Source organism: Novosphingobium sp. FG90, from assembly GCF_057808725.1.
Genome location: NZ_JBMDIO010000021.1, coordinates 1 through 57671 on the forward strand (window position 1 = coordinate 1; position 57671 = coordinate 57671).

The 57671-nt window shown below is 66.7% G+C and carries 47 protein-coding genes (1 of these 47 running past the window's edge); 26 read left to right on the plus strand and 21 right to left on the minus strand.

Annotated elements, in window-relative coordinates:
- The first annotated feature begins 151 nt into the window (after positions 1-151).
- Positions 152-1618 (plus strand): S41 family peptidase, encoded by a 1467-nt coding sequence (locus ACODRZ_RS17250; RefSeq protein WP_488969396.1) that lies wholly within the window; start codon positions 152-154, stop codon positions 1616-1618.
- Positions 1619-1712: 94 nt separating this feature from the next.
- Entirely contained in the window at positions 1713-2270 is a 558-nt protein-coding gene (locus ACODRZ_RS17255) for a VOC family protein (protein ID WP_488969223.1), read from the plus strand.
- Between the two features lie 3 nt (positions 2271-2273).
- Here ACODRZ_RS17255 and ACODRZ_RS17260 read toward each other — a convergent pair whose 3' ends face one another.
- The 4 genes from ACODRZ_RS17260 to ACODRZ_RS17275 are packed head-to-tail and all read right to left on the minus strand — an operon-like array spanning position 2274 to position 6365.
- The gene (locus tag ACODRZ_RS17260) at positions 2274-3296 is read right to left on the minus strand and encodes a glycoside hydrolase family 43 protein (RefSeq protein ID WP_488969224.1); all 1023 of its coding nucleotides are present in this window, start codon (positions 3294-3296) and stop codon (positions 2274-2276) included.
- Positions 3293-3928: a 2-dehydro-3-deoxy-6-phosphogalactonate aldolase gene (locus ACODRZ_RS17265; RefSeq protein ID WP_488969225.1), complete on the minus strand. Its 636-nt coding sequence runs from the start codon at positions 3926-3928 to the stop codon at positions 3293-3295. The genes ACODRZ_RS17260 and ACODRZ_RS17265 overlap by 4 nt, the downstream gene beginning before the upstream one ends.
- On the minus strand, positions 3925-4791 hold the full coding sequence (locus tag ACODRZ_RS17270) for a 2-dehydro-3-deoxygalactonokinase (RefSeq protein ID WP_488969226.1): 867 nt from the start codon (positions 4789-4791) through the stop codon (positions 3925-3927). Before ACODRZ_RS17270 ends, ACODRZ_RS17265 begins: the two co-directional genes overlap by 4 nt.
- Positions 4788-6365 (minus strand): sodium/sugar symporter, encoded by a 1578-nt coding sequence (locus ACODRZ_RS17275; protein WP_488969397.1) that lies wholly within the window; start codon positions 6363-6365, stop codon positions 4788-4790. The genes ACODRZ_RS17270 and ACODRZ_RS17275 overlap by 4 nt, the downstream gene beginning before the upstream one ends.
- A gap of 224 nt (positions 6366-6589) precedes the next feature.
- Between ACODRZ_RS17275 and ACODRZ_RS17280 the strand changes: the two genes are divergently transcribed.
- Positions 6590-7645: a family 43 glycosylhydrolase gene (locus ACODRZ_RS17280; RefSeq protein WP_488969398.1), complete on the plus strand. Its 1056-nt coding sequence runs from the start codon at positions 6590-6592 to the stop codon at positions 7643-7645.
- Between the two features lie 3 nt (positions 7646-7648).
- Here the strand turns inward: ACODRZ_RS17280 and ACODRZ_RS17285 are convergent, their stop codons facing one another.
- Positions 7649-8614, minus strand: coding sequence for a VOC family protein (locus tag ACODRZ_RS17285; protein WP_488969227.1), 966 nt, complete (start codon positions 8612-8614; stop codon positions 7649-7651).
- A gap of 75 nt (positions 8615-8689) precedes the next feature.
- A complete protein-coding gene (locus ACODRZ_RS17290; protein WP_488969228.1) occupies positions 8690-9511 on the minus strand; it encodes a YncE family protein in 822 nt (273 codons plus the stop codon).
- 176 nt (positions 9512-9687) lie between these two features.
- On the opposite strand from ACODRZ_RS17290, the gene ACODRZ_RS17295 reads away from it, so the two are divergent.
- Positions 9688-10365, plus strand: coding sequence for a TetR/AcrR family transcriptional regulator (locus ACODRZ_RS17295; RefSeq protein ID WP_488969229.1), 678 nt, complete (start codon positions 9688-9690; stop codon positions 10363-10365).
- On the opposite strand, the gene ACODRZ_RS17300 is transcribed toward ACODRZ_RS17295, so the two are convergent.
- Positions 10366-11172 (minus strand): SDR family oxidoreductase, encoded by an 807-nt coding sequence (locus tag ACODRZ_RS17300; protein WP_488969230.1) that lies wholly within the window; start codon positions 11170-11172, stop codon positions 10366-10368. It abuts the gene before it with no gap.
- 264 nt (positions 11173-11436) lie between these two features.
- Between ACODRZ_RS17300 and ACODRZ_RS17305 the strand changes: the two genes are divergently transcribed.
- Genes ACODRZ_RS17305 through ACODRZ_RS17315 form a run of 3 tightly spaced genes read left to right on the plus strand, consistent with a single transcriptional unit; the run spans position 11437 to position 14243 of the window.
- Positions 11437-11964 carry a VOC family protein gene (locus ACODRZ_RS17305; protein ID WP_488969231.1) on the plus strand — a complete coding sequence of 176 codons (528 nt, stop codon included), beginning with the start codon at positions 11437-11439 and terminating at the stop codon, positions 11962-11964.
- An 18-nt stretch (positions 11965-11982) separates the two neighbouring features.
- Positions 11983-12933: an aldo/keto reductase gene (locus ACODRZ_RS17310; protein ID WP_488969232.1), complete on the plus strand. Its 951-nt coding sequence runs from the start codon at positions 11983-11985 to the stop codon at positions 12931-12933.
- A complete protein-coding gene (locus tag ACODRZ_RS17315) occupies positions 12930-14243 on the plus strand; it encodes a spinster family MFS transporter (protein ID WP_488969233.1) in 1314 nt (437 codons plus the stop codon). Before ACODRZ_RS17310 ends, ACODRZ_RS17315 begins: the two co-directional genes overlap by 4 nt.
- A gap of 117 nt (positions 14244-14360) precedes the next feature.
- Here the strand turns inward: ACODRZ_RS17315 and ACODRZ_RS17320 are convergent, their stop codons facing one another.
- Complete coding sequence (locus ACODRZ_RS17320; protein WP_488969234.1) at positions 14361-16796, minus strand: TonB-dependent receptor; 2436 nt, start codon at positions 16794-16796, stop codon at positions 14361-14363.
- Positions 16797-17283: 487 nt separating this feature from the next.
- On the opposite strand from ACODRZ_RS17320, the gene ACODRZ_RS17325 reads away from it, so the two are divergent.
- The 4 genes from ACODRZ_RS17325 to ACODRZ_RS17340 are packed head-to-tail and all read left to right on the plus strand — an operon-like array spanning position 17284 to position 22549.
- A complete protein-coding gene (locus ACODRZ_RS17325) occupies positions 17284-18672 on the plus strand; it encodes an FAD-dependent oxidoreductase (protein ID WP_488969235.1) in 1389 nt (462 codons plus the stop codon).
- Positions 18669-20375 (plus strand): FAD-dependent oxidoreductase, encoded by a 1707-nt coding sequence (locus ACODRZ_RS17330; protein ID WP_488969236.1) that lies wholly within the window; start codon positions 18669-18671, stop codon positions 20373-20375. Before ACODRZ_RS17325 ends, ACODRZ_RS17330 begins: the two co-directional genes overlap by 4 nt.
- A complete protein-coding gene (locus ACODRZ_RS17335; RefSeq protein ID WP_488969237.1) occupies positions 20376-21980 on the plus strand; it encodes a GMC family oxidoreductase in 1605 nt (534 codons plus the stop codon).
- 14 nt (positions 21981-21994) lie between these two features.
- The gene (locus ACODRZ_RS17340) at positions 21995-22549 is read left to right on the plus strand and encodes a nuclear transport factor 2 family protein (protein ID WP_488969238.1); all 555 of its coding nucleotides are present in this window, start codon (positions 21995-21997) and stop codon (positions 22547-22549) included.
- Positions 22550-23158: 609 nt separating this feature from the next.
- On the opposite strand, the gene ACODRZ_RS17345 is transcribed toward ACODRZ_RS17340, so the two are convergent.
- Positions 23159-24397, minus strand: coding sequence for an amidase (locus tag ACODRZ_RS17345; RefSeq protein ID WP_488970573.1), 1239 nt, complete (start codon positions 24395-24397; stop codon positions 23159-23161).
- A gap of 99 nt (positions 24398-24496) precedes the next feature.
- Here ACODRZ_RS17345 and ACODRZ_RS17350 point away from each other — a divergent pair, with 99 nt between their 5' ends.
- A complete protein-coding gene (locus tag ACODRZ_RS17350) occupies positions 24497-25711 on the plus strand; it encodes an MFS transporter (protein WP_488970574.1) in 1215 nt (404 codons plus the stop codon).
- A 112-nt stretch (positions 25712-25823) separates the two neighbouring features.
- On the opposite strand, the gene rutA is transcribed toward ACODRZ_RS17350, so the two are convergent.
- The 3 genes from rutA to ACODRZ_RS17365 all read right to left on the minus strand — a co-directional run bounded on the left by rutA (position 25824) and on the right by ACODRZ_RS17365 (position 30559).
- Entirely contained in the window at positions 25824-26906 is a 1083-nt protein-coding gene (rutA, locus tag ACODRZ_RS17355) for a pyrimidine utilization protein A (RefSeq protein ID WP_285017618.1), read from the minus strand.
- A 25-nt stretch (positions 26907-26931) separates the two neighbouring features.
- Positions 26932-28299 (minus strand): amidase, encoded by a 1368-nt coding sequence (locus ACODRZ_RS17360; RefSeq protein ID WP_488970575.1) that lies wholly within the window; start codon positions 28297-28299, stop codon positions 26932-26934.
- Positions 28300-28438: 139 nt separating this feature from the next.
- A complete protein-coding gene (locus tag ACODRZ_RS17365; RefSeq protein WP_488970576.1) occupies positions 28439-30559 on the minus strand; it encodes a TonB-dependent receptor in 2121 nt (706 codons plus the stop codon).
- Positions 30560-31105: 546 nt separating this feature from the next.
- Between ACODRZ_RS17365 and ACODRZ_RS17370 the strand changes: the two genes are divergently transcribed.
- Positions 31106-32194 carry an oxidoreductase gene (locus ACODRZ_RS17370; protein ID WP_488970577.1) on the plus strand — a complete coding sequence of 363 codons (1089 nt, stop codon included), beginning with the start codon at positions 31106-31108 and terminating at the stop codon, positions 32192-32194.
- A 3-nt stretch (positions 32195-32197) separates the two neighbouring features.
- On the opposite strand, the gene ACODRZ_RS17375 is transcribed toward ACODRZ_RS17370, so the two are convergent.
- From ACODRZ_RS17375 to ACODRZ_RS17400, 6 genes are all read right to left on the minus strand, one after another.
- Complete coding sequence (locus tag ACODRZ_RS17375; protein WP_488970578.1) at positions 32198-35521, minus strand: trifunctional glycoside hydrolase family 18/polysaccharide deacetylase/glycosyltransferase family 2 protein; 3324 nt, start codon at positions 35519-35521, stop codon at positions 32198-32200.
- 138 nt (positions 35522-35659) lie between these two features.
- Positions 35660-35824 (minus strand): hypothetical protein, encoded by a 165-nt coding sequence (locus ACODRZ_RS17380; RefSeq protein ID WP_488970579.1) that lies wholly within the window; start codon positions 35822-35824, stop codon positions 35660-35662.
- On the minus strand, positions 35821-36555 hold the full coding sequence (locus ACODRZ_RS17385; protein ID WP_488970580.1) for an AcvB/VirJ family lysyl-phosphatidylglycerol hydrolase: 735 nt from the start codon (positions 36553-36555) through the stop codon (positions 35821-35823). The genes ACODRZ_RS17380 and ACODRZ_RS17385 overlap by 4 nt, the downstream gene beginning before the upstream one ends.
- Complete coding sequence (mprF, locus tag ACODRZ_RS17390) at positions 36552-39158, minus strand: bifunctional lysylphosphatidylglycerol flippase/synthetase MprF (RefSeq protein WP_488970581.1); 2607 nt, start codon at positions 39156-39158, stop codon at positions 36552-36554. Before mprF ends, ACODRZ_RS17385 begins: the two co-directional genes overlap by 4 nt.
- Complete coding sequence (locus tag ACODRZ_RS17395; RefSeq protein ID WP_488970582.1) at positions 39155-39577, minus strand: DUF2147 domain-containing protein; 423 nt, start codon at positions 39575-39577, stop codon at positions 39155-39157. Before ACODRZ_RS17395 ends, mprF begins: the two co-directional genes overlap by 4 nt.
- Before the next feature lie 122 nt (positions 39578-39699).
- Positions 39700-40026, minus strand: a complete 327-nt coding sequence (locus tag ACODRZ_RS17400) for a hypothetical protein (RefSeq protein WP_488970583.1) — start codon at positions 40024-40026, stop codon at positions 39700-39702.
- Positions 40027-40195: 169 nt separating this feature from the next.
- Between ACODRZ_RS17400 and ACODRZ_RS17405 the strand changes: the two genes are divergently transcribed.
- The 3 genes from ACODRZ_RS17405 to nhaA all read left to right on the plus strand — a co-directional run bounded on the left by ACODRZ_RS17405 (position 40196) and on the right by nhaA (position 43589).
- Positions 40196-40882 (plus strand): winged helix-turn-helix domain-containing protein, encoded by a 687-nt coding sequence (locus ACODRZ_RS17405; protein WP_488970584.1) that lies wholly within the window; start codon positions 40196-40198, stop codon positions 40880-40882.
- The gene (locus ACODRZ_RS17410; protein ID WP_488970585.1) at positions 40879-42252 is read left to right on the plus strand and encodes a sensor histidine kinase; all 1374 of its coding nucleotides are present in this window, start codon (positions 40879-40881) and stop codon (positions 42250-42252) included. The genes ACODRZ_RS17405 and ACODRZ_RS17410 overlap by 4 nt, the downstream gene beginning before the upstream one ends.
- Positions 42253-42407: 155 nt before the next feature.
- Positions 42408-43589 (plus strand): Na+/H+ antiporter NhaA, encoded by a 1182-nt coding sequence (nhaA, locus tag ACODRZ_RS17415; protein ID WP_488970586.1) that lies wholly within the window; start codon positions 42408-42410, stop codon positions 43587-43589.
- A gap of 3 nt (positions 43590-43592) precedes the next feature.
- Here nhaA and ACODRZ_RS17420 read toward each other — a convergent pair whose 3' ends face one another.
- Entirely contained in the window at positions 43593-45380 is a 1788-nt protein-coding gene (locus tag ACODRZ_RS17420; protein ID WP_488970587.1) for a sensor domain-containing diguanylate cyclase, read from the minus strand.
- A 340-nt stretch (positions 45381-45720) separates the two neighbouring features.
- Between ACODRZ_RS17420 and ACODRZ_RS17425 the strand changes: the two genes are divergently transcribed.
- On the plus strand, positions 45721-46524 hold the full coding sequence (locus tag ACODRZ_RS17425) for an alpha/beta fold hydrolase (protein WP_488986217.1): 804 nt from the start codon (positions 45721-45723) through the stop codon (positions 46522-46524).
- Between the two features lie 4 nt (positions 46525-46528).
- Here the strand turns inward: ACODRZ_RS17425 and ACODRZ_RS17430 are convergent, their stop codons facing one another.
- A complete protein-coding gene (locus tag ACODRZ_RS17430; RefSeq protein WP_488970589.1) occupies positions 46529-46828 on the minus strand; it encodes a hypothetical protein in 300 nt (99 codons plus the stop codon).
- Positions 46829-46985: 157 nt separating this feature from the next.
- On the opposite strand from ACODRZ_RS17430, the gene ACODRZ_RS17435 reads away from it, so the two are divergent.
- The 8 genes from ACODRZ_RS17435 to speD are packed head-to-tail and all read left to right on the plus strand — an operon-like array spanning position 46986 to position 53846.
- Entirely contained in the window at positions 46986-47981 is a 996-nt protein-coding gene (locus tag ACODRZ_RS17435) for an SPFH domain-containing protein (RefSeq protein ID WP_488970590.1), read from the plus strand.
- Between the two features lie 19 nt (positions 47982-48000).
- Positions 48001-48666, plus strand: a complete 666-nt coding sequence (locus tag ACODRZ_RS17440; protein ID WP_488970591.1) for a DUF4178 domain-containing protein — start codon at positions 48001-48003, stop codon at positions 48664-48666.
- Positions 48663-49922, plus strand: a complete 1260-nt coding sequence (locus tag ACODRZ_RS17445) for a DUF4178 domain-containing protein (RefSeq protein WP_488970592.1) — start codon at positions 48663-48665, stop codon at positions 49920-49922. Before ACODRZ_RS17440 ends, ACODRZ_RS17445 begins: the two co-directional genes overlap by 4 nt.
- Positions 49919-50065, plus strand: coding sequence for a hypothetical protein (locus ACODRZ_RS17450; RefSeq protein ID WP_488970593.1), 147 nt, complete (start codon positions 49919-49921; stop codon positions 50063-50065). The genes ACODRZ_RS17445 and ACODRZ_RS17450 overlap by 4 nt, the downstream gene beginning before the upstream one ends.
- An 18-nt stretch (positions 50066-50083) precedes the next feature.
- Positions 50084-50293 (plus strand): DUF350 domain-containing protein, encoded by a 210-nt coding sequence (locus tag ACODRZ_RS17455; protein WP_488970594.1) that lies wholly within the window; start codon positions 50084-50086, stop codon positions 50291-50293.
- A gap of 5 nt (positions 50294-50298) precedes the next feature.
- Entirely contained in the window at positions 50299-51849 is a 1551-nt protein-coding gene (locus tag ACODRZ_RS17460) for a polyamine aminopropyltransferase (protein ID WP_488970595.1), read from the plus strand.
- Positions 51839-53455 carry an FAD-dependent oxidoreductase gene (locus ACODRZ_RS17465; protein ID WP_488970596.1) on the plus strand — a complete coding sequence of 539 codons (1617 nt, stop codon included), beginning with the start codon at positions 51839-51841 and terminating at the stop codon, positions 53453-53455. Before ACODRZ_RS17460 ends, ACODRZ_RS17465 begins: the two co-directional genes overlap by 11 nt.
- A gap of 16 nt (positions 53456-53471) precedes the next feature.
- On the plus strand, positions 53472-53846 hold the full coding sequence (gene speD / locus ACODRZ_RS17470) for an adenosylmethionine decarboxylase (protein ID WP_488970597.1): 375 nt from the start codon (positions 53472-53474) through the stop codon (positions 53844-53846).
- On the opposite strand, the gene ACODRZ_RS17475 is transcribed toward speD, so the two are convergent.
- The gene (locus ACODRZ_RS17475; RefSeq protein ID WP_488970598.1) at positions 53833-55149 is read right to left on the minus strand and encodes an NAD(P)/FAD-dependent oxidoreductase; all 1317 of its coding nucleotides are present in this window, start codon (positions 55147-55149) and stop codon (positions 53833-53835) included. The genes speD and ACODRZ_RS17475 overlap by 14 nt on opposite strands.
- A 173-nt stretch (positions 55150-55322) precedes the next feature.
- Between ACODRZ_RS17475 and ACODRZ_RS17480 the strand changes: the two genes are divergently transcribed.
- Positions 55323-57671: the 5' portion of a glucose/quinate/shikimate family membrane-bound PQQ-dependent dehydrogenase gene (locus ACODRZ_RS17480; protein WP_488970599.1), read on the plus strand. 81 nt of this gene lie beyond the right edge of the window; only the first 2349 of its 2430 coding nucleotides appear in the window; its start codon is at positions 55323-55325; its stop codon lies beyond the right edge, outside the window.

Consider the following 57671-nt stretch of genomic DNA (forward strand, 5'->3'; position numbering starts at 1 on the left):
TCGACTTTGCGAGGGAAGCGAAGCAACCCAGGGCGACATAGCACCGCCCTGGGTTGCTTCGCTTCGCTCGCAATGACGATGCTGGTTTGGTGTCGGGTCATCCCGCTTCGAGACGCGGCTGCGACTGCCGCATCATTGAAACGGGGGACTACTGGTGCGATCGAACAAGACGTGGACGGCATGCGCGTGCGTGCTGGCTCTGCTGGTGACTTCATGTGGTGGCGGCGGAAGCGGCGGAAGCGGGGGCAGTTCCACCCCGACGCCGACGCCGACCCCTGCCCCCACTTCGACACCCACGCCGGTGGCCGGATGCTCGCTGCGCGAACGGCAGGACTGGGCGGAAGCACAGCTGCGCGAATGGTATCTCTTTCCCGAGACGCTGCCCGCGAACTCCAATCCCGCAGCCTATACCACGCTTGACGACTACATCGATTCGCTGACCGCCAATGCCCGAGCCCAGAACTGGGACCGGTTCTTCACCTATCGCACCTCGATCGCCGAAGAGAACGCCTATTACGAGCAGGGCTCCTCGGCCGGGCTCGGCGTCCGCCTCGGCGTCAACTCCGCCGCTCGCCGCCTGTTCGTGATCGAGGCGTTCGAAACCGGGCCGGGCGCGACCGCGGGTATGCGGCGCGGGACCGAGATCCTTGCTGTCGGCACCAGTTCGGGCAACCTGCAGACCGTGCAATCGCTCTGGGCGACGGGCGGCGTCAATGCCGTCGCCGATGCGCTCGGCCCGGACGAGGCGGGCGTCACCCGCGTGCTCCAGATCAGCGACGCAAACGGCACCCGCAACGTCACCGTCGCCAAGCGCGACTTTGAACTGCAGCCGGTTTCCAGTGCCTACGGCTACAAGATCATCGACCAGGGCGGGCGCAAGGTCGGTTACCTGAACCTGCGCACGTTCATCTCGACCGCCGAGCCGCAGCTGCGCACCGCCTTCGCCGCCTTCCGTGCCGCAGGCGTGACGCAGCTGGTGGTGGACCTGCGCTATAACGGCGGCGGGCTGCTTGCCGTGGCCGACCTGATGGGCAACCTGATGGGCGCGAACCGCGCTGCATCGGATGTCTTCTCCCGCACCGTCTTCCGTCCAGAAAAGTCGGCGGAGAACTCCACGGCCTATTTCACCGCGCAGCCGGAATCCGTGGCGCAGACGAAGATCGCCTTCATCACCTCGGGTGGCACCGCCTCGGCCAGCGAGCTGGTCATCAACAGCTTCCTGCCCTACCTCAACGCCGATGTCGCGCTGATCGGCGCGAATACCTACGGCAAGCCGGTGGGTCAGATCGCGATCGACCGCCCCTCGTGCGACGACCGCCTGCGCATCGTGGCGATCAAGGTCCAGAACAGCGCGGGCGAAGGTGACTACTTCAACGGGCTGGCCGATCGGATGAAGAGCACCTGCACCAGCAATGACGACATCAGCTACGACATGGGTGACCCGCGCGAGGATTCGACCCGCGTGGCGCTGGGCTTCCTGTCGGGACAGAGCTGCACGCCCATGGCCGGCCAGAGCATGTCACGCATGGCGGTGACGGCCGACACCTCCGAAAAGCGGGACATCCTCGCCCCGGCGCGGCCCAGCACTCCGCAACGCGAGGTGCCAGGTCTGTTCTAAGGCGTAACCTCTTCCTTTGCCCGGTTGCGGCCGGGCGGGGACTCCTCGACCCTGTGGCAGCCGGTCAACGGCGCCACGGGAAAGAGGAGAGGCCATGAAGCGCGCATTGTTCCAGCAGGCCTGGTTCGTGAACAGCATCGACGAGGCCGCGCAGAAGTGGTCCGACGCCTTCGGCGCCGGGCCGTTCTGCATGGTCCGCCACCACCACTGCGACGAGTTCACCTATCGGGGCACCACCGAGGAAGCGGATGTTTCCTACGCCTTCGGCTATCTCGGCGACACGATGATCCAGTTCATCGAGCAGCACGACGACAAGCCCTCGATCTACCGCGACATGTTCGCGAAAGGCGAGGAAGGCTTTCACCACATCGCCTACCTCGTTTCCGATTTCGCGGGCGAGCGGCAGCGCTGGATCGACATGGGCTATCCGCTGGCCACGGAGCTATGGGCGGACGAGGTCAACGCGGCCTACTTCGATACCCGCGCGCTGAACGGCGGGTTCACCGAGATTCATGGCGACCCGCCGCACATCATGGGCCTCTTCGCGCACTGGAAGCGGCTCCACGATGCGCGCACGGCTCAGACCCCGGCGGCCTACGAGATGGAAGATCTCGCCTTCTACCAACGCGCGCCGTTGCTGGAGACCGCCTGACCCTCAGGGCTGCGGGGCGAGAACCGGCTCGCCCGCACGCGAGGGGACCGGGAAGACCGGTGTGCCATCGGCGCTCCACTCCATCGCCTGCACGCGCGGCGAGCGGGCTTCGGTGCACTTGCGGTCGGCGCCGTCGTTGGCATGGTAGACGATCCACGTCCTGCGCCCGCCATCGGTCGTGAAGAAGCCGTTGTGCCCGGTCGCGTAGACGTCGTTCTGCGGCGCCTTGGCCAGCACCGGGCGCGGCGACTTGGTCCAGCTTGCCGGATTCAGCGGATTGCTGCCCGGCTTCGCATGAAGCAGTCCCAGCGCATAGTCGTCCGACCAGCAGGCACTGGCGGAATAGGAGAGGAACAGGTCGCCCTTCGGCCCGGCAAGGAATTCCGGCCCTTCGAGGATCTGGCGCCCGCCCTGTCGCTCGAACGCGAGGTCGGGCCGCGCGATCACGGTTTCGCCGGGGCCGAGGGTCCACGGGTTCGTCATCGGCGCAATGGCGAGCACGCTGTCCGGGCCGTCGTAGGCCGAGTAGACGAACCAGCGCTTGCCGCCATGCTCGAACACGGTGCCGTCGAGCCCGGTCATCGCCGTGTTGACGCGGCCCCGGTCGATCCATTCACCCCTGAGGGGGTCGGCGCTGGCGTTCTCCAGCACGAAGACGCCGCGATGCGCATCGTCGTTATGCCCGTCCTGCGCGGCGGTGTAATATACGTACCACTTGCCGTCGATGCGGTGGAGTTCGGGCGCCCAGATGCCTTCCGCGTTCGCCCCCTTGGCGGGCGGCGTCCAGATCGTGTGCTCGGGCGCCTCGGCCAGCCTGGCGAGGTCGCCGGTCTGGCGGATGGCGATGCGGTCGCCCTTGGTGCCGAGGAAGTAGAAGGTCTTGCCGTGGTGGACGATCCACGGGTCCGGACCGCTCGCCAGCAACGGGTTCGCCAAAGTCCCTGTCAGCGTCGGCGGCGCAGCCTGCGGCGTGGCACAGCCCGCCAGCAGCGCCGCGAGCGTCAGGGATGCGAGCGTGCGGATCACGCGCGCCCCTCCATCTCCGCCCATGCCTGCGCGAAGGCCTTGGCGTTTCCGGCGATCTCGGCGGTGCTCATGCCCACCTTGTAGAGCGCCGAGCCAAGCCCGAAGCCATCCGCACCCGCCTTGCGCCACGGTTCCATGTTGGTCGGCGAAATGCCGCCGACCGCCAGCAAGGGCACGTCCTTCGGCAGCACCGCGCGCTGGGCCTTGACCACGGCGGGGCTCGCCGCCTCGGCGGGGAACAGCTTGAGGCCGCTGGCACCCGCAGCAAGGGCCGCGAACGCCTCGCTCGGCGTGAAGTAGCCCGGCAGCGAGACGAGACCCCGCCGCGCGCTTTCGGCGATCACGGCAAGGTCGGTGTTGGGCGAGACGATCATGGCGCCGCCCGCATCCTGCACCTCGGCAACCTGCCCGACCGTCAGCACGGTGCCCGCGCCGACGATGGCGTGGTCGCCCACCCGCCGCGCCAGCTTCTCGATGGTGACGAGCGGATCGGGCGAGTTGAGCGGCACTTCGATCAGGCGGAAGCCCGCCTCGACCAGAACGTCGGCGGCCGCCTCGATCTCGTCGGAGCGGATGCCGCGCAGGATCGCGACGAGGGGAAGCTGGGCAAGCGCGGTGGCAAGGTCGATCATGATTTCCTATCCCAGATACGGGTGATACCGGCGACGAAGGAGGCGTGGCTGTCGACGACGACCGCCTCTCCCCCGGCGATGGAGATGGCGGCCGAGTAGAGCCGCGCGAGCAGCCCGTCGGCGAGCAGGTGGACGGTCTGGCCCGACTCGATGCGGGCACGGCAGTCGGTGCCGAGCAGCAGGCCGCTCACATAGGCCGCCGCCGCGCCGGGAGCGCGCGCGCCGAGTACCGAAGCCGCGCGCACGCCGAACAACGCGGCGAGCAGGTCACCGTCGGCGCTGGCCTCGACGCCCTTCCGGAATTCCTCGTCAGCGTCGACTTCGCCGGTCATTTCGCTGCCGATGAGCGAGTGGGCCTTGAGCATGGCGAACATCTCGCCGGTCATGGCGGTGGTGAAGTCGGCCAGCGCGCCGCCGCGCATGACCGCCCATTTCGCATGGGTGCCCGGCTGGCACAGCAGCGCGTCGGCAGGCGCGAGCCCTGCGGCAACGGCTCCGAGAAGCTGCACTTCCTCACCGCGCATCACGTCCTGACGGCCATTCCTGTCGCGGCAGACGCCGGGAACGATGGCGACGCCATCGACGGGGGAAACCAGCTTGTCGGCAAGCTCCCCGATACCGGCAGGCGCGGCGACGTAGCCCGCGTCATGCCAACCCCGGTTGGAGCCCACCATCCCCGCCAGCAGCATCGGCAAGCCGCCGTGCCGCTCGCGCAGGGCCGCGACGGCGGCCGGGAATCCGCCCACCGGAACCGAGAGGATGCCCTGCTCGTCGCGCTCGGTGGCGACGACCTTGCCCCCCTCGATGACGTAGGCGCGGCGGTTGGTCGTGCCCCAATCGACGGCGATGAAAGGCCCGCTCACCAGAACACCGCGTAAAGCACGCAAAGCACCAGAACCACTGCAATCGCTCCTGCATTGAACCCCGTGGACGTCGCATAACGCACGTCTCCCGTCGAGATCGTATCCTTGTCGGGCCGCGCCGGGGTGGCCAGCGAGACGACTACCGCCAGCGCCAGTGCCGCGAGGAAGACCAGGCCCATGCGATCCATGAACGGAATACCCGGCGCCATGACCTTGAAGCCCCACGATAGCGCCACCGATGCAATCGCGGCAGTGATCGCGCCCGGCTCGTTGGCGCGGCGCCAGAACAGGCCGAGGAGGAAGATCACGGTGATCCCCGGGGTGAAGAAGCCGGTGAATTCCTGGATGAACTGGAACGCCTGCTCGCTCGATCCGACGAGCGGCCTGGCGGTCAGGATGGCGATGACGATGGCCACCGCCGCCGCGATCCGGCCGACGAGGACAAGCTTGCGTTCGTCCGCCTGGCCGCCGTCGGACTTGCGGAACTTGGCCCAGACGTCGAGCGTGAAGATCGTCGCGATCGAGTTGATCTTGGACGCGGTGGAGGCGATGATCGCCGCCACCAGCGCCGCGAAGACGAGGCCCAGCAGACCCGGCGGCAGCAGGCGCATCATCGTCGGGTAGGCCTCGTCAGGCTTGGCGAGGTCAGGCGCGAGGATGACCGCGGCGATGCCCGGCAGCACGATGATGATCGGCATGATCAGCTTGAGGAAAGAGGCGAAGAGCATACCCTTCTGCGCCTCGTCGATCGACTTGGCGGCCAGCGCGCGCTGGATGATGTACTGGTTGAAGCCCCAGTACGACAGGTTCGCGATCCACATGCCGCCGATCAGCACCGAAAGGCCCGGCAGATCGACGTAATGCGGGTTGGTGGGCTCGAGGATCATCTCGAAATGATCGGGCGCGCGCTCCATCAGCGTGGAGAAGCCCGCAACGATACCTTGTCCCGCGCCGATCTCGCCCAGCGTCAAGACCGCGATGATGAGCCCGCCCATCACCAGCAGCGTGACCTGCACGATGTCGGTCAGTGCCACCGCCTTGAGCCCGCCGCGCAACTGATACAGCAGCGCGAAGACGCCGAGACCGATCAGCGCCACGTCCTGATCGACGCCCGCCACCTTGGTCACCGCGACCGAACCGAGCCAGATGATGCTCGTCAGGTTCACGAAGACGTAAAGCACCAGCCAGAACACCGCCATCAGCGAACGGATGCCGGGGCCGTAGCGCCGTTCCAGGAACTGCGGCATCGTGTAGATCTCGTTGCGCAGGAAGATCGGCAGGAAGAACTTCCCGACGATCAGCAGCGTCGCCGCCGCCATCCATTCGTAGGAGGCGATGGCAAGGCCGATCGCATAGCCCGACCCGGACATGCCGACGATCTGCTCGGCCGAGATGTTCGCCGCGATCAGCGAGGCGCCGATGGCCCACCACGGCAGGTTCTTCGAGGCGAGGAAGTAGTCGGTCGAGTTCTTCGGCCCAGCCCCCGCCTTGTCGCGGCTGACCCATTGCGCAAGGCCGAATATGCCGATCGCGTAGATCACGACCACGGTGATGTCGATCGTCGCCAGTCCCATCTCGTCTCCCCTGTCCTGCTTGCGCCTTGCGCTCATCCGATGGGCGCGCCGCAGCGGCATCGACCCGAATCGCCAGGATGCGGGCCTGTTCATGGGGACACGCATAGGAGCACGTATTTATAATATCAATCTTGACAATGCAGGCCGCAGGCGGTCTGATCCGCCGCAGCAAAAATCATGGGAGAAGGAACTTGGTTCGGGGCAGATCGCGCCTTGTGCGCACGATGGCGCTTGCCGCAACGGCGGCGGCATTCAGTTTTTCTGGTGTTCCAGCAGACGCACAGGGCCAATCAGGGCAGGCGCAGCCTGTGCAGGGCGAGGTCGTGCCGGGCGCTCCGGAGACGCCTTACGTCGCGCCGGACAAGGCCTATCTCTTCGCGCACATGACCAGGGAGCGCTACGGCGTGCTCTATTATTCGGTCAGCCGCGACGGGCTGCACTGGCACCAGATCAATGGCGGCAAGCCGGTTTCCGAGGATTACCACGGCCACGCCTCGATCGCGCGCGGGGCTGACGGGCGCTACTACCTCGTCGGCAACAAGAGCGATGACGATCCCTATATCCGCTTCTGGGTCTCGGACGATCTGGTCACATGGAAGCCATACGGCACCTACAAGCCGGACCTCTCGAACATCCCCGGCCTGCCGCATGCGATGCAGCGGATCGGCGCGCCCAAGCTGTTCTTCGACAAGTCTTCGGGCAAGTTCATGCTGACCTGGCACACCGCCACCGTCCCCGGCGTGCCCGAAGACCCGGAGCGCTACTGGGCCAGCCAGCGCACGCTCTATGTCCTCTCACCCGATCTCAAGCGCTTCGACAAAGCGCCGCGCCGTCTGTTCGACTGGGACATGGCAACGATCGACACCTTCATCCAGCCCGAGGCCGACGGCAGCGGTTACTGCGCGGTCATCAAGGACGAGCGCTATCCCAGCTACAACTGGACGACCGGCAAGACCGTCCGCATCTCCTGCGCCAAGGACCTGCTCGGTCCCTACCCGCAGCCCGGCCCGCCGATCAGCCCCAACTTCCGCGAGGCGCCCACCGTCATCCGCGCGCCGAACGGCGAGGACTGGCTGATGTACTATGAACAGTACGCCGGCACGAGCTACGGCCTGTCGAAAGCGCCGCGCCTGTCGGGGCCGTGGTTCCAGGTCTCGGGCAACTCGGGCGTACCGGAGTGGAACCGCTACGAAATGCCCGCGGGCCTGCGCCACGGATCGATGATCGAGATCAGCAAGGCGCAGTACGACGCTCTGGTACAGGCATTCCCGAACCGCTGACGATCAGCCGCCGGTGCTGAAGAACTCGACGATCGCGCCCTCGGGCGAGCGCACCGCGAACTGCGTGACGCTTCCGTAAGGCGCGATCTCGATCGCTGAGGGCTCGGCGTAGAGCACTCCGCCCCGGCCTGCGATCGCGGCGGCATAGGCGCGGGCGTCCTCCACCTCGAAGCGCAGGCACAGGATGCCGGCGTTGGGCGCGGCGCAGTCCGCGTCGCAGCGGCGGCCATGCATCGCGGCATTGTGGATCAGTTCCACGCCGCCCACCGACGGCCCGGGCGGGTTGAAGATCACCACCCGGCGCTCCGCCCCGACTGCGGCGGGCAGCGGCAGGCCGAGCACGTCGGCGCCCGGTTCGGCCACGCCCTCGACCACGAAATCGAGATCCTTGTGCCAGCCGAGCACGTCCACGTAGAAGGCGATGGCGCCTTCGATGTCCGCCACCATCTGCGTCGAATTGAACACGGGCGAGAGCCTGCCCGAAGGATCGAGGCCCGGCACTTCAGGCGAATAGCGCTGGATCACCGCGAGGTTGAGACCGTCCGGCCCGATCGCCACGACCTGCCGGACCGAGAAGTGCGCCTCGCTGTAATCCACCGGCTCTCCGAAAGCCGTCCAGCCATGACGCTGCAGCCCGCGATAGACCGCATCGACGTCGGCCGAGAACATATCGACGTCGAAAATGCCCCCGGTGTCCCAGGTTCGCTGGCTGGAGCGCATGACCTTCTGGTCTGCCCCGTGAAACCGTACCAGCCTCAGAGCGCCGCGACCGTTCACCGTATCACGCGGCACGAACAGCGCCTGCTCGATCCGGGTGCATTCGGCGGGAACGTGCCAGGCCGCGAACTGCGCGGCCGGGGCATCGGGCAGGTCTACGCGGTCGTAGCCGCACACTTGCGTCAAGGGCGCCGCGAGGCGTTCGATGTCGAACGTGCTGACGACGGCTTCCTGAATGGGCTGGATGATCATCGGTTGCGAGGATGATCGCGGGCCACCGCCCTTGTCCCGCGACGATCGGGCGAGTGATCGACTGGCGAAGAAGCCTCAGCGCTTGGCCGCAACCTCGGGAATGTCGCTGGCGACCATCTCGCTGCGGTCACGGGCGATCGACCAGAGGCGGCGGCGCGCCCTGGGGTCCCAATCGATCGCCTGCCCCGGCGTTGCGATGGCGAACGTCTCCACCAGTTCAAGGCGCGAACCCGCTTCCGGCAGGCGCAGCGCGTAGAGTTCGGGCCGGTCGTGGCCGGTAGCATAGATCAGCCCGTCCGCGCCCCAGCTGAGGCCGGAGCAGCTCTTGGGAGCCATGCGCGCGAGGACTTCCTCCGGGAAGGCCCAGGTCTGCTCGATGCGGAACTGCTCGTCCATCCGCGCGAGCACGGTATAGCGATAGTCGCGGCCCGGCTCGCCACCCTTGCCTTCGTAGTTCGCGAAGACCGCCCACCACTTGCCCGCGTGCCGGTCGATGACGGTCAGCGATCCCGGACCGAAGCCGAGGCTGACGGTGCCGGAATGGCGCAGCGGGCGGGTGTCGAAGATTTCGACGGCGCTGGTCTGGGGCACTGCGGGGTAGTTCGACGCCGCGCAGTAGAGCTTCGTCCCGACCATCGTGCAGCTGTTCATGTGCGGGAACAGCCGGCGCTCCCCCTGCCACTGGTCGACCTTCTCGCCATTGGAGAGGCGGTATTTGCCGATCCGGTCGTTGTCGATCGCATAGACGTATTCGCCATCCGACGCCGCGCCCTGATGCGCCTCCGGCGCCGCCATCCGAAGGGCCACGGGCGCGGTCGCCTTCGGCCCTTCCGGCAGGGTATCCGCAAGCGAGGCCGTGGAAGCGAGGAGGAGAAGGACAGGCAGTAGTCGGACCATGGATGCGCCCCCGAAGATGGATCGGCGAAGCGCTTACGACTGTCATGCTACGCTACCATGTCGGAACGGGCCGCCAGGAAATTGCATGCGATGGCGCATCTTTCCTGTTGCCCGATCCCTCCCGGACAAGGCAGGAGGAGTGCAACCTTTTCGCAATTGCACACGGAACCCCCAGTTTGGCCGTCAGTCCCGCCCGCAAGCGTCCCGAACGCGCCCCCACTCGCACCCCCGGCGGCGCCCCGAAAGGCAAGGCGAGCGAAGGCACTCCCACCCGCCAGTCACTAAAGAGCGCGCAAACCCGGGGACGCCTGATCGAAGCGACGATCCAGTGCCTCGTGAAAGTGGGCTATTCCGGCACCACGACGCCCCTCGTCGCGGTCGAGGCCGGGCTGTCGCGCGGGGCGATGCTGCATCATTTCGAGAACAGCGCCACGCTGATCCGCGCCACCATCGTCGAACTGCACGAGAGACGACTGCGCGCTTTCCGCCGCTCCTCGGAAATCACCGAGCACGAACCGGCGACGATGGTGACCGCCTATTGGAAGCAGGTCCAGAGGCCCGCCTTCGTCGCCTTTCACGAGTTGGCGATGGCGGCGCGCACCGATGCCGACCTCGCCCAGATTATGCGTCCGCTCCAGGTCGAGTACCGCGAACGCTTCAATTCCGAAGCGATTGCCCTCTTTCCCGAATGGCAGTCCGCGCCCGAGCAGTTCGCACAGGCCATGGCCCTGTCCCAGACGCTTATCGAGGGCATGGCAACGGGCGTCATGACCGGCGCGCTCGACGAAGCGATGGTGCCCGCGCTGCTCAAGATGCTGGAAGACAAGATCCACACCCTGCGGCCGAAGGGCTGATCAGGCCGGACCGCGGTCTCCCTCGGCGGAGAAGTACGTCGGCGTGCGGGCATAATAGTCCGCGCCCAGCCGACAATCGACCAGGCCGGCGTCGACCGCAAGCACCTGCCCGGTCACGTTGAGGCCATCCTCGCTGGCGAGATAGGCGAAGGCCCCTGCGATCTCGTCCGCCTCGACCACGCGGCGCAGGGGATTGCGCGCCTCTGCCGCCTTTCGCATCGCCTCCGCATCGCCATAGGCAAGTTCGGTCATGCGGGTCGGCACGTTGCCGGGTGCCACCGCATTGACCCGGATGCCGTCGGCCGCCAGTTCCGCCGCGACGGAGCGTGTCAGCCCGACCACCGCATGCTTGGCCGCCGTATAGGCATGAGGCCCCAAGGGCGCGAGACCGGCCGCGCTCGAAGTCGAGAGGATCACCCCGCTTCCTGACGGCCGCATCACCCGCGCGGCGTGCTTCATGCCGTAGAACACACTGTCGAGCAGCACCGCCATGGTATCGCGCCATCCGGCCGTGTCGATATCCTCTACCCTGCCCACGGCGCCGAGTTGCCCGGCATTGTTGATCATGCAGTCGAGCCGTCCGTGCCGTGCCGTCGCCTGATCGACGAGTGCCGCGACGTCCTCCTCGCGCGTGACGTCGCAGGAGGCGAAGGCAGCTCCCAGTTCCTCCGCCAGTGCCTTGCCCGCAGCCTCCCTGATATCCCCCAGCACCAGAACGGCACCTTCGCGCGCGAACCGACGCGCGGTCGCTTCGCCAAGTCCGCTTGCCGCGCCGGTAATCACGGTGACCTTGCCTTCGAGGCGCATCGTCTCTCTCCACATTTGATTCATTTGTGATTGTTTTATGATAACAATGTGAAGATCAGCAAGCTCGATCTGCAATCACGTCCATAACCATTACAATCAGAATTTCCGGCAGGTTTTCATGTCATATAATTGATAATATGTGACTCATGTCATCGAAAAAACATGCCGCCAGCCCTCCGTGCGAGGAAACAAATATGCAGTCTTGACTGCTTGTTTTTATCGCCCGACAAGAACGCCGGTCGCAACGACGGCAGCGAGAGGGACATGAGCAGGTTCTACGGCGAAGCCATGCAGGCGGGCTATCTGGTCGAGGCGCTGGAGCCGGCGATCACATACTGGACGGACACTCTGGGCATAGGCCCGTTCTTCGTCATGCCCCCGCCCGAATTCGTGTGGCTGCGCCACGGCGGCGAGGAGGCACAGGACACCGCGATCATCTCGCAGGTCGCCCTTGCCCACAGCGGCGCGATGCAGATCGAGCTTATCGTCCCCGGCCCCGCGCCATCGACCTATCGCGATTTCCTGGCGGAAGGTCAGCGCGGCTTGCACCATATCGGCATGGCGAGCGAGGACTTCGATGCCCAGCGACAGGCGGCGCTCGATGCCGGGCTGACGGTCGCCACTGAAGGCGCCTCGCAGCGCACCCGTTTCGCCTACATGCAGCCGCCTGCCGGAGCGCCCGGGCCGATCATCGAACTCATCGACATGGTCCCGGTCATGCGCGACATTCACGGGCGAGTGAAAGCCGCCGCGCAAGGTTGGGACGGCCGCGATCCCATCCGCCACCTCTGACTTTCCGGGAGACCTGCAATGACACCACGCCCGCTTGGCCGCACCGGCCTCGCCGCCGCACCGCTGATGCTCGGCGGCAACGTCTTCGGCTGGACCGCGGGTCGTGAGGAAGGCTTTGCCATCCTCGACGCCTTCGTCGATGCGGGCGGCGCGCTGATCGACACCGCGGACGTCTATTCCGCCTGGGTTCCGGGCAATGCCGGCGGAGAGTCCGAGACGCTGATCGGCGAGTGGCTGCGCCAAAGCGGAAAACGCGATGCAGTGCTGATCGCCACCAAGGTCGGGCTCCTCCCCGGTACGGGCGGCAAGGGCCTTTCCGCCTCGCGCATCGTCGGGGCGGTCGAGGAATCGCTGCAGCGCCTCGGCACCGACCGGATAGACATCTACTTCGCCCATCGCGACGATGCCGAAACGCCGCTGGAGGAATCCCTCGAAGCCTTCGACGGACTGGTGAAGGCCGGAAAGGTGCGTGTACTCGGCGCCTCCAACTATGAGCCCGACCGGCTCGATGCGGCACTGGCGATCAGCGACGCGAACGGCTGGCATCGTTTCGCGGTGATCGAACCGCGCTACAACCTGCTCGAGCGCGATACCTACGAAGGCCCGCTGCAGGCCATCACCTTGCGCGAAGGGCTTGGCGTCGTGCCCTTCTATGCGCTTGCCAATGGCCTGCTGACCGGCAAGTACCGCAGCGTCGACGACATCGCCGGCCACCCCCGCGAAGTCTATCTGCGCCCGACCTTCGAGCGCCCCGAAGTGCCGCGCCTGATCGCCGCCATGGAACAGGTGTCGCGCGAAACCGGCGGCTCGATGGTCGCCGTCGCGATCGCATGGATGCTTGCCCAGCCGGGGGTTAGCGCCCCGATCGCCAGCGTCTCGCGGCCCGGGCAACTCGCGGATCTCGTCGCGGGCACGACGCTCCGGCTGGACCCGGCACACCTGTCCGTGCTGGACAAGGCCATCGCGTGAACCTGCGCCGGTCGCCCTGGTTCGCCCTCTTCGCTCTCACCACGACCTTCAGCGTCGGCTTCATCGACCGGCAGGTGCTGAACCTGCTGGTGCAGCCGATCAAAGCGGACTTCGGCCTGAGCGACCTTGAGATCAGCGTGCTGCAGGGTGCGGCATTCTCGATCGCCTACTTGCTGATGAGCCCTGTGTTCGGACGCTGGGTCGATACCTCCGGGCGGCGGCGCATCCTGCTCGGCTGCGTGGCGGTGTGGAGCCTGTTCACCGCCGCCTGCGGCTTTGCCCGCAGTTTCACCGCACTCTTCGCCGCGCGCTCCGGAGTCGGCGCCGCCGAGGCCGGGTTGACCCCGTCCTCATGGTCGCTGCTCAGCGACCTGTTCGACGAAAGGCGCCTCGCCCGCGCGCTGAGCATCTACAACATGGGGCCGTACATCGGCAGCGGCATGGCCCTGCTGTTGGGCGGGCTGGTCATGGACTGGGCCGCCGCGACCGACTTTGGCGGCGTGCCCGTCCTGGCGGCGATGGCACCCTGGCAGGTGACATTCCTGCTCGTGAGCACGCTCGGCCTCGTGTGCATCGCGCTGGTCGTCACCATGCGCGAGCCGCCCCGCGGGCTCTCCGATCGCGACCACGTCGAAGCTCCGCCACCCCTGCCGCTGGGAGCGACGCTGTCGGTGCTGTGGAGCAACCGTGGCTTCTACGGGTGGTTCTATGTCGGCATGGCGCTGGCGATCATCCCGATCTACGCCTTCCCCGCCTGGCTTCCGACGGTCGCCATCCGGCAATACGGTGTGACGATCGGACAAGTCGGCATGACTTACGGGCTGGTCACGCTGGTCGGCGGATCGCTTGGCGTGCTTGCCGGACCAAGCTTCGGGAATTGGCTGCGAAGCGCGGGCTATGGCGATGCCGACATGCGCCTCGGCGTGATCAGCGCCGTTGCCGTGCTCGCCTGCTGCGTGGCGCTGATGCTGCGCAGCGGGTACGAGATGGTGCTCGCCATCGGAGGCATCATCAGCTTCTGCTATTCGATCCCCACCGCCATGGCCGCGACCGCCCTGCAGGTGGTCACGCCCAACCGGATGCGCGGGCTCGCGACGTCGCTCTATATCGTGCTGGTGACGCTGATGGGCCTTGGCATCGCGCCGGTGAGCGTCGCGTTCCTGACCGACAAGGTCTTTCGCGACGAACTGCGCGTCGGGGATTCGCTCGGCATCGTCTGCTCCGTCGCGGCGCTGCTCAGCTGCGCAAGCCTGTGGCTGAGCCTCAAGGCCTATCGCCGACTGCTGGCCGAGCCGATCAGGCTTTCCTGAACCGGCCTACCCTCTGCCCAGTTACAAAAAGCCGGTGCGTGATTGGAGGATCGCGCACCGGCCAGGAGAGGATGGGTGTCCTGCAGACCGGGAGGACAACCGGGCAATTGCTGCCTGTCAGTAGTGGTAGGTGACCTGCACCTGCACCGTGCGCGGGATATTGGCGTAGCCGCGCTGGTCGCCGAGGCGCCCCGCCGCAGTGCCCGTTCCCGAACCTGTGCCCGGCGAATCCAGAGCCCCGGAGATGACGAACTGGTTGGTCAGGTTCTTGCCGATGACCGCCAGGTCCCAGCCCGCCTTGGAGCTGAGCGTGACCGATGCGTCGAGGTTTACGTACTTGGGCTGGGTCGCGATCGGGTTGGCGAAAGGAGAGGCGTTGTAGCGGCTCGAATAGCGGGCGTCCGCGGATAGCGTCAGTGACAGATCGGGGCTCAGGTCGGCCTCGTAGCTGGTGCCGAGCGCGGCCGTCCAGCGCGGCGCGTTCGCCGTAGGCTTGCCGCTCAGGTCCTGCACGTAAAGGCCGCCGTAGGGACTGGTGGCGGTGGTGTTGCAGCCCTGCGCAGGGGTCTGGCCGGTAACGCACGGAGCGATAAAATCGACGTAGCGCGCCTTGTTGTAGTTCAGTGCGCCGCGCATGGTCAGGCCCGGCACCGCGTGCGGCGCCCACTCGGTCGAGATCTCCACGCCCTTGGTACGTGCCGAGCCCGCATTGGTGGTGATGTAGCGGAACGTCTGCGCCTCGAAGAAGTCCACCTGCAGGTTAGTGTATTCATACGTATAGAGCGCCACGTCGAAGCGCAGCTGGTTGTTGAGCAGCGTGGTCTTCACCCCGCCCTCGAAGCCTTTTGCCTTCTCCGGCTCGAAGTCGAGGTCGGCGGGGATCGAGGCCAGCGTATAGGAGCTTTCGTTCGAGAAGCCGCCCGACTTGTACCCCGTCTTGAAACCGGCGTAGATGTTGACGTTGGGTGCCGGCTTGTACGAAGCGGTGACTTCCGGGCTCCAGTTGGTGAACTTCTGCTTCGTGTAGATCGGGTCGTTGACCTTGTAGATCTGCCCGGGGCGGATGAACGGATGTACGAAGAAGCTGTCCTTCGTCTCATGCGTGTAGCGCATGCCGGCGGTCAGTTCGATCTCGGGAACGACCTTCCAGACGACCTGCCCGAACGGTGATACCGTTTCGCCCTTGGTCCAGGAATCCTTGCCGAAGGCCACGTACTGCATGTCCGCAGGCGCGGTGCTGACGCGGGCATTGCCGGAATAGACGTACTGGTCGGCATCCAGGCGGGTTTTCTGGTACAGTACGCCGAACATCAGGTTGATCGGGCTGTCGAAGGTGGTCTGGGCGCGGACTTCCTCGGAGAACGCCTTCCAGAGCTCGCGCGAACCGACGTAGATCTGCGTGGTGCGCTGCTGATAGTCGCTGTCGGTCAGCCAGCGGTTGTTCTGGTACTGATAGTTGGTGGCCGACGTCAGGGTGACGTTGTCCAGTTCGTACTGCAGGTTGTTGGTCGCCTGGAACGAGCGGTACTTCGTATACAGTTCACCGTCGTCACGCGCGAAGGGGAAGTCCTTCGCCACCTCGGTCGGCATCTGGTTGTGATAGAACTTCCAGTCGCGCTTGCACTTCACGTCGGGCTGGAGCGTGCTGTAGCCGTTGGCGCAGGAGAACACGATGTTGTTCCAAGCGCCGTCGTTTGTCGTGTTGTAGCTGCCCGACGCCTTGAAGGTGTTGGTCAAGCGGTCCGTCGGCTCCCACTTCAGGGTGACGCGGCCGACGTATTCCTCTTCCTTGGGCGAATTGCGGTCAGCGGCAGGGGCAGTCAGGGTCTGGACCGGACCGCCGGCACTGTCGGTGACGTTGAAGGTCACGGGCGTCGCGTAATTCTTCGAATAGCCGCCGTACATCTTTGATGCGCGCAGGGCCACGCGGATGCCCAGAGTGTCGGTCAGCGGTGCTGAGACCATCTGTTCGATGTAGGGCCGTTTGGCCCGGAACTCGTAGCCGACACGGGTCGATGCCTCGAAGCTGGAGCCGGGGTCGGCGGTGGTGATCGAGATCACGCCCGCCGTGGCGTTCTTGCCGAAGAACAGCGCCTGCGGGCCTTTCAACACCTCGATCCGGGCCAGGTCGAAGAAGCCTTCGTTGAGGATGCGGCCGTTGCCGTAATAGATGCCGTCGACGATGACGGCGGTAGAGGATTCAATGCCCAGCGCGCTTGCCGGGGTGCCGATGCCGCGCAGCGAGATCTGCGCGCCCGAACCCGTCGTCGCGCGGCCTACCGTCAGGTTCGGCGTGGTCGCGGCGATGCGCTCGATGTTGGAAATGTCCTGCCGGGCGATCTGCGCGGGCGAATAGGCGGTCACCGCGACGGGAATGTCCTGCAACGATTCCGAACGCTTGCGCGCGGTGACGACGATTTCCTCAAGGCCGCCTGCCGCTGCCTGAGGGGCAGCATCCTGGCCCATCGCCGGACTGGCGAGCCCGATCGTGGAGGCCGACGCCATCAGCCCGGCGAGCAGGCAGGCGCGATGAAAGTTCGGTAGGTCCTTCATTCTCTTCTCCCCGTTCATCTCTTCGCTGCGAAGGATGACTTATTTAGAAAATCGAAGGCATGACCGCAGCCCCCGGCCTTGCCGAAGTGCGCAGTGGAGCCAGTCTTCATCCCGTTCCCTGGAACACCCGGCGATTCGTCGCCGCGGTGATCCAACCTCTTTTCTGCCCGGCTTTATGCGCAGGATGATCCGTCGTGACAATAAAAAAGTCGATCATGATTGCTTTTTTATGATGCGTGAGAGCCTGCAACCCAGCCAAACCTGCGGGTTTCAGCGACAGGCCGCGTTCAAAGTGCGGCCCGATAGCAACAATTGAGCTAGACTTATTATCCTTCGCTCGCCATGTTTCGGGTCATCGGCCGCGAGCGTGACCGCCTTCGTGCGGAGGCGCTGCGGCCCAACGACAATCATGGATGGAGAGGCGCCCGATGCCGGTCATGGCTGAGAGGATTTCCGTTGTGTCGCCCGTCGCGGGAGTGAAGCGGCGATGAGTGAGGCTTTCGATTACGACGTCATCGTCATCGGCACCGGGGCGGCGGGGCTCAGCGCCGCAGCGCTTGCAGCAGAAAGCGGTGCCAGTGTCCTGATGGTCGAGGCCGCCGATCGCACCGGCGGGTCGAGCGCCTTGTCCGGCGGCGTGTTCTACGCGGCGGGCACTTCGCTCCAGCGCGAGGCCGGGCTGGAGGACGACACGGCCGAGGCAATGTTCCACTATTACATGACGCTCAACCAGTACAAGCTGGAGCCCGCGCTCGTGCGCACGCTTTGCGAACGCTCGGCCGAGGCGTTCGAGTGGCTGCGCGGGCTGGGCATCGGCTTCACGGTGGACAACCTCTATGCCTCGGGCGTCGACAAGGTCCGGCGCGGCCACCGTGCCACCGACGGCGGCGCGGGCATCGTCGAGGGCCTCGAAGGCTTCCTGTCCGGCAGGAACATCGACACCGTCCTCGATACCCGCGTTGAGACCCTGCTGGTCGAGAACGGCCGGGTCTGCGGCATCGTCGCCGACGGCGCGCCGGTGCGCAGCGCCGCGACGGTGATCGCCACCGGCGGCTTCGGCGCCAATCCCGAACTGCTGGCGCAACTCTATCCCGATGCCTCGCGTTACGGCGACCTCCACTGGTATATCGGCGCCCCTACCTGCCGGGGCGATGGCCTCGGCCTTGCCGCGCAAGTGGAGGGGCAGTTGAGCAAGGCCAATCGCGGCCTGCTCCTGATCACTCCGGGCTTCGTCAAGGACCTCGAAAGCTACCTCCCCGGCTGGCTGATGATGGTGAACCGCGACGGGCGCCGGTTCATCGACGAAACGATCGAATATTCGGTCCTCGCCGCCGTCCTCGACGAACAGCCGGGACGGGACTGCTTCGCGGTGTTCGACGAGGCATCGCGCCTCGCCTCGAAGACCACCAAATACCGCCCTGCCCCCAACTGGACGGCGGATCGACTGCTGGACCACGTGGAGGCCGGAACGCTGATCAGCGCGCCGACGCTGGAGGACCTTGCCGGGAAACTCGGCGTGCCCGCCGCCCGTCTTGCGACTACGGCAGAGCGCTACAATTCGCTGGTACAGATAGGGAACGACGAGGACTACTTCAAGCCCTCGGCGATGCTGCGGCCGGTCGCGCAAGGGCCGTTCTACGCCGCGCATATCCGCCCGGCCGTGATCTGCTGGACGGGCACCGGCATCCGTATCGACACCGAAGCCCGCGTGCTCGGCGCCGACGATCGCCCGGTGCCGGGCCTCTACGCCGCCGGGGAGACGACCGGCGGCATGTTCGGCCAATGCTACGCGGCGGGCGGCGCCTCGATCGGCAACGCGGTCGTCTTCGGCCGCATCGCCGGAGCCAACGCCGCGAAAGAGAAGGTGAACGCATGACCATGGGAGACAGGACCATCGACGTCCTCATCGCCGGGACCGGCGCGGCGGGCCTCACCGCCGCCGTCACCGCGCGGCGCGCCGGGCTGGAGGTGCTGGTGGTGGAGAAGGAAGCCGTCTTCGGCGGCACCACCGCGACCTCCGGCGGCGTGCTGTGGGTGCCCGGCAACCACCACTCCCCCGCCATGCAGCGCGCCACCGGCCAGAGCGACGACATCGAGAGCGCCCGCGCCTATCTGGTCGAGGAAACCGGCAACTACATCGAGCCCGACCGGGTCGAGGCCTATCTCGACACCGCGCCGCGCATGGTGCGCTTTCTGGAAGAAAACAGCCATGTCCGGTTCTACGGCATGGACTATCCCGACTATCATTCGGAAAGCGACCATAGCTCCATCGTCCGCTCGATCGGCACCGTCGATTACGAGGCGCGCGAACTCGGGCCGCACCTGAAGAACCTCAAGCAGCAGTTGCCGCAGACGCTGTTCCTCGGTTTCGCCGTGGGTTCGGGCGTGGAGATGATCCAGTTCATGAAGGCGGGCCGCTCGGTGAAGGCGCTGGGCTTCGTCGCGAAGAAACTGGCGAGGCACTTCGCCGACGTGCTGCGCTATGGCGAGGGACAGCAGGTGGTGCGCGGACGGGCACTGGTGGCGCGGCTGGCGCGGACGCTGTTCGACCTCGACGTGCCGATCTGGCTCTCCTCCCCCGTCGCCGGGCTGATCCGCGCCGACGGGCGCGTCACCGGGGCCGAGATCGATACCCCGCAGGGCCGCGTACGGATCACCGCGCGCCGAGGCGTCGTCCTCGCCTGCGGAGGCTATCCCAACGACCCGGAGCGCCGCGCCGCCACCTTCCCGGCACCTGCGAACAACCGCGAGCAGCGCAACCCGACCAACCCCGGCAACACCGGCGACGGCATCCGCCTGGCCGAGAGCGTCGGCGGCGTCTTCAACGGCAACGTCGCCCATGCGGCGCCGTGGATGCCGGTCTCGGTCCTGCCCGGATCGACGGACTTCACCGGCGTCTGGCCGCACCTGATCGACCGGCAGAAGCCCGGCTTCATCGCCGTGCGCCCCGACGGCCGCCGCTTCGGCGACGAGTCCAGCGCCTACCACGACCTCGTCCCCCAGATGACCCGCGCCAGCGAGGGCGACGCCAGCGCATGGTGCTGGCTGATCGGTGACGCGGCGGCGGTGAAGAAATGGGGCATCGGCATGGTCCGCCCCTTCCCCATTCCCCATGGCGAGCACTTGCGCAGCGGTTACCTCAAGCGCGCCGCGACGCTGCAGGAACTCGCCGCCCAGTGCGGCATCGACGCCGCCGCGCTGGAACGCACGGTCGCGAGCTTCAACGCCAATGCCGAGGCCGGAGTGGACCCCGAGTTCGGACGCGGCGGGCGGGTCTACGACGTCTATCAGGGCGACCCGGAGCACCGGCCCAACACCTGCCTCGGCCCGCTGACCAAGGGGCCGTACTACGCCATCCGCATGGAGGCCGGGATCATCGGCACGTTCGCGGGGCTCAAGACCGACCGCCACGCCCGCGTCCTCGACGGCGAGGGTGCGCCGGTGCAGGGCCTCTACGCAGTGGGCAACGATCAGGCCAACGTCTTCGCCGGGGCCTATCCGGGCGCGGGCGCGACGATCGGGCCGGCCATGACTTTCGCCTATATCGCGGGCAGACACCTTGCGGGGCAGGCGGCGTAAATGGAGGAGTTCGACTTCATCGTCAGCGGCGCGGGCTCGGCGGGCTGCGTCGTCGCGGCGCGGCTCAGCGAGAACGGGCGTTACTCGGTGCTGCTGCTGGAGGCCGGGCCGGAGGACAAGGCGTTCTGGATCAGGCCGCCGATGGGCTACCCGATGCTGTTCGCCGATCCCAAGGTCAACTGGATGTTCGAGAGCGAGCCCGAGGCCGAACTCGGTGGCCGCCGCATGTACCAGCCGCGCGGCAAGGTGCTGGGCGGGACCAGCTCGATCAACGGCATGCTCTACATTCGCGGCAATGCGCGCGACTACGACGACTGGCGCCAGCGCGGCTGCGAGGGCTGGAGCTTCGCCGACGTCCTGCCCTACTTCCGCAAGGCCGAGGACCAGCAGCGCGGCCCCAACGCCTATCACGGCGTCGGCGGACCGCTGACGGTGTCCGACCAGCCCGGCCGCTCCGAGATCGCCGTCGCCATCGTCGAGGCGGCGCAGGAGGCGGGCATTCCCTACAACCCGGACTTCAACGGCGCGGAGCAGGAAGGCGCCGGTTTCTTCCAGACGACCACCCGCAACAACCGGCGCTGGAATACCTCGCAGGCGTACCTCACCCCGGCGCGGGGGCGGGCCAACCTGAAGATCGAGACCGGCGCCCATGCTACCCGGGTGCTCGTCGAAGGGGGCCGCGCCACCGGGATCGAGTACCGCACCAAAGCGGGCCTGGTCACCGCGAAGGCGCGGCGCGAGGTGGTGGTCTGCGGCGGCGCCTTCGGGTCGCCGCAGCTTCTGCAGCTTTCCGGCATCGGCCCCGCCGCGCACTTGCGCGAAAGCGGCATCGCGCCGGTGCTCGACCTGCCGGGCGTCGGCGCCAACCTGATGGACCATTTCTACATCTCGCTGATGTTCCGCTGCACCCGGCCGATCACCATCAACGAACTGGCCAACAGCCCCTTGCGCAAGCTGAAGGCGGGGATCGACTACGTCCTGTTCAACAAGGGGCCGCTCGCCAGCAACGGCATCTATGCGGGCATCTTCACCCGCACCGACGAGCGGCAGGACCGGCCCAACCTGCAGGTCAACACCAACATCTGGACCGTCCAGAGCCGCACGGCGGCGGGCATGAAGGCCCACCCCTTCCCCGGCTTCACGATGAGCCCGGTCCACCTCAACCCGCGCGCCAGCGGCACGGTGCGACTGCGCGGGCCGGACCCGTTGGCCGACCCGGTGATCCGCCAGAACTTCCTGACTGATCGCATCGACGTGGACGCAATGATCGCGGCGGTGAAGGTGGTGCGCGGCGTCGCCGCCCAGCCCGCGCTCGCGCCCTACAATGCGGGCGAGATCTCGCCCGGCGCCGATGCCCGCAGCGACGCGGAGATCGAGGCTTACGTGCGCGCCGCCGCCATCGCCAACCTGCATCCGGTCGGCTCGTGCCGGATGGGTGTCGGCGCCGACGCGGTGGTCGATCCGCGCCTGCGCGTCCACGGCATCGCGGGCCTGCGCGTCGCCGACGCCTCGATCATGCCGAGCCTGCCATCCGGCAACACCAACGCCCCCTCGATCATGATCGGCGAAAAGTGCGCCGACATGATCCTGCAGGACGCCCGATAAAAGAGGAGAGAGACATGCCCACACTCGAACAGCGCATCGCCCGGCTGGAAGCGGAATCGCAGATCCGCCAGCTCGTCGCCCGCTACTGCTTCACCATCGACGACCGCGACATCGACGGCATCCGCGCCCTCTTCGCGCCCGATGCGGTGCTGAAATCGGCGGACGGGGTGATGAACGCCACCGGCGTCGATGCGATCATGACGCAGTACGACGGCCGCTTCGACGTGCTCGGCCCGGGGCACCACTTCATGCACGACGTCCAGATCGACTTCGTCGGCGACGGCTCGCAGGAAGCGACCGGCCGCGTGATCGGCCATGCGGAACTGTGGCGTGGTGGCAAAATGATGGTCACCGCCATCCGCTACGACGACAAATACCGCAACACCGACGCAGGCTGGAAGTTCGCCGAGCGGACGATCGGCTTCCTCTACTACGTACCGATCGAGGAGTATCCCGGCATCCTCTCCACCCCCTTGCGCAACCACGCCTATCCCGAGCCGATGCCGGCGGACTTCCCCGAACGACTGTCGACATGGATAGCCTATGAGAAATCGCGCGGGAGGGGTTAAGTCCCCCTCCCCGTGGCGGGGAGGATGCGCGTGTCGTCCGTCATCCCAGCGAAGGCTGGGACCGCTGGCCTGTTACGACCAACTATCGTCGGGACACCCTGCCGAGGGTTGGGCTTTGCGCGGCCAGCGGTCCCAGCCTTCGCTGGGATGACGGGGTTGTGCGTGCGGCGCGGGCACACAAAAATACCCGCTGGCGAGTGCGGGCCATTACGCCGGGGGAAATCAACGCAACCGAGATGAACATCGGGTCGGCGTCGGGAGCGTCCTCACCGGGACGCGGGGTTTTGTGTTCCGTGAAGCTCTGGCGAGCGGCCGGGTAACTCACGGTGCAGCCCGGCTCGACCTGTATTCCATCGGAAAGTCCCATGTGGCCGTCGTTAGGGTTCGCGTCGTTATCGGCCGACGGCTATCCGGGATGGTCGTCCCATGTCCTGCCGTGTGTCGCAGGAACGTATGGACGGCGTTTCCAGTAGCTCAGAGACAGTCCGGGTCTTCGAAGGACGCATGGTTTGCGTGATCACGGCTTGGAACCGCATCCCGGCCCACGACGCCGACCCGATACACCTTTCCAGCGTGATCATCGCCGGATCGGATGCTGGGGCTTGTAACCTATTTGGCGATAAATGTCAACCTTGCCTCGACTTCGCGGGCAACTGCGATCAATCGCCGGTCGTCATACCGCGGTGCCACCAGCGAGACACCGATGGGCATCCCCCCCTCTCCCTGCGCCAGCGGCAGGTTGACGACCGGCGCATGCAGCAGGGTCCAGGGCTGATTGAACCGGGGTTCCCCCGGCGAACGGCCGAGCGGTGCGATGCCCGGGGCGCTCGGCGCCAGAACTGCGTCGAGTCCGGCGATCGCCCGCTCGAACCCCACCCGTGCCGCCGCCGCACGGTCATGCGCCTCACGCAGCCGGGTGTCGGGATAGGTGGCCAGCGCATCGACGCGAAGGTGAAAGTCGGGATGCAGCAGGTCGGACCGTGCCCGTGCAAGGCTCAGGAAAGCGGCCGCGCCCTCGCGGAACAGGATCACGCGGTGATCGTCGTTGAGATGCTCGAACTCGGGCAGCGTGGCGATCTCGACGACGTCGATCCCGGCACCCGCCATGGCGGCGGCGACGCCGTCGAAGGCGGCCTGGCCATCGGGCGTCATCTCGTCCCACCAGGGCGTGCGGAACACGCCGATGCGCAAGGGCTCGGCGCTTTCCCGCTCACCCGGCGCGAAACCGTAAACGCTGCAAACCCGGTCGATCAGGTCAAGATCCCGCGCGTACCAGCCCACCGTGTCGAGACTGTTGGCATAGGTCTTCACCCCCTCCCGGCTGACAAGGCCCCAACTCGGCTTGAAGCCGTGGATGCCGCAGAAGCTGGCGGGGCGAATGGTCGATCCTCCGGTCTGCGTCGCCAGCGCCAGCGGCACATGCCCGTCCGCCACCGCCGCCGCCGATCCTGCCGACGATCCCCCCGGCGTGCGCGTCAGGTCATGCGGATTGGCGCTGGCGGCATTGCGCCCGGCGGCGGCGAACTCGGTGGTGTCGGTCTTGCCCAGGATCACCGCCCCCGCCGCACGCAAGGTCGCGACGCAAGGTGCATCCTGAGCCGGCACGAAGCCGGAGAACAACGGCGAATTATGCGTCAGCGGCATTCCGGCCACCGCGATCACGTCCTTCACCCCCACGCATATCCCGTGGAGTGGCCCCGGCTCACCGGCATCCAGCGCCTTCGCCGAAGCGATCGCGCCCGTATCGTCGACATGCAGCCACGCCCGGACCAGAGCATCACGTGCACCGATCCGCTGCAATGCAGCATGGACATTGGCCGAGGCAGGGGCGTAGGGGGTCTGGACCATGGAAATTCGGCTCCCAAGCAGGCGGCATCAAAGTGCAATACGGCAGGATTGTGACTTCCTGCTTGGCTCGTGTAAAGCATTACATTATGCAATGCAGCAATGACCTCCGCAGCCTCCCCGCATAGCGCGCGCACCAAGGCGCCCTCGATCGCCGCCGCGCTGGCGACGACGACGACGATCCAGATCCTGTCGACGATGACGGCGCTGGCGCTGACCGGCATTGCCCCGCTCGTCGCGGGCGAATTCGGGCTCGCGCCGTATTACGTGGGCTACCAGATCAGCGTGATCTACGCGGCGGGCACGTTCGCTTCTGCCATGGCGGGAACCCTGATCCAGCATCGCGGGCCTGTGCAGGTGGAGCAGCTTGCCCTCGCCTGCTTCGGCACCGCGCTGCTGCTGTTGACGAGCGCGAGCCCTTGGCTGGCGCTGCTGGCCTCGATGGTGATCGGCGTGGGCTACGGGGTGCAGAACCCGGCTTCGGCGCAGATCCTCGGCGCGGTGACGCCGCCGCATCGCCGATCGCTGATCTTCTCGATCAAGCAGGCGGGCGTGCCGATCGGCGGTGTCGTGGCGGCGCTGCTGATCCCGGCGCTGGCGGGATGGCTGGGCTGGCGCACGACGTTCGTGATCGGCGCGGTGCCCTGCTTCGCGATGATCGGAGTGCTGGCGCTCAAGGGCGGACCGGAACGACCGGCGACGCCGGTGACGATCTCGGTGTGGCGCGGTTTCGTCTATGAACAGCGCCTCGTCTGGGGCAAGGCACCGCTCAGGGTGCTGGCGATGCTGGGGATGCTCTATTCCTCGATCCAGCTCTCGTTGTCGGCCTTTGCGGTGATCATGCTGGTCGAGCATCACTGGTCGATGGTCGAGGCGGGGCTTGTGGCCGGGGCCGTGCAGGCGTGCGGGGCGCTTGGCCGTGTGTCTTGGGGTGGCCTCGGCGACCGCTACGGCGGGTTCACGGTGCTGGCGGTGATCGGCGTGGTCTCGATGGCCTGCATGATCGCACTGTGGCGGATCGACGCGCTGCCCGCCGTGATCGCTATCGGCGTGCTGTGCCTGTTCGGCTTCTGCATGAGCGGTTGGAACGGTGTCGTCATGGCCGAGTGCACGCACCACTGCGCGCCCGAGGACGCGGGCCGGGTGATCGGCGGCTCGCTGGTCTATACCTTCATCGGCGTGATGATCGGCCCGGCGGCGATGGCGACGATCTACGGCTTTACCGGCGATTACGGGACGAGCTTCCTACTGGTGAGTTGGGTTGCGGGTCTTGGCGCGCTGCTGGCGGGACGGGCGGCGATCTCGTCAAAGGCATAAGCCTCCATTTCGGTTATTCCACGAAAAAGGCCGGTCACGCGGGGGGCGTGACCGGCCGAGGGTTTTGGACGACCCGATGGAGAGAAAGACCGGGCCGTCAGGGTAGCGTAGATCAGGCCGCGACCAGGCGATCCTGGCGGCAGGCCATCAGCGGCTGCACCTTCTCGCCGAAGTCGACGAGGCCCTGCTCGAAGTCGTCGAAGGTCAGCATGATGCCCTTGGTGCCGGGGACCGAGGCAGCTTCGTCGAGCAGCTTTGCCACGGTTTCATAAGAACCGACGAACGTGCCGATACCGAGGTTCACCGCGCCTTCGGGCAGGTTGATGTGCCGCGCGGTCGAGCCTTCGCCCGCGGTCTTGTCGGCGGCGCCCTGATCGCTCATCCACGCCAGCGCGTCGACGTCGGCGCCTTCGCGGTAGGACTGCCACTTGGCCATGGCCTTCTCGTCGGTCTCGTCGGCGATCACCATGCACAGGATGTAGGCGCCCACGTCACGTCCGGTCTTGGCGGCCGCTTCGACCAGAGCCTCGACGGTCGGCGCGTGCTTGGTCGGCTTGTTGAGGCCGCCGGCGGTGACGAAGTTGTAGTCGCCGTAGTTGGAGACGAATTCCATGCCGCGTGCCGACTGGCCCGCGCCGACGATCTCGATCTTGCCGGTGCTGGGCCTGGGCTGCATGTGGCAGTCTTCCATCTGGAAGTGCTCACCCTTGAAGTCCGACTTGCCGTCGGCCCACAGGTCCTTCATCACCTGCACGTATTCGCTGGCGTAGTCGTAGCGGTGGCCGAAGTAGGCGTCGCCCGGCCACATGCCCATCTGCTCGTATTCACCCTTGGCCCAGCCGGTGACGACGTTGACGCCGAAGCGGCCCGGCGCGACGCTGTCGATCGTCACGGCCATGCGCGCGACCATCGCGGGCGGCAGGGTCAGAATAGCCGTCGAGGCGAACAGCTTGATCTTGCTGGTGACGGCGGCGAGCGCGCTCATCAGCGTGAAGCTTTCGAGGTTGTAGTCCCAGAACTCGGTCTTGCCACCGAAGCCACGCAGCTTGATCATCGACAGCGCGAAGTCGAAGCCATAGCCTTCGGCCGTCTGAACCAGCTTCTTGTTCATTTCGAAGCTGGGTTTGTACTGCGGAGCGTTCTCGGAAATCAGCCAACCGTTGTTGCCGATGGGGATGAACAGACCAATATCCATTGCAGTGCTCCTGGGAGAGGGAAGTTTAAGGGAGAGGAGGCGGAGACGGTACGCGCGCGAGCCAGGAAGTCGCCTGTTCATAGGCAAACCCTCCACGCAGCAAGCATTGTTCGGAATTCGGTCGGCCGACGAGTTGCAGCGCGAGCGGCAGCCCACGCACGTCGAAGCCCATCGGCGTGACGAGCGCGGGGAAACCCAGCATCGAGATCGTGCGGGTCAGTGCGGAGAGTTCGGCAACCATAGCCTGCATCGCATCGCCGCCGGTTGCACCGACCTGCTCGGCCATGGGCACCGGGAAGCGCACGGCGGGGGTGAGCAGCAGGTCGACTTTGGCGAACGGGCCATTGAGCATGTCCGACTGCGCGGACTTGCGCCGTCCGAGCGCGGCCAGATAGGTCTCGGGAGTAACCGCCGCGCCCGCAAGCAGGCGGTTGCGGACCTGCTCACCGAAGTCTTCGGAACGCTCGGCAAGGTGCCGCGCGTGGAAGGCGGCGGCTTCGGGCGCCCAGATTTCGGCGGCGATCGCGGGATAGCCGGTATGGTCGGGAATGGCGACATCAACGACTTTCGCGCCGAGGTCCGCGAAGACCTGCCGCGCGGCCGCAAAGGCAGCGGCGACTTCGGTGTGAAGGTCATCGGTGAAGTAGCTGGTCGGCACGCCGATCGTCAGGCCCGAGCAGTCGGCGATGAGGCCAGCCTCGTATTCGCCATCCACCAGAACGTCCATCAAACGCGCCAGCGACCGGCTGGAGGTGGAGAGCGGCCCCGCCGTGTCGAGCGTCTTCGACAGCGGCATCATCGCGGTGTCGGGCAGCAGGCCGTTAGTCGGCTTGAGCCCCGCCACGCCGCAGAAAGCCGCCGGAAGCCGGACGGAACCGCCGGTATCCGATCCCAGCGCGCCGGTGACGATGCGCGCACCGACCGCCGCGCCGGAACCTGACGAGGATCCGCCGGAAATCGCCTCGCCATTCCACGGATTGCGGCAGCGGCCGAGGTGCGCGTTGTGCCCGGTCGGCCCCATCGCGAACTCCGCCATGTGGAGACGGCCGATGGTGATCGCGCCCGCGCCCGCAAGCCGGGCCATTAGCGGGGAGGTATCGGCGGGAACGTGGCCCTGCCAGATCTTCGAACCCGCCTCGGTCGGGATACCGGAACGGAAGAACATGTCCTTGTGCGCCAGCGGCACGCCGTGGAGCGGACCGCGCAGCGATCCGCGCCGCCGCTGTTCGTCGCAGGCCCGTGCCTGATCGAGCGCGGCTTCGGCCTCGATCGCGACGAAGGCATTGAGCCCGCGCCAGTCCTCGGCGCGCTCCAGCGCGTCGGTGACCGCATCGAAAGCGCTCAGGGCTCCGCTGGCGATCGCTTCAGCAAGTTCGACGAGATCGTGAGGCATGGCTGTCCTGTCCGCGAGGATCGCGTGTTTCGAGGCGGATGGGAAAGTGTTGCCTCCCACCCTCCGCGCTTGCGCTCGCGGAGAGTGGGAGGGAGCGCGGGACAGTCCGGAGGAGAGAAGGACCATCCCGCAGTTCCGATCAGAACGAGTAAGTCAGACGCGCGCCGTAAGTACGCGGCGGAGCGAACTGAACGAGGTAGGCGCTGGCGTAACCCGCATTGGCGTTCGCCGTCAGGATCGTATTGTTCTCGATGTTGCGCACGTATGCGGTGATCGAGAACGGGCCGTCATCGGGCGTGTAGGTGATCTGCGCGTCGCTCTTCCAGTAGGCGCCCTGCTGTTCGGCTGCCGTATTGTAGAAGGTGAAGTAGCTCTTCGACTGGTAGCGGGTCTGGACGCGCGGAGTCAGGGTGCCGCCGAGCAGGTGGAAGTCATGCTGGATGCCGCCCGAAAGCGTCCATTCCGGAGCTTGCGTCAGGCGGTTGCCGGACAAGTCGCTGGCCGCCGGACAGGAAGCCGCAGTGACGGTGCAGAACTCCGCGTACTTCGCGTCGAGCCATGCCACATTGGCGTCGATGCGGGTGTCCGGGGTGACCTGCCACAGCGTCTCGAGTTCCGCACCCCAGACGCGCGCCTTGCCCGCGTTGAGCGTGTAGACGAGCGCCGTCGCCGGATCTTCCTGCTGGGTCTGCAGGTCCTTGTAGTCGTAGTAGAACCCGCTCAGGTTGACCTGCAGCGTGTTGTTCAGGAAGCGGTTCTTGGTGCCGATTTCATAGGCGATGATCTGCTCGGGACCGAACGAGGAGTTGGTGGTGTAACCGCCCGCCTTGTAGCCCTTGTCGACCTTTGCATAGAACAGGTTGTCGGGCGTGACCTGATAGTTCGCGCCGAAGTGCCAGGTGACCTGATCGCCCGAATAGTGGTTGTCGAGGTCCGAATAGGCACCGGCGATGTCGTTGTAGCCAACCTGATACTTGTTGTCCTTGGTGTAGCGGACGCCGGCTTCCAGCTTCAGCTTGTCGGTCAGGTCGTAACCGACCTGCGCGAAGACGGCCTTGGACTTGCTGCCCACGTCGTAGTCGAAGGTATAGAAGTTGAACGGATCGATCGCGAGCCCGTGGACCTGGAAGTAGGTCAGCAGCGCGTCGGTCTCCTTGAAGAAATAGCCGCCGACCTGCCAGGTGAAGCCGGTCTTGTTGTTCGAGCTGAGACGCAGTTCGTAGTTCTGGTCCTTGACGTCTTCGTTCTGCTGGAAGCCGTAATTGTAGAGCGTGCCGCCGTCCTGATCGTTGTCGCGGCTCAGCGTCGACTTCTGGAAGCCGCCGAAGAAGCTCAGCGTCGCGAAGTCCATGTCGTAGGAGATCGCGGTGCGCACGGCCTTGGTGCGGATGCGGGTATAGCCCTGGTTGTTCAGCTCGAACTTCTTCGACGAGCCGATCTCCAGCGATCCGTCGGAATTGACGTCGGTATAGGGCACCGCCTTGATGGTCGAGCCGACGCCGTCCACGCGGGTCATCTCGCCGGTGACGAGGACCGAGAGGCGGCTGGTCGGAGTCCACAGCGCATGGACGCGGCCGCCCGTCACGTTGCCGTCGTCGCCGTCCTTGAGGCCCGGGTTGTCGCGGTAGCCTTCGTGGGTCTTGCGAGTCCCTGCGAAGCGGAAGCTCAGGGTGTCGCTGACCGGGACGGTGGCGCCGACGTCGAAGTTGAGCGTGCCGTAGTTGCCGATTTCGGCGGCAGCGTCGAGCTTCCAGTCGTCGGTCGGCTTGACCGTCGCGATGTTGACCGCGCCTGCCGTGGCGTTGCGGCCATAGAGCGTGCCCTGCGGGCCGCGCAGCACTTCGATGCGCTCCACGTCGAACATCGCCGCGTTGAGGGCGAAGGCGCGCTGCAGGTAGAAGTTGTCGACCGAGACCGCGACCGCCGGATCACCCGTCTCCGAGTAGTCGCGGCTGGACACGCCGCGAATGGTGATCATCGTGTTTGCGTTGTTCTGGGCGATGTTGACGGTCGGCGCGATGTTGGACAGCGCGTTGACGTCAGTGACGCCCGCCTTGGAAAGTTCCTCGCCGCTCGCAACAGTCATCGCGATCGGGGTGCTCTGCGCGCTGGTTTCACGCTTGGTCGCGGTGACGACGATCTCGCCGAGGCCTTCGGACGCGGTGTCGGCGGCGGGCGCTGCATCCTGCGCGAAGGCAGGCTGCACGAAGGCCGCGGCTATGGAAAGCGCACTGGCAGTGAACGTAAGACGCTTGAGCAAGACTGGAACTCCCTGTGACCCGTTCTGGAATGATTGACGTTTTCATTACAATGACCGATTCGCGGACGAATGCAAGCGGGTCATTCTGACGGTTCTGCAGACAATTAATCAATTTATTGAAAAATATGTATTTTTTGCCACGAACCCAAAGGGTAACGTTTTCATTTGTACAGCAGTCGTTGCCTGCCGTCGTCCCATAACCATCGGAAAACTCATCGGAATTGATGCCTCCCGCTTTCGGGCTCGGGCGAGCTTCAATTGGCGCTGCCCTCGCCGCTCGAGTGCGAATCGCGCGATATCGGCCCAAGGTACGAGAGCATCATGGCGACGGCAAAAAGGCAGCGAGAATCCGCAAGGTTCGGGCCTTTCATGGATGACCGCACGACAATTCCAACCGTCGCTCCGGCCAATCTCGAACCAGTTCGGACGCCAATGTCGGACCATCTGATAATGTAAACGTTACCATATGACCTATCTGCCTTTCTCGGTTGATTGCCCGGAGCGACCCCGTAATGCCCGGGACGACAGGACTGGAAGGATTTGCCCATGGACACACCCACCCGCTCCCTCCCGCTTGATGGCCGCCCCGTGAATGTCGGCCTGCTGGGTTACGGTTTCGCCGGAAAAGCCTTCCACGCCCCGCTCATCGCCGCGTGCAAGGGACTGCGCATCCATGCCGTCGCCTCGCGCGACGCCGGCAAGGTCCATGCCGACTTCCCCGGCGTGACCGTGCACCCGACCCCGGCAGCGCTGATCGCGGACGATGCGATAGATCTCGTCGTCATCGCCACCCCCAACGACACACATGCACCGCTCGCCCGGGCGGCGCTGGAGGCGGGGCGCCACGTCGTCATCGACAAGCCGTTCGCACTCGACCTGCGGGAAGCGCGTGATCTGGTGGCGCTGGCGGAGGCACGGCACCGCCACCTTCAGGTCTTCCACAACCGGCGCTGGGACAGCGACTTCCTTACGGTACGCCGCGCCATCGAGAGCGGGCAGATCGGCCGCGTCACGCATTTCGAATCCCGCATCGACCGCTTCCGTCCGCACGTGCGCGATCGCTGGCGCGAACAGGCGGTGCCCGGGGCAGGCATCTGGTTCGACCTCGGCCCCCACATGGTCGACCAGGCGCTGGCGCTGTTCGGCCTGCCCGACAGCGTGGCCGCCAGCCTCGCCCTGCAGCGCGACGGCGCGCAAGTGGACGACTGGGCTCACGCGATCCTTGCCTACGGCCAGCGCCGGGTCATCATTCACGCCGGAATGCTCGTTGCGGGCGGATCGGCGAGGTTCACGGTCCATGGCACCGGCGGCAGCGCGATCAAGTCAAGGGCGGACGGGCAGGAGGCGCAACTGCTTGCCGGGATGCGCCCCGGTGCGCCGGGCTGGGGCGCGGATGCCGACGATCTCATCCTTCACGACGGTTCGGGCGAACCGCGCGCGATCCCTGCGACACCGGGCGACCAGCGAGGCTTCTACGAGGCCGTCGCCGCTGCGCTCGCAGGCAAGGCGCCCCCTCCGGTTCGGCCCATCGAGGCGCTTGCGGTGATGGCCGTTCTGGAGGCCGGCGCGGCATCCGCGCGGGAGGGCCGCGCGATGCCGCTGCCGCTTACTCCGGAGGAACGGGCACGCTGGTAGGCCTCACCCGGCCGCAAGCTGGGTGGAGACCGAACCGGTGCGCTCCAGCTTGCCCCAGCCCACGACCCATCCGGCCACCGCCGAGGCGATCGCGCGGATCACCACCCAGTACATGATCTGGCGATAGACCAGCCGCTGCGCCACCAGCAGGTGCGCCGGGTAGCGCATCCGCGCGCCGTCGAGGCGATAGGCTATCCAGCCGCAGAGCACGTCGATGGCGGTGAAGGCGATCCAGTAGGCGCCCATCATCCCCACATCCCCGCTCGTCTGCGCCCAGCCGTGCGCCGAAACCCGCAGCGCGGTGCCGATGATGGAGATCACCAGCGCCAGGTCGATCAGCGGCGAGATCGCGGCGAAAGCGATCTGGAACAGCCACGCCTGCGGCAGACCGACAAGGCCGAGCCCGGCGGGCTTGCGGGTGCGGATCACCGCACGGTGCTTCCACAGGCACTGCAGCGTGCCGAAAGCCCAACGGAAGCGCTGCCTGGCGAGCGCGGTGAAGCTCTCGGGCGCCTCGGTCCAGGCTACCGCGCGCGGGTCGTAGGTGACACGCCAGCCTGCGCGCTGAATGGCGATGGTGAGGTCCTGATCCTCTGCCAAGGTGTCCTCCGGATAGCCGCCGACCGAATCCAGCGCCGCGCGGCGCCATGCACCGACCGCGCCGGGCACCACGGTCATTGCATCGAAGCCCGCCAGCGCACGGCGTTCGAGGTTCTGTGCGGTGATGTACTCCACGGCCTGCCAGCGGGTGACGAGGTTCACCCGATTCCCCACCCGCGCATCACCCGCCACCGCGCCCAGCTGTGGATCAGCGAACCAGCGCGCCAGGCGGCGGATGGTCTCGGGCTCGAACTGGGTGTCGGCGTCGAGGGCGATGACGATCTCACCCGTCGCCTCCAGCAACGCGCGGTTGAGGGCGCTGGCCTTGCCGCCGTTCTGCAGCGTCAGCAGCGTCACCCGCGGGTCGTCACCAAAGACGCATTGCACGATCTCGCTCGTCCCGTCCTTGGATCCGTCGTCGGCGACGATGACCTGCAAGCCCGGGCCGCCATTTTCTCCGTAAGCGCTGGCAAGCACCCGGGCGACCGAGGCGGCGATCACCCGCTCCTCGTTGTAGGCGGGAATGATGACCGAGACGGCGGGCTCGAAATGCGGCGGCTCGGCCCGCTTGCGGCGGCTCTGGTACCAGGCGAGCGCCGCCATGATCACCGCGCGCGCGATGCCCAGCGAGATCGCGAGGTAGAACACCCAGGCCAGTACCGCCGCGACCGACATCAGCGCGACGAAGGCAGCGACGTCCACGCGCACGGCGGCAAGGTCGGCCGTCGAGATGGCGGGCATCGCCCGGGCCTGCGGGATGCCGACGAGCTGCGATGCCGTGACGAAAGTATAGCCCTCGGACTTCAGCGCGGTAATGATGCGGGGCAGCGCCGCGACGGTCTGGGCGCGGTCGCCGCCGCCATCGTGCAGCAGGACGACGTTGGTGGCATTCTGCGGGGTGGCGGAATGGACCTGCCGAAGCACCTGATCGACGATCGCGTCCTCTCCGGGCCGCTGCCAGTCGTTCGGATCGACGTGGAGGCCGACGACCGTGTAACCGGCCTGCTGCGCGGCCAGTGCCGGACCGAGTTCGTCAGGCGTCGTCGGCTCGGCATCCCCGAAGTAGGGCGCGCGGAACAGGGTCATGCTGCGACCGGTATACGCCTCGACCAGGCGCTGCGTGGCGTTCAGTTCAAGACGGGTCTGGCGCGGGCCAGCGTTGGCGAGGTTCGGGTGAGTGTAGGTGTGGTTGCCCAGTTCGTCCCCGTCGGCGATGATGCGCTTCAGGAGGCCGGGGCTGCCAAGGGCATTCTCGCCGATGACGAAAAACGTTGCGGGCACGTGCGCCGCCTCCAGTTCGCGCAGGATGCGGGGCGTCCATGTCGGGTCCGGGCCATCGTCGAAAGTCAGCGCGATGCGCTTGGGATCGGCCCCGCCCGAGCGCTGGACGACGTAAGGCGTCGGCAGCACGGCGTAAGTCTCCTCGCGGATCATGCCATTGCCGTCGAGCCGCACGGTGCGCTGTCCGTCGCGCGGGGTAGCGGTGATGCGCAGAATCTCTCCGGAGCCCTCGATATCGGCGCTGCTGAGCGCGCGCGGGGTCGAGAGATCCGGGGTGCCGCCCTTGCGGAAAGCGGTGAGGTCGTTCCAGAAGCCCGAATCCTCCGTGCCGAGCCGCCACAGCGCCATGTCGCCGATGCCGAGGCGCTTCAGAGCCGACAACTCGTTCCAGCTGGTCGCGGCGTCGAGCATCCAGATGGTGTGATGGGTCTGCTCGTCGTCGTAGGCGAAGGCGGCGTTACCGCTGGCGGGATCGAAGGCTATTTTCGCGGCGCTGTCGTGCGCGGCGAGCCAGGCATCCTCTATGGCCAGAGCGTCGGTCTGGTCGCCGTGCCAGTCATAGGCGTAACTGCCCAGCGCGACGACGAGATGATCGGGGCCGATGCGCCGGAGGGCGCCCTGCACTTCGTGGACGAACCAGTCCTGCGCCGCGATCGGGCCGGGAGTGCCACCCTCCCAATGCTGGTCGTAGGCCATGAAGATGACCTTGTCGGTGGCTTTGGCGAGCGCCTCCAGCGGCCATCCGCCCTCGTCGTCGGCGGGCGTGGTGACGGCAAGCGAGGCGCCCTTGGGCAGCGCCGCGTGCAGGCTGTGCAGGAAAGTGAGGTAATCGGGCATCGCACGCATGGGGAGCGCTTCGAGGTCCATCACAAGACCGGCGTAGTGCCCCTGCGCCACCGCTCCCGAAAGGCGCTTCGCAAGGGCGAGGCGCTGGACGGGGTCGTGCAGCAGCGCAGCGGTTCCGGCGCCGTCCCAACCGTCCGTTCCGACGTTCTGGACCATCGGCAGCACCTTGAAGTGGTGCGACTGGCCCGCAACCAGACGGTCGAAACGGGCGTCCGGCTCGACCGTCACCTGGTGCTGCGGCCCGGCAACGTTGATCAGGGCGGGCACCACCCAGTCCAGATCATTGCCGTGATGGACCAGCGAGAGGAAGCTGGCGTCGTTGCCCGGCAGGTAGAACCCGATGCTGAGCGGCTTCTGCCCCGGCCCCTTGCGACCGTGCGGCAGCCATGACTTCAGTTCGTGCTTCAGCGGTGAGCCATGGAGCGTCGAGGGCTTGAGGCGCGGCGTCGGCAGCTCCAGCTCGCGCTGCGTGGGCACGGCGACGAGCGTGGTCGCGAAGGCCGCCGCCCCCAGCAGCACGATGACCAGCAGCGCGGCGAGGACGCCGCGCGCCCAGCGGCTGCGGCGGCCGGTGGGGTCGTAGAAGATGGGCTTGCTCATGACGTCGGGTGTCCGGGGTAAGGGATATGGCCGGTGGATTAGGCCCGGCGCATTCTCCGCGACCTGAGCGGCGTCTTAAATTTTCGTCATGTTCGGATTCGGTCCTCGTCGCTGCGCTCGCAGCGACGGAAAGCACATCTATCCCATCATGCCGGAGCGGAACCAGCGCCGCATCGCGGGCAGGCGCCGAAGGTCGCAGCCGCAGACCTTGCAGCGGCAGGTCTGCACGCCGAGGGGATCGATCACGAACTTGCGTGCTGCGACGTGCCGTTCGGCGCGGCAATCGGCGAGGGTCCCGCTCATGGCTGCAACCCCGCCGCGGGTGCGACCGCGTGAAGGGCGGCCAGGGTCGTGGCGATCAGGCGCGGCGCGTCGTGCCCTAGATAATGGTCTCCGCTCAGGCCGATCACCCGCGCCCGCCCTTCCAGCGCAGGACAAAGGCTGCCCTGCTCCTCAAGACCATGGACGCAGATCACCGGCGCCCAGTCGAGCCGGCGCATGCCCAGCAACGGCCATGCATCGGCCTTGCCGAGATAGGCCAGCCCCACCGGATCGGAACGGAAATAGACGTCCTGCGCAGGCACCGTCAGGTCGATCGCGAGCACCCGGCCACGCAAGTCCGGCGGGAGGTCGGGCGCGGTGGTCGCAAGGATGTCCGCGCCATACGATTGTCCCAGCAGGAGGACCCGGCTCGCACCCGTGCGCGCCAGCGCGAGGCGTACCGCACCGGCGAGGACGGCGTCTGCCTCTTCCTTCGTCCGGTGAATGCCGAAGACCACCGGCGAGGCTACGCCGATCACCGGAACGCCCCTGGCGGCAATGGCAGCGGCGACCTTTTCCCCCATGCCGAAGCGAAAGCCCATGTCGCCCGAAAGGAAGACCGCAGCCACTCGCGGGTGCGGCTCTTGCGCCGGGAAGATAACGATGGGTCCGGTGCCGAGCAGCCCCAATACCGGTGCGGCCAGCGCAGCCAGAACCAATGCCGCCAGCGCGAGCAGCCCGAGGGTCAGGCGGGAGCGAAAGCAGTGGCTCATGCGGGCTGTATCCTTGCTTCGAGGGTGACAGGAGGCAAAGGCGCAAGGGGCCGGGCGGGCTCGCTCGATCCCGCGCCGCCGATCAGGCGCGAGACGTCGTGCAATCCCTGGATGAGCCCGATGCCGTGCGGCCCAGCAACGTAGCGCGGCTCCCAGCGGGGGGCGAACTTCTCCTTGTAGCCGCGCAGTCCGCGAAAGCCGTAGAACCGCTCGCCATGGCGGAACACCAGAGCCGCAGCCTTGGCCCATGCGGGCGCGAGAGGTCCACCCTCGATGCCCGAAAGGGGCACCATACCCAGCGTGAAGCGCCGGTATCCGCGTGCCTTGGTCCAGAGCAGCAGGTTGGTGAACAGGAAGTCCATGGTCCCGCGCGGTGCGTCCTCGCGATGGCGCATCAGGTCGACCGATGCCTCGGTGTGATCCTGCGTGCACCACAAGTTAGCGAAGGCGACAATGCGGTCCTCGACCATGACCAGCGCCATGTCGAAGTTGCCGAGGTACTCCCGGTCGAACGCGCCGAGGCTGAAGCCCTTTTCACGTTGGCCCTTGGCCTCCATCCATTCCTCGGAGATCGCCTCCAGCTCGTCCATGATGACCGGCACCGCGGCGGCCGGGACCACGCGCAGCCTCGCGCCCGCGCGGGCGGCGGTACGTTCCGACTTGCGTACCGATCGCAGTTGCGGCGTATCCAGCTCGAAGGTCGTAAGGTCGACCACCGCTTCCTCGCCATACTTCACGATCTGCAGGCCCATGCCGATGGCAAGATCGAGCGTCGCGGGAGAAATCTCGTAGAGCACCAGCCTACCCTGCCGCCGGTGTGACATGTCGCGCAGGGTCCAGAGCAGTTCACCCCACGACCCCTCGTTGCCGACCGGGTCGCCCATGACGACCCAGCTGCTCCCCTTCACCTGGTACATCACGAAGGCATCGCCCGCTTCGGAGACGAGGAAGCGCTTGTCACCGGTCAGCGCCAGCATCGCCTCGGTACGCGGGCTGGTGGCGAGGATCGCGCGGATCGCCGGGGCATCCTCCAGCGCCTGCACGTCGCCGTGCGCGGACCCCGGGGCGCACAGCCTCCAGACCGCGACGCCGGCAAGGAATACCGACGAGGCCAGCGCCGCGCGCAGATAGCGCGGGGCGTCCGCGCGCAAGGCGAACTTCCACCACAAGTCGTCATTGTAGGGGACATGGCGATAGGCGAAGAGCCCCGCCCACAGCGCCAGCCCTGCCGCCATCACCACCGCCGCGATCCAGCCCGGGGTGAGCGGCGTCTCGGTCAGCGCGGTACGGCGGTAGAAGACACGGCGCGTCATCTGCAGCAGCGCGGCAAGGGCAAGGCAGGCCAGGGCCTCTTCATAATCGATGCCCTTGGCGAGCGAGAACACCGCCCCCGCAACCAGCAGCAGCCGTGCCGCGAGACAGGCGCCGTCGAGCCTGCGATAGAGCCCCGGCGCCAGCAGCAGCAGGGCGGTGCCGACGAGACTGGCGGCGATGTGGCTCGCCTCGATGACGGGCAGCGGCATGACGTCGGCCAGCAGCCCCATGCGCGCGTGAACGGCGGGCAGCGAGCCTGACAGCAGCAGCATGCCGCCGCCCAGCAGCGTCGCGCTCGCCAGCAGCAGCGGGGAGAGCCCGGTGGCGACCCCTCCGACGAAACGGGCCACGCGGCGGCTGCGCGCGCCTTCGCGCCAGGCCAGCAGCAGCGCGGCAAGCGCGAGCGGAAGCAGGTAGTAGACGAGGCGATAGACGATCAGCCCCGCGAAAAGATGCGCCCGGTCCCCCGGTGCGACAGCGAGGACGACCGCCTCGAAAACGCCGAGGCCACCCGGCACGTGCGTCACCAGCGCGACGACTATGCCCAGCGCGTAAGCGAGCACGAAGATCGGCAGCTGCGCTGGATCGGCGCCCGGCAACAGCACAAATAGAGCCGCGCCCGCGCAGGCTATGTCGGTGATGCTGATGCCGACCTGCGCGGCGAGTTCGCCCGCGGACGGCAAAGGCAGGCGGATACCCGGCAGCTTCAGGGTCTTGCCCCGGGCCGCCGCAAAGCCAAGCGCGCCCAGCAGGGCGATCATGCCTGCGCCGAGCGCATGCGTCGCCTGTGCGTCCAGTTGCACGGCCCCGAAATGCAGACCTCCGCCATGGACGAGCATGGCCGCACCCGCGACCGCCAGCACGCCGGCCCAGAAATTGCCTGCCGCGAGCATCACCACTTTGGCGACTTCCGGCCCGTCGAGCCCCGCTCCGACGTAGATCCGGTAGCGCGCCGAACCGCCGGTCAGCAGCGAAAGGCCAAGGTTATGGCTGAGCGTATAGCTGGTGAACGAGGCCAGCGCGGCCGTGCGCCAGGGCAGCGGGTGCCTGATGGTCCTCAGCGCGAGGAAATCGTAGAACGTCAGCGCAAGATAGCTCGCGGCCGTCAGCGCCAGGCTCAGCGCAATCTGCCCCGCACCCATTGCATGTACGGCGGCGCGCACCTGTGAGTAGCGGATCTCGTGCGTCAGCGTATTGAGCGCGACGAAGCCAAGCGCGATCACCGCCAGCACCGCGCCCGCCTCTACGAGCTTGCGGTAGCGCGACAGGAAGGCGAGCGGCGCGGTCATGCGGGCACCTGCGCGATGCGGGTCCAGACCTGCGAACGGCACAGGAGGCCGCCGAGGATGCAGCCGCTGATCTTCAGCTTGTCAGCGGAAAGCGGCTCGATCCGGGAATCGAAGCGTCGCCCCATGTCGGGCACGTAGACGGTGCCCCGCCAGATACGGCCCTCCGCATGATAGTCCTGCAAAAGTTCGGTGCCGATCAGGGACGTCACGCCGCTGTCCTGCGCGTCCGCCCTGGCCTGGCCGCTTGCCCAGACGACCCGGCCGCAGAGCCCGGGCCTCGATGGCCCCGGCCCGCAGGCCCCGGTTCGCACGGCGACGCTGCCGGATGGATTGAGCCAGACGCCCTCGGCGGGCGTCGCCGCGTGCGCCGCAAGCGGCGCAGCGAGGAGCGAAAGGAACAGGGCGGTTCTCAGCAACATGGTGCTGCTTGTGCCCTCGCCCGTATTGCAGGACGCTCGCCGCTAGATGAACAATCGGCAATCTGGAGACGGGGAGCCGAGCGGGACTGAGGATCCGTGGCAGGATGGACCCGTGGAAAGCCCTAGCCCCCGAGCGAATACGTGATCACGAAGCACGCCACCGTCAGCAGCGACATCGCCAGGATGAACGCCGTGTCGGCCACCCGCTCCAGGCCGTGCAGCCGCGTCGATGACTGCACCCTCAGCGCAAAGTAGGAACAAAGCGTCGCCAGCAGGAACAACAGCGCATCGATCGAGAGCAGGTCGTCCGCGATCGTCTCGTGCCCGCGCACCGATACCACCACGCGCAGGAGGCCGATCCCGGTCATGCACACACCCACCATCCCCGAGGCGATGGGACAGATCAGGCGGCAGGTCCGTTCGTCCAGCTGCGAAGTATCGATATTCATGGGCCTCCAGGCTCGTCGTCAAACCTTGTCGTGTCGCGCGCAAGGTGCATACGATGCATAGAACCTCTACCGGCTGGAGGGAACATGAGCGAAAGTTAATCCGCTCCCCATCGCGCCGAAGGGCTACGCGGCCCAAAAGCAGAAGGACCGAAAGTGTGAGGAAGGCGCATTGAGCCAGAAGATCCTGCTAGTCGAAGACGATGCCGCGACTGCCGAATTCGTCGCCAAGGGCCTCGACGAGGCGGGCTTCACCGTGGATCGGGCCGCCAACGGTCGCGACGGCCTGTTCCTCGCCACTGACGGCGGCTACGCCTGCATCGTGCTCGACCGGATGCTGCCGGGGCTGGACGGCATGGCGGTTCTGGCCGCCCTTCGCGGCGCCGGGCTGGAGACGCCGGTGATCATCCTCTCCGCCCTGGGATCGCCGGAAGACCGTATCAAGGGCCTCACCAACGGCTGCGACGACTATCTGGTCAAGCCGTTCGCCTTCGCCGAGCTGCTTGCCCGTATCCGCCTGCTGATCCGTCGCAGCGCGCCCGCAGCCGTGGCCGAAACCGTCCTGCGCTGCGACGATCTGGAGATGGACCTCCTCGCCCGGCGCGTCCGCCGGGGGGAGCGGGTGATCGAGCTGCAGCCGCGCGAGTTCCGTCTGCTCGAATTCCTGCTGCGCCATGCCGATCAGGTCGTTACCCGTACAATGCTGCTCGAAGGCGTATGGGACTATCATTTCGACCCCGGCACCAATGTCGTCGACGTGCACCTCAGCCGGCTGCGCAAGAAGATCGATGAGGGCGAGGCGCGCCGCCTGCTCCATACCGTGCGCGGCGCGGGCTATCGCATCGGCGCGGAACCGTGAAAGTCTGGCACTCGACGACATTCCGCCTCGCCGCGCTCGTCTTCCTGTTCCAGATCGTCGCGGCGGCGGTGCTTCTGCTCGGCCCGGCGTTGCTGCTGCGCTCCCAGAGCCATGCCGATGCCGTGGCCGTTGCCGAGACGGTGCGAGACGACCTCCTCGACGCCTACCACGAAGGCGGCCAGGCTGCCCTGTCCCGCGCCATCGATGCCAGGATCTCGCGTCGGATCGAGCGGGCAAGCGTGCTTTTCCTGGCCAGGCCCGACGGCGTGCGCGTGACCGGCAACCTCGACCGTGCACCGCCCGATCTGGCGCCGGGCGCGCCTTACGTGCTGGAGAAGCTGCCTCGGTCCGGCCATACCTCGCCCGAAGCCATGCTGATCCAGTCGATGCGCCTGGGCGACGGCTCGGTGCTGGTCACCGGAACAGTGGTGGAGACCGAGCGGCAGGTGATCGCGCTGCTCGAACGCACCTCGATGATCGCACTCGCCCTTTCGGTGGTCTTCGCCGCGTTCGCCGCCTACGTCTCGACAAGGCTCATCCTCAACCGCCTGCGCGCAAGCGTCGCGACCTTGCGCGACGTGCGCGAGGGGCGCTTGTCGCGGCGGGTCCCGGCAGATGACACCGGCGATGCCTTCGCCCTGCTCGGCAGCGAGGTGAACCAGGCGCTCGACCGCATGGCTGCGCTCAACGACGAGCTGAAACTGGCGACCGATGCTCTTGCGCATGACCTGAAGTCGCCGCTGACACGCATGCGCGCGGCGCTCGACCGGGCGGCGCAGCATGTGGACGATCCCCTCGCCCAGCCTTTCGTCGATCAGGCGCTGACCGAGAGCGAGCGGCTGATGGCGATCGTCGAGACGGCCCTGTCGATCACCCGCGCCGAAGCCGGAATGGGCCGCGAGAGCCTTGCCGACGCCGACTTGCCCGAACTGCTTGAAACAGTGGCCGAGATCTACTCGCCCCTGGTCGAGGACCAGGGGCGGGCCATGGTGGTGCAGGCACCGGCTGCTCTGCACATGCGCGTCCATCGCCAGTTGCTCGATCAGGCGCTGGGCAACCTGGTCGACAACAGCCTCAAGTACGGTGCGGGCACTATCTCCCTTTCGCTCATGCCAGAGGTGGACGGCGCGACGATCGTGGTTGCCGACGAAGGCCCCGGCATCGCGCCCGAGCGCCGCGAGCAGGCGCTGCGACGGTTCACCCGACTGGACGAAGCGCGCGGTGGTTGGGGCGCGGGACTCGGCCTCTCGCTCGTGCAGGCGGTCGCCCATCTCCATGGCGGCACCGCCGAACTGCGAGACGCCGCCCCCGGACTGGCGGTGCGGATCAGGCTGGTCGAACCCGCCAGCGCCCCCGTCCGGCGCGAATGACTGGCCCGCGGCCGGTTCGGCCCACATCTGGTCCGGGTTGCATGGCAAGGGCAGGACTGCGATAGCTGCTGACGGGTGTCCGCCGCTATCGACGGGCAGGTTTCGTGGTGCCGGTCGGGCCGCCGGTACGTAATCGCTCCTGCCTGGAATCCCACATGGTCCTCTCCCGCCTCAAGACCCCCAGTGCCCTGCGCCAGTTCCTCGACGGCCAGTCTTCGGCCGGCCTCTTCCTGATGGCGATGGCCGGGGTGGCTCTCCTCCTCGCCAACTCGCCGCTGGCGCATGGCTACGAGCACGTACTCCACCTGAACCTTGGGCCGCTGTCGCTGACGCACTGGATAAACGACGGGCTGATGGCGATATTCTTCCTGCTGGTCGGGCTGGAGATAAAGCGCGAGATGCTCGACGGCCAGCTTTCGACATGGTCGCGGCGGGTGCTGCCCGGCATCGCCGCTCTTGGCGGCATGGCGGTTCCGGCGCTGCTGTTCTACGCCTTCAACACCGGGGACACGGCAAAGGGGTGGGCCATTCCCGCCGCCACCGACATCGCCTTCGCGCTCGGCGTGATCTCGCTGCTCGGCAAGCGGGTGCCAGCGTCCCTGCGCGTGTTCCTCGCGGCGTTGGCGATCATCGACGACCTTGGCGCGGTGATCATCATCGCGCTGTTCTACACCGCCTCGATTTCGGTGCCGGACCTTGCCGGGGCGGCGCTGGTGCTGGGCGTCCTGATCGCGATGAACCGGATGAAGGTGCGACGTCTCCTGCCTTACCTGCTGCTGGGAGCAGTGCTGTGGGTCCTGACCTACCGCTCGGGCATCCACGCAACGCTGGCAGGCGTCGCGCTTGCCCTGACGATCCCGATGGACGTGACGCCGAGCCATCCCGATGGTGACGCGACCAGCCCGCTGCACCGGCTGGAACATGCGCTTCATGTCCCCGTTGGCTTCCTCATCGTACCGCTCTTCGCCCTTGCCAACGCGGGAGTGCCGGTGCTCGGCCTGCCTGCAGAAACGCTCGTCGCGCCGGTGACGCTGGGGGTGGCTGCCGGGCTGTTGATCGGCAAGCCCGTGGGCGTGTTCGGCCTCTCGATGATCGCGATGCGGCTCGGTCTTGCCGACACCCCCGCCCATGCCAGCCGGTTGCAGATGCTGGGCGTCGCCCTGCTGTGCGGGATCGGCTTCACGATGAGCCTGTTCATCGCCCTGTTGGCCTTCCCCGATGCCCCGGTACTGCAGTCCGAGGCGAAGCTCGGCATCCTTGCCGGATCGCTGCTGTCCGGCCTGCTGGGCTATGGCTTGCTGCGGCTTGCGGACAGGGAGGCCCCGCCCGCGCGCTGAGCCTCAGGCCGCAGCCGACTGGTTGCGCCCGCCGCGCTTCGCACGATAGAGCGCAGCGTCGGCGGCGGCGATGATCCGTTCGGGAGTGCTATCGAAGGTCAATGTAGCGATGCCGACGCTCACGGTCGCGGCGATGAGGCTTCCCGACGGCGTTTCCACACCCATCGCACCAAGCCGCATGCGGATGCGCTCGCACACCTGCTGCGCCCGTTCCACAGACAACCCGGCCAGCAACACCGCAAACTCCTCGCCGCCAAGCCGCGCGACGAGATCCCCCTCGCGAACAGCGCCGCGGATGATGGCCACGAAACGGATAAGCACCGCGTCGCCCGCGGCATGGCCATACTCGTCGTTGATCCGCTTGAAGTGGTCGAGGTCGAACACTGCGAGGCAGCCCGCCTCGGCGCCGATCGGTGGAGACGCGACCAGCGCGGCGAGCGCATCGTCGAAAGCCCGGCGGTTGCAGGCACCGGTCAGTGGATCGGTCATCGCCTTGTGCTTGAGATCCTCGACGATATGGCGCCGCTCAGTGACCTCGCGGATGATACTGACCGTGCCAGAGACCTTTCCATCGGCATCGACCATCGCACGCACGTGGCTCTCAACCCATATGATCGCGCCGCTCTTCTGGATGACGCGATATTCGACGATGGCGCTTTCCTCGGGCGCGGCCAGCACAACCCGGCGCATGTCGAGCACCATCGGCAGGTCGTCCGGCACGATGAGGTTGAACAGCGGCCGTCCGCCTAGCTCGGCAGCCGGGTAGCCGGTGACACGCTCCACCGAAGGCGATGCGTAGCGCACCGTGCCGTCGATCCCGGCGCGCAGCACCACGTCGCTCATGCGGTCGAGGACAAGGCGGTGCAGCGCTTCGGCGGCGTGCAGGCGCTCGACTATGCGCCGCCGCGCGTAGAGTTCCGCCGCAAGCGGCAGGAGCAGCAGGACGATGGACGCGAAATAGATCTGCAGCACCTGCAGCTTGAGCGCCATCGTGCCTGCAAGCAGCGCCGTCGGTCCCAGTCCTGCCAGCGAACAGCCAAGGCCCACCAGGATCACGATGACGATGGAGGAAACCGCGCCGAACCGGCCGAGCCTGAACGTCGCGGCGATCATCGGCAGGAACGGCACGACGACAAGAGGGATCGTGCTTTGTCCGAATGTCGCCAGCGAGGCTAGCAGCACGAGCCCCAACAGCCCGAAGGTCCGCTTGCGCACGCGGGTTCCAGCCGTGCGCGTCCAGTGCGCGACATCGCCGCGCAGGAACAGCAGCAGCGGCGGCGCGAAGACCACGAAGCCCAGCGCATGTCCGGCATACCAGTCACGCCAGGCCGACCAGAACCCTACGTCTCGCACCGCTCTGGTCATGACGGCCGCGAACAGCGCCGTCACGCCGGGCACCATGATCCCGCAGACGACGAGGAACGCCGTCACTTCCGCTACCGACTGGAAGCGGCCGAACCGGGGAAACACCCGTCGCATCAGCCACGCGGCGCCGACCGCCTCGATGATGCAGAGGAGCGGCAGGCCAACCCCAGTCAGCCCCCCGAACCCGAACAGTTGCGAGGCACAGATGGCCAGCGGCGTGCAGACGAGCGCCAGCGGCGTCCAGCGCCTGCGCGGCGTGACCTGCAGCCGGGCGAACAGCACCGACCCTGCCAGCCAGACCACCGCGATGCCGCCGTCGAAGCGGGTGAGCACCAGCGCCAGCGACGCACACGCGAAGTAGGCGAGCGCAGTGCCAAGCACCTCACCCGGATACCACACGTTGCGACGATACGACTCGTGACCCATCACCCTCGCCTAATGAAACATGGTTTATTCACGGTAAATACGTATGCATCGCGGGAACCAGCGCTCGCGCGTGCAGCACGGCACATCGCCTTTCGCCGAAGAGCGGTGAAAACGCGGATGTCACGGGAGCTTTGACGGCCGGTGCGGCACACAAGGACATCGCGCGCCGGGATCGTCTCGGGGATTGGGCCAGGGGATCTGCGTGGACAAGTTGCTGGGGCGCCGCCAGGCGATGCAATTGATGGGCACGGGCGCAGCGGCAGCCTCTATGACCTCCCATCCTGCCATGGCGAAGGACAGGTCTCCGGCTGCCGGGGCAACTGTCCCGAAGGCCGTTAATATGCGCCGGGCCTACGCCGATGGCCCCTACGGCCAGATCCATTATCTTGATGCCGGGCAGGGACGTCCGCTGGTCCTGCTGCACCAGGCGGTGATGACCGCCAACCAGTTCGACCGCGTCTTCGCCCCGCTGGTCGCTCATGGCTTTCGCCCAATCGCCATCGACCTGCCCGGGTTCGGCCTCTCGGACAAACCGCCTTTCGAGCCCAAGGTCAGCGACTATGCGGTGGTGGTTCCGACCGTGCTCGACGCACTCGGCATCCGGCGCGCGGCAATCGTGGGCCATCATACCGGGGCGCTGGTGACCAACGAGGTCGCGATCCAGTTCCCCGAGCATGTCACCGCCAACGTCATCTGCGGGCCCCTCTTCATCCCCGACGAGCAGCGGGCGGCCCTGATCGCCGACATCGGCGGCCGCGAGCGGGCGTTCCGTGCACTGCCTCATGCCGCACACATGAACCAGCTGGCCGAGGCGCGCGAACGCTATGCGATGGGCACGATCGGGCCGGAGCGCATCAGCGACTACGTCGTTCAGGCGATGCTCGCCTTCCAGCGAGGTGCCTACTGGTACGGCCATAATGCAGGCCTGACCTACCGCCAGGAAGAACCGCTGATGAAGATCCGCCAGCCCACGCTGTTGCTGACCAACACCGGCGACATGCTTTACCAGTCAGCCTTGAAAGCCAAGGAAATGCGCCCCGACTTCAAGCTGGTGGAACTGCAGGGGGGCGGGATAGACATCGTCGACCAGCAACCAGAACAGTGGTCCGCCGCGATCGCCGATTTCCTCCGTCCGATCGCCTGAGCGGTCAGGCGGAAAGGATCGCCACGTCGTCTTCGCGCGGGGCGGCGCCTGCGAACGAGGGCAGAAGCTCGAAGCTCTCGGAAGTCAGCGTTGCATCGGCCAGCCCGGCCAGCTTGAACTGGCCGAGCTTCGGCTCCTCGTCGCTGCGAATGGCCTTTTCCGGATTGAGCGCGCAGATGAACAGGTCGCCCCTGCGCTCGAACATGAGATGGGGCGCGAGCCGGATCACGGCGCCGTTGTAGCGCACTTCCACGAACCTGCGGGTCGTGATCGCTTCCATTATCGTCAAACGCGGATCACTCATCGTATCTGGCTCTTTACACCTGCGACCATTTTTGCATTGCAGCATATTCGGGGATTTGGACGCTGAACGCAAGTCGCTCATGCCCGTTTTCCATTTCCCTTTTCATCGCAACGATCTGCAGATACCCTGCGGTCCTCTGGCGGGAATGGGCGATCCAATGTTCGGTTTTCTGAAGAAGCAGTTCGTCGATGTCATCGACTGGCTGGAGCAGCCCGGCGACCTCGCCTGGCGCGTCCCTTTCGAGGATCGCGAAATCCAGAACGGCGCGCAGCTGACCGTGCGCGAAGGCCAGACGGCTCTGTTCATCAATGAGGGCAACCTCGCGGATACCTTCGACGCCGGCCTGCACCGTCTCGATACCGCCAACCTGCCTGTGCTGACCAGCCTGATGAACTGGGACAAGGGCTTCCGCTCTCCGTTCAAGTCGGACGTCGTGTTCCTGTCGTTCAAGGAGCAGCAGGGCCTCAAGTGGGGCACCGGGCAGCCGGTGACGGTGCGTGATGCGGAATTCGGCGCTTTGCGGCTGCGGGCTTTCGGTTCCTATTCGTTCCGCATATCCGCCATCGAGCCTTTCGTGGACCGTATCCTCGGCACGCTGAACGGCGTGACCGCTGCGTCGCTCGAGCCGCAGTTGCGCGCCACGATCCAGACCTCGATCGCTACCGCGCTCGGCAACGGCGGCGTCCCCTTCCTCGACCTTGCGGCGAACCAGCAGGCGTTGTCTGACCGCATCCGCGTCGAGGTCGACAAGGCCTTCTCGCAATGGGGCCTCACGTGCCTTTCGTTCTATGTCGAAAGCATTTCGCTTCCCGAAGAAGTGCAGGCCCATCTCGACAAGGGCTCTTCGATGCGAGTGCTGGGCGATCTGGGCAATTACACCCGCTTCCAGGCTGCTGAGGCTATCGAGGCCGCTGCCGGGCAGGAAGGCGGCTCGGTAGCCGGTATCGGCGCAGGCGTGGCAGCGGCGACGGCGCTTGGCGGCGCCATGGCGCAGGGCCTCGGTTCGCAGAGTGCTGCAGCCCCCTCTTCTCCTGCAACCGAAGAGGACCCGATCGCCACGATCGAGAAGCTTCACAAGCTGGTGACCCTGGGAGCGCTCAGCCAGGAGGAGTTCGACGCCAAGAAGGCCGAGCTTCTCTCGCGCATCCGCTGACACGCCTTCGGGGGAAGACGTGAGCAACTGCCCTTCCTGCGGCGCGCTGCTGCCCGTGCGCAGCGCTGCACTGCCCTATTCGACTTGCGCCTATTGCCAGTCGCTGCTCCTGCGTGACGGGCTGGAACTGCAGGACATCGGCAAAGTCGCCGTCCTGCCGCCCGACGTATCGCCGATTCAGCTGGGCACGAGTCTGCACGTAGAAGGACTGACGCTCACCGTCGTCGGCCGCGGGCGCTGGGGCTGGGAAAACGGATCGTGGAACGAATGGCTGCTTGACGGCGGCGACGGCAGCGAACGCTGGCTGGGGGAGGCCATGGGCGCCTTCATGCTGACCGCCGCGCGTGCCGACCTCCTAGAACATCCGATGATACAGGGCTTCGCGGCCGGGGGGGAGATCGCGGTCGGCGAACGGCTGACGGTCGAGGATGTCACCCTCCTCGCAACCGACCACAAGGAAGCCCGGTGCCTCGGCAGCGAGGGGGACCTGCCGTTTGCGACCCTACCCGACTGCTCGATGACGAACATCGATTTTCGCGGCCCCAATCGCGAGGCAGTCAGCCTGCAGCGCGACGCGCGCGGGGCTTCGGTCTGGCTTGGCTACTATAGCGACCTTGCCTCGCTCGCCCCGGCGAACCTGCGCACGATCGACGGCTGGAGCATCCCGCGCGAGTTAGCGCGATGAGCGCCGTGCGCAACATCGCATGCCCCCACTGCGGCGGCACGCTGGAAGTTCGCGCGGCGGGTTTCAGCGTGAACCTAGCCTGTGTCTACTGCGGCTCGCTGCTGGACGTCTCTCGCCCGGAAGTCGCTCTCATCGAGGCCCATGACAAGGCCGCCAGGGGCTTCCGTCTGGCTCCCGGCACGCGGGGCACGCTGTTCGACGTCGAATGGGAGACCGTAGGTGCGCTCCGGCGGCGAGATTCGGGGTATTCCTGGGAGGAATACCTGCTCTTCAACCCTTATGCGGGCTACCGCTGGCTGGTCCTGAGCGATCGTGAATGGCAGTTCGGCACGATGCTGCTCGACCTGCCCGAAGGGGACGACGACACCGTGACCTGGCGGGACGAGCGCTTCACCCGCGATGGTGATGCATCGACCACCGAGACGACTGCCGTTCTTGGCGAGTTCTACTGGCGCGTCCGCGCAGGGGACACGGTCGAAGCGATGCTCTACGAACGCGGCGACACCGTGCTGTCACGCGAAGGGGACGGCGGCGAGGTCAACTGGACCCAGCTCGTACCGGTGGAAGACGAAGTCATCGCGCAGGCTTTCCGCCTCGGTCGTCTGAACGCGCACCGCGCGGTTCGCGAACCGTCTCCATCTTCAGGCTCCTCGTCCAGCACGGCGAACGACCTGCCGACGATGTTCGGCCTCGCCTGTGCCGCCATCGCCGCTCTGCTGCTGGCGATGGTGCTCATCTCCGGCCCCGTGGAGCGCGCCTCCGCCAGCGTCGATGCCCCCTTCGCCGCCACGCGCGAGGGGGTCAGGATCGGAACCCTGACCGTGCGGCGCCCCTGGCAGTTCGTTACCGTCACCGCACGCGGGACCAACTTCGACAACCGCTGGGTGGACCTCGACTATAGCCTCGTCGACAGGGCCACAGGGCAGTCGATGGACGGCTACGGCATCGTCGAGCACTATTCCGGCCGCGACAGCGACGGATCCTGGACCGAGGGAAGCCGCAAGGGAACGACACTGCTGGGCCGTGTTCCACGCGGCACTTACGATCTCTACGTCGATGCCTCCGCCCATGGCTGGCCAAGCGACCCGCCACCGCAGGTCTCGGGCTGGTCCTCGCTGCCGGAAACTGTCACCGTTTCCATCGAGGCAGAGACCGGCGCATTGCCCTGGGGCAACTGGTGGACGGCCACCGTGCTGCTCTTCGCGTTCCCGTGCGTTGCGGTCTGGCGCCACTACCGCGAGGAGAACGGCGGATGACGCTGCGCCTCGCCCTGTTCCTGCTGTGGATCGCGCTGGTCATGGCCGGGTGCCTCAGCGCCTCGTACTATGCCTGGTCGCCATTCTCGGACGAGGAGCGCCCGATGCGCGCCGGCGGCTCGTATGGCCCGACGCACAAGTAACCTTCAAGGAGACGGCCCATGCTGACACTCTCGATCTTCCTCGCCACCCTGCTCTATGCGGGGCTGGGCATCGTGATATTCGTCTTCAGCTTCGTGCTGGTCGACAAGCTGACCCCCGGCGAATTGTGGCGAGAGATCATCGAGCGTCGCAACATGGCGGTTGCCCTGCTGGCGGGCGCGGTCGCGCTCGGCATCTCCAACATCATCGCCGCCGCCATTCATGGCTGATATCCGTGGCTGAAGCCGATCCCGCCGTCTCCGCCGACAGCGCAGAGCGCGCGCCCGCGTCACTCGCGGTGATCCTGCTCGTCTCGGTGCTGGTCGTCGCGACATGCGGGCTGATCTACGAACTGCTCGCGGGCACGCTCGCCAGCTATCTGCTTGGCGACAGCGTCACGCAGTTTTCGACAGTGATTGGCACGTATCTTTTCGCCATGGGCATCGGCAGCTGGCTGTCACGCCACGTTCGCCGCGACGAGATGGGCGTTTTCGTGCGGGTGGAAATCCTGATCGCGGCGCTCGGAGGGTGGTCGGCCGCGGGGTTGTTCCTCCTCTTCCCGCTGGTCGGTGACTTCCGCATCGCGCTCTATGCACTTGTACTGGCGATCGGGGTGCTGGTGGGGCTGGAGATCCCCCTCCTCATCCGCATCCTGCGGCACCGCTTTGCCTTCCGTGAACTGGTCTCCAACGTCCTCACTTACGATTATGTCGGCGCGCTGATCGCCTCGTTGCTGTTCCCGCTGGTGCTGGTGCCATGGCTGGGCATGATGCGCACCGGCTTCGTGTTCGGCCTCGCCAACGTCGCCGTCGCCCTGGCATTGCTGGTAGCGCTGCGCCGCCAGCGTCCGGTCGCCATGGACGTGATCGCCGCGCTGGTCGTCGCCGCCAGTCTCGTCGCCGGCCTTGTCGCGGCAGACCGCATGCAGCGCTGGTCCGAAGTCGCCTTTTACGACGAGCCCGTCATCTACGCCCGCTCGACCCCCTATCAACGCATGGTCCTGACCCGCCGGGGAGAGGACCTGCGCCTCTATCTCAACGGCAACCTGCAGTTCTCCACTCGCGACGAATACCGCTATCACGAAGCGCTGGTCTGGCCGGTGCTGGGCCGCGTCGCCCGCCCCGATACGGTGCTGATCCTCGGGGGCGGTGACGGCCTTGCCGCGCGCGAAGTCCTCCGCGACCCGCGGGTGCGCCAGGTTACTCTCGTCGATCTCGACCCGGAGATGACACGCCTGTTCCGTGACACGCCGCAACTGGCCGCGCTCAACGCCGGCTCTTTGTCCTCCCCCCGGATGCGCGTCCACAATGCCGATGCGTTTCGCTGGGTGCGCGAGGCACGCGGCAGCTACGACGCGGTCATCGTCGACTTTCCCGACCCGACCGAATTTTCACTGGGCAAGCTCTACACGGAGAGCTTCTACCGCGAAGTCGCCCGTCTTCTCGCGCCCGAAGGCGTGATGACGGTGCAGAGCACATCGCCTCTGATTGCGCCCGAATCCTACTGGACCGTCGCTACCACGCTGGAATCCGCCGGATTGCATGCCCGGGGCTACCACGCCTACGTTCCCAGCTTCGGGGAGTGGGGCTTCACCCTGGCGGCGCATCGCCCCCTTGCCGATGCCGCCAGGCTGCCGCCGAACTTGCGCTTCCTGACCTCGTCGAGCGAACGAGCGCTGTTCGACTTCCCCCCCGACATGGCGCGCCGCCCCACCCCGGTGAACCGGCTAGACAATCAGGCGCTGGTACGCAGTTTCGCGCGCGAGTGGGGGCATTATGAAGGCTGAAGCGAGCCGGCGCGCGATCCTTGCCGGCGGATCGGCAGCAGTCGGCGCTTCACTGCTCGGCGGCTGCGGCCAACCCGCGATGGCCGGAACGCTCGACGGTGCCGACTGGCGACGCGGGCACCGGCTGCGCGATGGCGGCTTTCCCGCGCCCCAAGGGCCGGTCGAGGAAATCGACATCGTCATCGCCGGTGGGGGCGTCGCCGGGCTGGCGGCGGGCTGGCGCATGGCCGAAGCGGGCTTCCGGAACTTCGCCCTGTTCGAACTGGAGGACCGAACCGGCGGAAACGCACGCTCGGGCCGCAACGGGGTCAGCGCCTACCCACTCGGCGCCCATTACCTGCCGGTCCCGAACCGGGAAGCAAAGCCGCTGCGCCACATGCTCCGCAGCTTCGGCATGATAGTCGGCGATACGCGGGATGGGCCGGTCTATGATCCCTACCAGCTCTGCGCCGATCTTGAGGAGCGATTGCTTTGGCGTGGCGAATGGCAGGAAGGGCTGTTCCCGCAGACCGGCCTGTCTTCGGCTCAACAGGCCCAGCGCGGCGCTTTCGAAAAGCGGATGGCCGAATTTCGCGACGCCGTCGGCGCGGACGGGCGCCCCGCATTCGCCGTGCCGTCTGCGCTGTCCAGCACCGACCCGCGCTTTACCGCGCTTGACGCCCACAGCTTCGCTGACTGGCTCGATCGAGAGGGATTTACCGCCCCGGCCCTGCGCGCGTATTTGCGCTATTGCTGCCGCGACGATTACGGCGCGGAGCCTGAGCATGTCTCGGCATGGGCGGGCGTCCATTACTTCGCCGCGCGGCGCGGATGGGCCGCGAACGGCGATGGTGACCGCGAACTGACCTGGCCGGAAGGCAACGATCGCCTCGCCGAACTGATGGCCGAGCGAATCCGGACAAACGTGCGCTCCGGCCACACGGTCTTCCATGTCGGCGAGACTGCCGATGGACGCGCCGACATGGACGTCTTCGACCATGCGACGGGCCATAGCCGACGCCTGCGTGCCAAAGTCGCGATCCTTGCCATGCCGCATTTCGTGGCGGCGCGGGTAGCCCCCGGCCGATGCGCGCGCGGCGGTTTCTCCTACGCTCCTTGGGTCGTCGCGAATGTCACCGTCTCCCGGCCACCGGCGGGCAAGGGCGTATCCCTTGCCTGGGACAACGTCTCCACCGCCAGCGACGCGCTCGGCTACGTGGTCGCCACGCATCAGAGCACCAGCGCCGCGCTTGGGCCTACCGTGCTCACCTGGTACATGCCGCTATCCCGGCAATCTCCCGAGAACGCCCGCAGGATCATGATGACCCGGCCGCTGGAGCGCTGGCAGGAGATCGTGCGCGCCGACCTCCTCGCCATGAATCCGGACCTCGACGGCGCGATCGAGCGTATCGATGTCTGGCGCTGGGGCCATGCCATGATCCGCCCGCCCCCGGGCTTCCTGTCCGATCCGGCTCGCCTTGCCGCCCGCGCAGCCCGACCACCCGTACTCTTCGCGCACTCCGACCTCAGCGGCCTGTCGCTGTTCGAGGAAGCCCATCACTACGGCGTGACGGCTGCGGAAACCGCGCTTGCGCATCTGGGCCATGCGTTCGAGAGCATCGCCTGACCATGAACCCCTGGCCATGAACCATCGCGCCGGAACCAGCGTCCACCTCATCGCCGATCTCGCCGCGAGCGAAGGGCTCGATGACCTTTCCCGCGTCGAAGCCGCCCTGCGCGAAGCCGCCGGAGTCGCACGCCTCACCGTCCTCGACGTGACGCTTCATCACTTCGGCCCCGGAATGGGCGTCACCGGCGTGGCACTGCTCGCGGAGTCGCACATCTCGATCCACACTTGGCCGGAAGACGGGCTAGCCGCGGTCGACCTCTTCGTTTGCGGGGAAGCGGCCGATCCCGAGGCCGCGCTGCGTGTGATCTGCGCAAGGTTGCGGGCAACCGTGCGCGACAAGCGCATGATCGCCCGATTGCGCCCGGACAGCCCGCTCAGTGAAGCTTGAGGCGCGGTCGCACCACGCGATTCACGTGCCCGACCGCGATAAGTGCCGAGCCCTTGATCCAGCCATGGATCGCAAGGAGATGCATCCGGTAGAGCGACAGGTAGATCATGCGAGCGAGCCGCCCTTCCACGGCCATGCGCCCACCTACGAGGTTGCCCATCAGCGTTCCAACCGTCGAGAACCGGCTGAGCGACACAAGGGAACCCCGATCCTTGTACTCGAAGTCCTTGAGCGGCTTGTCGTTCATCAACCTCTTGAGGTTGTCGAAGGCGGTTACGGCCATCTGGTGCGCAGCCTGGGCACGCGGGGGAATCGGGCGATCGCGGCCGGGCAGCATGCAGAACGCGCAGTCGCCGAGGGCAAAGACCTTCGGATCACTCACGCTCTGTAGAGTAGGAGCGACCACGACCTGCCCGGAGCGTGACATTTCGAGGCCGTCCAACCCGCCCGCGATCGGCTTTGCCTTAACGCCTGCCGCCCAGACCTGAAGGTCGGCTTCGATCAGTTCGCCATCCCCGGTGATCATGCCCGCGCTCGTGCTTTCCACGATCGGTGTCGCAGTACGTACCCGTACGCCGAGGTTCTGCAGTTCGTCGCGCGCCGATTCGGCAAGCCGTTCCGGCAGCGCGGGCAGGATGCGCGGCCCCGCTTCTACCAGCGTGACCTTGAGGCGACCACGGTCGAACACCTCAAGCCCGTAGTGGCTCAGGGCATCCGCTGCGTTGAAGAGTTCCGCCGCCAGTTCGACGCCCGTGGCGCCGCCGCCGACTATCGCGACACGGACCCGCGCATCGCTGGCTTCGTCCGCCATCATCGCGCGTGAGACCCTCAGGCACTGGTCCAGAAGACGGTCGCGAAAGCGATCGGCATCGGCCCGCCGATCAAGGAACATGCAGTTTTCGCGGACCCCGAGAGTGCCGAAATCATTGGTTACCGAACCGTAGGCCAGCACCAGGTAATCGTAACGAAGTTGCTGCGCCCCAACGACTTCGTTGCCGCGATCGTCGAGGATCGGAGCAACGTGGACGCGCTGGGCTGTCCGGTCGATACCCGCCAGCGTGCCCTTGAAATAGCGATAGCCCCACTTGTGGCAGTGGCCGCGATAGCCGACCTCGTCGAGGTTCGCGTCGAGCGAACCGGCCGCCACTTCGTGCAGCAGCGGCTTCCAGATATGGGTCCGGTTCTCGTCGACGAGGATGATGTCGTGACGGGCACGGCCATAATAGGCCCCCAGCCGGGTGGCGAGTTCGAGCCCGGCGGCACCGCCGCCGACGATCACGATCTGGGTCTTTTGAGATTGCACATCCGGTCCTTCGTTCGGGGCATCTTGCCGCGCGAAATATTATGTACTAATTGGTACACACGTTGAGCGGTCATGTCACCGCCTGATTTCCCTGTCGCTCAAGGGTAACCCCAAGCCGGTTGCGATTGCATTGGGCAAAGGGGCCCAGAGGTAAAAAATTTAGGAGAAGCCGCATGTCCGGCTCGATAGAAAGGGGCTCCATGCCCAGCCGGATATGGCTGGCGGTGCTCGGTGTAGTGATCCTGGCCGCCGGCCTGTTCTTCGTCATCGGCGGTGCGCGACTCGTGAGCCTCGGCGGTAGCTCCTACTTTCTGCTGGCCGGTATCGCGCTCGTCATCTCCGGCGTGCAAATCGCGCGTCGGCGCCCGATTGGCGGCCTGCTGTTCGGCGCGGTGTTCCTGGCGACGATCCTGTGGTCGCTGTGGGAAGTCGGCTTCGCGTTCTGGCCGCTGATCTCCCGTCTGCTGGCGCTCGGCGTCGGCATGACGGTCGTGGCGCTGTCCCTTCCACTGATGCGCCGGGCGCAAGGCATGGTCCCGGCATGGCGCCCGGCGATCGGCACCGCCCTCGTCGTCGGCATAGCGTCTGCCGCCGGCTTCGCGTCGATGTTCTCGCCGCATCCGACCGTGCCTTTCGCGGGCGTCGAGGCGGCGCTCACCCCTGTCGATGCCGCCGGAGAGCAGAAGAACTGGGAAGCCTACGGCAACACCGCCGGCGGCAACCGCTTCGTCGCGCTCGATCAGATCACCCGCGACAACGTGAAGAACCTGCAGGTCGCCTGGACGTACCGCACCGGCGACGTCGCGGTCAGCGACGGCAACGGCGCCGAGGATCAGGACACACCGCTGCAAGTGGGTGACACAGTCTATATCTGCACCCCGCACAACAACGTCATCGCGCTCGATGCCGACACCGGCAAGGAAAAGTGGAAGGCCGAGGTCAACGCCCACGCCTCGGTCTGGATGCGCTGCCGCGGCCTTGCCTACTTCGATGCGAAGGCCCCGCTGCAACAGCCGAGCCTGCCCGGCTCCACCCCGGTGACGGCGGCGACGCTGCCCGCAGGCGCGCCGTGCGAGCGCCGCATCCTGATGAACACCATCGACGGCAAACTGATGGCCTTCGACGCCGATACCGGCAAGGTCTGCACCGGCTTCGGCACCAATGGCCGCGTCGATCTGCTTGCGGGCCTCGGCAATGCGCCCGATCCGCAGTACCAGCTGACCGCCGCGCCGACGCTGGCGGGCACCACGATCGTCATCGGGGGCCGCGTGGCCGACAACGTCCAGGTCGACATGCCCGGCGGCGTCATCCGTGGTTTCGACGTCATCACCGGCAAGCTGCGCTGGGCCTTCGACCCGGGCAACCCCGCCATTAACGGGATGCCCGCCAAGGGCCAGACCTACACGCGCTCGACCCCGAACGTGTGGTCGGCGATGTCATACGACGCGGCGTCCAACACCGTGTTCATGCCGGTGGGCAGCTCGTCGGTCGACCTGTTCGGCGTGCCGCGCACCCCGCTCGACCACAAGTACGGCGCCTCGGTGCTCGCCCTCGACGCGACCACCGGCAAGGAGAAGTGGCACTACCAGACCGTCCACAACGACTTGTGGGACTTCGACCTGCCGATGCAGCCCAGCCTGATAGACTTCCCCGTTGCGGGTCGCGGCAAGGTTCCCGCCATCGTCATCGGCACCAAGGCAGGCCAACTCTACGTGCTCGACCGCCAGACCGGCAAGCCGCTCACCAAGGTCGTCGAGACTCCGGTGAAGGCCGCCAACATCCCCGGCGAGCCCTATTCGCTGACCCAGCCCAAATCGGTCGGGATGCCGCAGATCGGCGCGCAGACGCTGACCGAGGCGGACATGTGGGGCGCCACTCCGTTCGACCAGCTGATGTGCCGCATCGCCTTCAAGGGCATGCGCTACGAAGGGCTCTACACCGCGCCGGGCACCGACAAGTCGCTCGCCTTCCCCGGTTCGCTGGGCGGCATGAACTGGGGCAGCCTGTCGATCGACCCCACCACCAACACCGTCTTCGCCAACGACATGCGCCTCGGCCTGTGGGTGCAGATGTTCCCGCAGACCAAGGCGCAGCAGGGCAAGTCCGGTGCGGCGGGCGAGGCCGTCAACACCGGCATGGGCTCGGTCCCGCTGAAGGGCACGCCCTACTCGGTCATGAAGGACCGGTTCCTCTCGGCGCTGGGCATTCCGTGCCAGGCTCCGCCGTTCGGCACCCTGACCGCGATCGACATGAGCACCCGCAAGGTGAAGTGGCAGGTCCCGGTCGGCACCGTGGAAGACACCGGCCCGATGGGCATCCGCATGGGCCTGCCGATCCCGATCGGCATGCCGACGCTGGGCGGCACGCTCGCCACGCAGGGCGGCCTCGTCTTCATCGCCGGCACCCAGGACTTCTACCTGCGCGCCTTCGATTCAGGCAGCGGCAGGGAACTGTGGAAGGGCCGCCTGCCCGTCGGCAGCCAGGGCGGACCGATGAGCTACAAGTCGCCGAAAACCGGCAAG

What these genes read in the sequence shown, in the direction of transcription:
- ACODRZ_RS17255 (WP_488969223.1), top strand. Translation starts at nt 1,713, where the DNA reads ATGAAGCGCGCATTGTTCCAGCAGGCCTGGTTCGTGAACAGCATCGAC.
- ACODRZ_RS17265 (WP_488969225.1), bottom strand. Translation starts at nt 3,928, where the DNA reads ATGATCGACCTTGCCACCGCGCTTGCCCAGCTTCCCCTCGTCGCGATC.
- ACODRZ_RS17275 (WP_488969397.1), bottom strand. Translation starts at nt 6,365, where the DNA reads ATGGGACTGGCGACGATCGACATCACCGTGGTCGTGATCTACGCGATC.
- ACODRZ_RS17280 (WP_488969398.1), top strand. Translation starts at nt 6,590, where the DNA reads ATGGCGCTTGCCGCAACGGCGGCGGCATTCAGTTTTTCTGGTGTTCCA.
- ACODRZ_RS17285 (WP_488969227.1), bottom strand. Translation starts at nt 8,614, where the DNA reads ATGATCATCCAGCCCATTCAGGAAGCCGTCGTCAGCACGTTCGACATC.
- ACODRZ_RS17290 (WP_488969228.1), bottom strand. Translation starts at nt 9,511, where the DNA reads ATGGTCCGACTACTGCCTGTCCTTCTCCTCCTCGCTTCCACGGCCTCG.
- ACODRZ_RS17300 (WP_488969230.1), bottom strand. Translation starts at nt 11,172, where the DNA reads ATGCGCCTCGAAGGCAAGGTCACCGTGATTACCGGCGCGGCAAGCGGA.
- ACODRZ_RS17305 (WP_488969231.1), top strand. Translation starts at nt 11,437, where the DNA reads ATGAGCAGGTTCTACGGCGAAGCCATGCAGGCGGGCTATCTGGTCGAG.
- ACODRZ_RS17310 (WP_488969232.1), top strand. Translation starts at nt 11,983, where the DNA reads ATGACACCACGCCCGCTTGGCCGCACCGGCCTCGCCGCCGCACCGCTG.
- ACODRZ_RS17320 (WP_488969234.1), bottom strand. Translation starts at nt 16,796, where the DNA reads ATGAAGGACCTACCGAACTTTCATCGCGCCTGCCTGCTCGCCGGGCTG.
- ACODRZ_RS17325 (WP_488969235.1), top strand. Translation starts at nt 17,284, where the DNA reads ATGAGTGAGGCTTTCGATTACGACGTCATCGTCATCGGCACCGGGGCG.
- ACODRZ_RS17330 (WP_488969236.1), top strand. Translation starts at nt 18,669, where the DNA reads ATGACCATGGGAGACAGGACCATCGACGTCCTCATCGCCGGGACCGGC.
- ACODRZ_RS17335 (WP_488969237.1), top strand. Translation starts at nt 20,376, where the DNA reads ATGGAGGAGTTCGACTTCATCGTCAGCGGCGCGGGCTCGGCGGGCTGC.
- ACODRZ_RS17340 (WP_488969238.1), top strand. Translation starts at nt 21,995, where the DNA reads ATGCCCACACTCGAACAGCGCATCGCCCGGCTGGAAGCGGAATCGCAG.
- ACODRZ_RS17345 (WP_488970573.1), bottom strand. Translation starts at nt 24,397, where the DNA reads ATGGTCCAGACCCCCTACGCCCCTGCCTCGGCCAATGTCCATGCTGCA.
- ACODRZ_RS17350 (WP_488970574.1), top strand. Translation starts at nt 24,497, where the DNA reads ATGACCTCCGCAGCCTCCCCGCATAGCGCGCGCACCAAGGCGCCCTCG.
- rutA (WP_285017618.1), bottom strand. Translation starts at nt 26,906, where the DNA reads ATGGATATTGGTCTGTTCATCCCCATCGGCAACAACGGTTGGCTGATT.
- ACODRZ_RS17360 (WP_488970575.1), bottom strand. Translation starts at nt 28,299, where the DNA reads ATGCCTCACGATCTCGTCGAACTTGCTGAAGCGATCGCCAGCGGAGCC.
- ACODRZ_RS17370 (WP_488970577.1), top strand. Translation starts at nt 31,106, where the DNA reads ATGGACACACCCACCCGCTCCCTCCCGCTTGATGGCCGCCCCGTGAAT.
- ACODRZ_RS17375 (WP_488970578.1), bottom strand. Translation starts at nt 35,521, where the DNA reads ATGAGCAAGCCCATCTTCTACGACCCCACCGGCCGCCGCAGCCGCTGG.
- ACODRZ_RS17380 (WP_488970579.1), bottom strand. Translation starts at nt 35,824, where the DNA reads ATGAGCGGGACCCTCGCCGATTGCCGCGCCGAACGGCACGTCGCAGCA.
- ACODRZ_RS17385 (WP_488970580.1), bottom strand. Translation starts at nt 36,555, where the DNA reads ATGAGCCACTGCTTTCGCTCCCGCCTGACCCTCGGGCTGCTCGCGCTG.
- mprF (WP_488970581.1), bottom strand. Translation starts at nt 39,158, where the DNA reads ATGACCGCGCCGCTCGCCTTCCTGTCGCGCTACCGCAAGCTCGTAGAG.
- ACODRZ_RS17395 (WP_488970582.1), bottom strand. Translation starts at nt 39,577, where the DNA reads ATGTTGCTGAGAACCGCCCTGTTCCTTTCGCTCCTCGCTGCGCCGCTT.
- ACODRZ_RS17400 (WP_488970583.1), bottom strand. Translation starts at nt 40,026, where the DNA reads ATGAATATCGATACTTCGCAGCTGGACGAACGGACCTGCCGCCTGATC.
- nhaA (WP_488970586.1), top strand. Translation starts at nt 42,408, where the DNA reads ATGGTCCTCTCCCGCCTCAAGACCCCCAGTGCCCTGCGCCAGTTCCTC.
- ACODRZ_RS17420 (WP_488970587.1), bottom strand. Translation starts at nt 45,380, where the DNA reads ATGGGTCACGAGTCGTATCGTCGCAACGTGTGGTATCCGGGTGAGGTG.
- ACODRZ_RS17425 (WP_488986217.1), top strand. Translation starts at nt 45,721, where the DNA reads ATGCGCCGGGCCTACGCCGATGGCCCCTACGGCCAGATCCATTATCTT.
- ACODRZ_RS17430 (WP_488970589.1), bottom strand. Translation starts at nt 46,828, where the DNA reads ATGAGTGATCCGCGTTTGACGATAATGGAAGCGATCACGACCCGCAGG.
- ACODRZ_RS17435 (WP_488970590.1), top strand. Translation starts at nt 46,986, where the DNA reads ATGTTCGGTTTTCTGAAGAAGCAGTTCGTCGATGTCATCGACTGGCTG.
- ACODRZ_RS17445 (WP_488970592.1), top strand. Translation starts at nt 48,663, where the DNA reads ATGAGCGCCGTGCGCAACATCGCATGCCCCCACTGCGGCGGCACGCTG.
- ACODRZ_RS17450 (WP_488970593.1), top strand. Translation starts at nt 49,919, where the DNA reads ATGACGCTGCGCCTCGCCCTGTTCCTGCTGTGGATCGCGCTGGTCATG.
- ACODRZ_RS17455 (WP_488970594.1), top strand. Translation starts at nt 50,084, where the DNA reads ATGCTGACACTCTCGATCTTCCTCGCCACCCTGCTCTATGCGGGGCTG.
- ACODRZ_RS17465 (WP_488970596.1), top strand. Translation starts at nt 51,839, where the DNA reads ATGAAGGCTGAAGCGAGCCGGCGCGCGATCCTTGCCGGCGGATCGGCA.
- speD (WP_488970597.1), top strand. Translation starts at nt 53,472, where the DNA reads ATGAACCATCGCGCCGGAACCAGCGTCCACCTCATCGCCGATCTCGCC.